General features: G+C 62.8%; 48 protein-coding genes and 1 pseudogene. 23 read left to right on the top strand and 26 right to left on the bottom strand.

Annotated features, from left to right (window positions below; translation table 11 throughout):
- Positions 1-399 precede the first annotated feature (399 nt).
- From AC1RLZ_RS11580 to AC1RLZ_RS11565, 4 genes are all read right to left on the bottom strand, one after another.
- Positions 400-12486 (bottom strand): filamentous hemagglutinin family protein, encoded by a 12087-nt coding sequence (locus tag AC1RLZ_RS11580; protein WP_493188739.1) that lies wholly within the window; start codon positions 12484-12486, stop codon positions 400-402.
- A 202-nt stretch (positions 12487-12688) separates the two neighbouring features.
- The gene (locus tag AC1RLZ_RS11575) at positions 12689-13684 is read right to left on the bottom strand and encodes a FecR family protein (RefSeq protein ID WP_493188738.1); all 996 of its coding nucleotides are present in this window, start codon (positions 13682-13684) and stop codon (positions 12689-12691) included.
- A gap of 77 nt (positions 13685-13761) precedes the next feature.
- Positions 13762-14307, bottom strand: a complete 546-nt coding sequence (locus AC1RLZ_RS11570) for an RNA polymerase sigma factor (RefSeq protein ID WP_493188737.1) — start codon at positions 14305-14307, stop codon at positions 13762-13764.
- A 174-nt stretch (positions 14308-14481) separates the two neighbouring features.
- Positions 14482-15051, bottom strand: coding sequence for an STN domain-containing protein (locus AC1RLZ_RS11565; RefSeq protein WP_493188736.1), 570 nt, complete (start codon positions 15049-15051; stop codon positions 14482-14484).
- A gap of 380 nt (positions 15052-15431) precedes the next feature.
- Between AC1RLZ_RS11565 and AC1RLZ_RS11560 the strand changes: the two genes are divergently transcribed.
- From AC1RLZ_RS11560 to AC1RLZ_RS11545, 4 genes are all read left to right on the top strand, one after another.
- Positions 15432-16106 (top strand): nitroreductase, encoded by a 675-nt coding sequence (locus AC1RLZ_RS11560; protein WP_493188735.1) that lies wholly within the window; start codon positions 15432-15434, stop codon positions 16104-16106.
- A 16-nt stretch (positions 16107-16122) separates the two neighbouring features.
- The gene (locus tag AC1RLZ_RS11555; protein ID WP_493188734.1) at positions 16123-16299 is read left to right on the top strand and encodes a hypothetical protein; all 177 of its coding nucleotides are present in this window, start codon (positions 16123-16125) and stop codon (positions 16297-16299) included.
- 250 nt (positions 16300-16549) lie between these two features.
- Positions 16550-16894 carry a hypothetical protein gene (locus AC1RLZ_RS11550; protein WP_493188733.1) on the top strand — a complete coding sequence of 115 codons (345 nt, stop codon included), beginning with the start codon at positions 16550-16552 and terminating at the stop codon, positions 16892-16894.
- A gap of 127 nt (positions 16895-17021) precedes the next feature.
- Positions 17022-18485 carry an L-lactate permease gene (locus tag AC1RLZ_RS11545; protein WP_493188732.1) on the top strand — a complete coding sequence of 488 codons (1464 nt, stop codon included), beginning with the start codon at positions 17022-17024 and terminating at the stop codon, positions 18483-18485.
- On the opposite strand, the gene AC1RLZ_RS11540 is transcribed toward AC1RLZ_RS11545, so the two are convergent.
- The 4 genes from AC1RLZ_RS11540 to AC1RLZ_RS11525 form a co-directional block, all read right to left on the bottom strand.
- The gene (locus AC1RLZ_RS11540; protein ID WP_493188731.1) at positions 18478-18897 is read right to left on the bottom strand and encodes a DUF1330 domain-containing protein; all 420 of its coding nucleotides are present in this window, start codon (positions 18895-18897) and stop codon (positions 18478-18480) included. The two genes, AC1RLZ_RS11545 and AC1RLZ_RS11540, sit on opposite strands and share 8 nt — an antisense overlap.
- Positions 18898-19005: 108 nt before the next feature.
- Positions 19006-20478, bottom strand: coding sequence for an amidase (locus AC1RLZ_RS11535; protein ID WP_493188730.1), 1473 nt, complete (start codon positions 20476-20478; stop codon positions 19006-19008).
- Between the two features lie 245 nt (positions 20479-20723).
- Complete coding sequence (locus tag AC1RLZ_RS11530) at positions 20724-21023, bottom strand: hypothetical protein (RefSeq protein WP_493188729.1); 300 nt, start codon at positions 21021-21023, stop codon at positions 20724-20726.
- Positions 21024-21186: 163 nt separating this feature from the next.
- Entirely contained in the window at positions 21187-21546 is a 360-nt protein-coding gene (locus AC1RLZ_RS11525; RefSeq protein ID WP_493188930.1) for a hypothetical protein, read from the bottom strand.
- A gap of 142 nt (positions 21547-21688) precedes the next feature.
- Here AC1RLZ_RS11525 and AC1RLZ_RS11520 point away from each other — a divergent pair, with 142 nt between their 5' ends.
- On the top strand, positions 21689-22138 hold the full coding sequence (locus tag AC1RLZ_RS11520; RefSeq protein ID WP_493188728.1) for a MaoC family dehydratase: 450 nt from the start codon (positions 21689-21691) through the stop codon (positions 22136-22138).
- Positions 22139-22143: 5 nt separating this feature from the next.
- Here the strand turns inward: AC1RLZ_RS11520 and AC1RLZ_RS11515 are convergent, their stop codons facing one another.
- Entirely contained in the window at positions 22144-22692 is a 549-nt protein-coding gene (locus AC1RLZ_RS11515) for a cupin domain-containing protein (RefSeq protein ID WP_371424452.1), read from the bottom strand.
- Between the two features lie 147 nt (positions 22693-22839).
- Here AC1RLZ_RS11515 and aptA point away from each other — a divergent pair, with 147 nt between their 5' ends.
- Positions 22840-24171 carry an omega-aminotransferase AptA gene (aptA, locus tag AC1RLZ_RS11510; protein WP_493188727.1) on the top strand — a complete coding sequence of 444 codons (1332 nt, stop codon included), beginning with the start codon at positions 22840-22842 and terminating at the stop codon, positions 24169-24171.
- Positions 24172-24255: 84 nt separating this feature from the next.
- Here the strand turns inward: aptA and AC1RLZ_RS11505 are convergent, their stop codons facing one another.
- Positions 24256-24546 carry a hypothetical protein gene (locus AC1RLZ_RS11505; RefSeq protein ID WP_371424454.1) on the bottom strand — a complete coding sequence of 97 codons (291 nt, stop codon included), beginning with the start codon at positions 24544-24546 and terminating at the stop codon, positions 24256-24258.
- A gap of 198 nt (positions 24547-24744) precedes the next feature.
- Positions 24745-25698: a DMT family transporter gene (locus AC1RLZ_RS11500; protein WP_493188726.1), complete on the bottom strand. Its 954-nt coding sequence runs from the start codon at positions 25696-25698 to the stop codon at positions 24745-24747.
- 100 nt (positions 25699-25798) lie between these two features.
- On the opposite strand from AC1RLZ_RS11500, the gene AC1RLZ_RS11495 reads away from it, so the two are divergent.
- Positions 25799-26284: an Lrp/AsnC family transcriptional regulator gene (locus tag AC1RLZ_RS11495; protein ID WP_371424456.1), complete on the top strand. Its 486-nt coding sequence runs from the start codon at positions 25799-25801 to the stop codon at positions 26282-26284.
- A gap of 821 nt (positions 26285-27105) precedes the next feature.
- Complete coding sequence (locus tag AC1RLZ_RS11490) at positions 27106-28080, top strand: Bug family tripartite tricarboxylate transporter substrate binding protein (protein WP_493188725.1); 975 nt, start codon at positions 27106-27108, stop codon at positions 28078-28080.
- Positions 28081-28160: 80 nt separating this feature from the next.
- On the opposite strand, the gene AC1RLZ_RS11485 is transcribed toward AC1RLZ_RS11490, so the two are convergent.
- A complete protein-coding gene (locus AC1RLZ_RS11485; protein ID WP_493188724.1) occupies positions 28161-29144 on the bottom strand; it encodes a zinc-binding metallopeptidase family protein in 984 nt (327 codons plus the stop codon).
- Positions 29145-29322: 178 nt separating this feature from the next.
- Here AC1RLZ_RS11485 and blaBJP point away from each other — a divergent pair, with 178 nt between their 5' ends.
- Positions 29323-30210 carry a BJP family subclass B3 metallo-beta-lactamase gene (gene blaBJP / locus AC1RLZ_RS11480; RefSeq protein WP_493188723.1) on the top strand — a complete coding sequence of 296 codons (888 nt, stop codon included), beginning with the start codon at positions 29323-29325 and terminating at the stop codon, positions 30208-30210.
- 18 nt (positions 30211-30228) lie between these two features.
- On the opposite strand, the gene AC1RLZ_RS11475 is transcribed toward blaBJP, so the two are convergent.
- The gene (locus AC1RLZ_RS11475; RefSeq protein ID WP_493188722.1) at positions 30229-31476 is read right to left on the bottom strand and encodes an MFS transporter; all 1248 of its coding nucleotides are present in this window, start codon (positions 31474-31476) and stop codon (positions 30229-30231) included.
- A gap of 195 nt (positions 31477-31671) precedes the next feature.
- Between AC1RLZ_RS11475 and yghU the strand changes: the two genes are divergently transcribed.
- Complete coding sequence (gene yghU / locus AC1RLZ_RS11470) at positions 31672-32544, top strand: glutathione-dependent disulfide-bond oxidoreductase (RefSeq protein WP_493188721.1); 873 nt, start codon at positions 31672-31674, stop codon at positions 32542-32544.
- A gap of 9 nt (positions 32545-32553) precedes the next feature.
- Here yghU and AC1RLZ_RS11465 read toward each other — a convergent pair whose 3' ends face one another.
- Positions 32554-33534, bottom strand: coding sequence for a Bug family tripartite tricarboxylate transporter substrate binding protein (locus tag AC1RLZ_RS11465; protein ID WP_493188720.1), 981 nt, complete (start codon positions 33532-33534; stop codon positions 32554-32556).
- 160 nt (positions 33535-33694) lie between these two features.
- Between AC1RLZ_RS11465 and AC1RLZ_RS11460 the strand changes: the two genes are divergently transcribed.
- The gene (locus AC1RLZ_RS11460; RefSeq protein WP_493188719.1) at positions 33695-34645 is read left to right on the top strand and encodes a LysR family transcriptional regulator; all 951 of its coding nucleotides are present in this window, start codon (positions 33695-33697) and stop codon (positions 34643-34645) included.
- Between the two features lie 215 nt (positions 34646-34860).
- On the opposite strand, the gene AC1RLZ_RS11455 is transcribed toward AC1RLZ_RS11460, so the two are convergent.
- The 3 genes and pseudogenes from AC1RLZ_RS11455 to AC1RLZ_RS11445 form a co-directional block, all read right to left on the bottom strand.
- The gene (locus tag AC1RLZ_RS11455) at positions 34861-35082 is read right to left on the bottom strand and encodes a hypothetical protein (protein ID WP_093758344.1); all 222 of its coding nucleotides are present in this window, start codon (positions 35080-35082) and stop codon (positions 34861-34863) included.
- 92 nt (positions 35083-35174) lie between these two features.
- Positions 35175-35597, bottom strand: coding sequence for a group III truncated hemoglobin (locus AC1RLZ_RS11450; protein WP_493188929.1), 423 nt, complete (start codon positions 35595-35597; stop codon positions 35175-35177).
- Positions 35598-35711: 114 nt separating this feature from the next.
- A pseudogene (locus AC1RLZ_RS11445) lies at positions 35712-35831 on the bottom strand (transposase); the annotation flags it as partial.
- A gap of 183 nt (positions 35832-36014) precedes the next feature.
- On the opposite strand from AC1RLZ_RS11445, the gene AC1RLZ_RS11440 reads away from it, so the two are divergent.
- The 3 genes from AC1RLZ_RS11440 (at position 36015) to AC1RLZ_RS11430 (ending at position 38365) form a co-directional block, all read left to right on the top strand.
- Positions 36015-36821, top strand: a complete 807-nt coding sequence (locus AC1RLZ_RS11440) for a helix-turn-helix domain-containing protein (protein ID WP_493188718.1) — start codon at positions 36015-36017, stop codon at positions 36819-36821.
- 218 nt (positions 36822-37039) lie between these two features.
- A complete protein-coding gene (locus AC1RLZ_RS11435; RefSeq protein ID WP_493188717.1) occupies positions 37040-38014 on the top strand; it encodes a Bug family tripartite tricarboxylate transporter substrate binding protein in 975 nt (324 codons plus the stop codon).
- 33 nt (positions 38015-38047) lie between these two features.
- Complete coding sequence (locus AC1RLZ_RS11430; RefSeq protein ID WP_493188716.1) at positions 38048-38365, top strand: NIPSNAP family protein; 318 nt, start codon at positions 38048-38050, stop codon at positions 38363-38365.
- A 135-nt stretch (positions 38366-38500) separates the two neighbouring features.
- On the opposite strand, the gene AC1RLZ_RS11425 is transcribed toward AC1RLZ_RS11430, so the two are convergent.
- Together AC1RLZ_RS11425 and AC1RLZ_RS11420 are read right to left on the bottom strand one after the other, a co-directional pair.
- A complete protein-coding gene (locus AC1RLZ_RS11425) occupies positions 38501-39295 on the bottom strand; it encodes a class II aldolase/adducin family protein (protein ID WP_493188715.1) in 795 nt (264 codons plus the stop codon).
- Positions 39296-39325: 30 nt separating this feature from the next.
- The gene (locus AC1RLZ_RS11420) at positions 39326-40309 is read right to left on the bottom strand and encodes a Bug family tripartite tricarboxylate transporter substrate binding protein (RefSeq protein ID WP_493188714.1); all 984 of its coding nucleotides are present in this window, start codon (positions 40307-40309) and stop codon (positions 39326-39328) included.
- 199 nt (positions 40310-40508) lie between these two features.
- Between AC1RLZ_RS11420 and AC1RLZ_RS11415 the strand changes: the two genes are divergently transcribed.
- The gene (locus tag AC1RLZ_RS11415) at positions 40509-40958 is read left to right on the top strand and encodes an MEKHLA domain-containing protein (protein WP_493188928.1); all 450 of its coding nucleotides are present in this window, start codon (positions 40509-40511) and stop codon (positions 40956-40958) included.
- A 9-nt stretch (positions 40959-40967) separates the two neighbouring features.
- Here the strand turns inward: AC1RLZ_RS11415 and AC1RLZ_RS11410 are convergent, their stop codons facing one another.
- Positions 40968-41672 (bottom strand): GntR family transcriptional regulator, encoded by a 705-nt coding sequence (locus tag AC1RLZ_RS11410; RefSeq protein ID WP_493188713.1) that lies wholly within the window; start codon positions 41670-41672, stop codon positions 40968-40970.
- Between the two features lie 121 nt (positions 41673-41793).
- Between AC1RLZ_RS11410 and AC1RLZ_RS11405 the strand changes: the two genes are divergently transcribed.
- The 7 genes from AC1RLZ_RS11405 to AC1RLZ_RS11375 all read left to right on the top strand — a co-directional run bounded on the left by AC1RLZ_RS11405 (position 41794) and on the right by AC1RLZ_RS11375 (position 48789).
- Positions 41794-42768 carry a Bug family tripartite tricarboxylate transporter substrate binding protein gene (locus AC1RLZ_RS11405; RefSeq protein ID WP_493188712.1) on the top strand — a complete coding sequence of 325 codons (975 nt, stop codon included), beginning with the start codon at positions 41794-41796 and terminating at the stop codon, positions 42766-42768.
- A gap of 57 nt (positions 42769-42825) precedes the next feature.
- The gene (locus AC1RLZ_RS11400) at positions 42826-43965 is read left to right on the top strand and encodes a mandelate racemase/muconate lactonizing enzyme family protein (RefSeq protein ID WP_493188711.1); all 1140 of its coding nucleotides are present in this window, start codon (positions 42826-42828) and stop codon (positions 43963-43965) included.
- A 16-nt stretch (positions 43966-43981) separates the two neighbouring features.
- A complete protein-coding gene (locus AC1RLZ_RS11395) occupies positions 43982-44887 on the top strand; it encodes a fumarylacetoacetate hydrolase family protein (RefSeq protein WP_493188710.1) in 906 nt (301 codons plus the stop codon).
- 1 nt (position 44888) lies between these two features.
- Positions 44889-45842, top strand: a complete 954-nt coding sequence (locus AC1RLZ_RS11390; protein ID WP_493188709.1) for a hydroxyacid dehydrogenase — start codon at positions 44889-44891, stop codon at positions 45840-45842.
- Positions 45843-45849: 7 nt separating this feature from the next.
- Positions 45850-46989, top strand: coding sequence for a mandelate racemase/muconate lactonizing enzyme family protein (locus tag AC1RLZ_RS11385; RefSeq protein WP_493188708.1), 1140 nt, complete (start codon positions 45850-45852; stop codon positions 46987-46989).
- Positions 46982-48010, top strand: a complete 1029-nt coding sequence (locus tag AC1RLZ_RS11380; RefSeq protein ID WP_493188707.1) for a Bug family tripartite tricarboxylate transporter substrate binding protein — start codon at positions 46982-46984, stop codon at positions 48008-48010. The genes AC1RLZ_RS11385 and AC1RLZ_RS11380 overlap by 8 nt, the downstream gene beginning before the upstream one ends.
- Positions 48011-48171: 161 nt before the next feature.
- Positions 48172-48789: a CPBP family intramembrane glutamic endopeptidase gene (locus AC1RLZ_RS11375; protein WP_493188706.1), complete on the top strand. Its 618-nt coding sequence runs from the start codon at positions 48172-48174 to the stop codon at positions 48787-48789.
- A gap of 82 nt (positions 48790-48871) precedes the next feature.
- On the opposite strand, the gene AC1RLZ_RS11370 is transcribed toward AC1RLZ_RS11375, so the two are convergent.
- The 6 genes from AC1RLZ_RS11370 to AC1RLZ_RS11345 all read right to left on the bottom strand — a co-directional run bounded on the left by AC1RLZ_RS11370 (position 48872) and on the right by AC1RLZ_RS11345 (position 56811).
- Positions 48872-49153 (bottom strand): hypothetical protein, encoded by a 282-nt coding sequence (locus AC1RLZ_RS11370; RefSeq protein WP_493188705.1) that lies wholly within the window; start codon positions 49151-49153, stop codon positions 48872-48874.
- 99 nt (positions 49154-49252) lie between these two features.
- Entirely contained in the window at positions 49253-50104 is an 852-nt protein-coding gene (locus AC1RLZ_RS11365) for a tetratricopeptide repeat protein (protein WP_493188704.1), read from the bottom strand.
- A 162-nt stretch (positions 50105-50266) separates the two neighbouring features.
- Positions 50267-50974: a GrlR family regulatory protein gene (locus AC1RLZ_RS11360; protein WP_493188703.1), complete on the bottom strand. Its 708-nt coding sequence runs from the start codon at positions 50972-50974 to the stop codon at positions 50267-50269.
- 68 nt (positions 50975-51042) lie between these two features.
- Positions 51043-52032: a Bug family tripartite tricarboxylate transporter substrate binding protein gene (locus AC1RLZ_RS11355; RefSeq protein WP_493188702.1), complete on the bottom strand. Its 990-nt coding sequence runs from the start codon at positions 52030-52032 to the stop codon at positions 51043-51045.
- A gap of 100 nt (positions 52033-52132) precedes the next feature.
- A complete protein-coding gene (locus AC1RLZ_RS11350; RefSeq protein WP_493188701.1) occupies positions 52133-55369 on the bottom strand; it encodes an efflux RND transporter permease subunit in 3237 nt (1078 codons plus the stop codon).
- Positions 55370-55602: 233 nt separating this feature from the next.
- Entirely contained in the window at positions 55603-56811 is a 1209-nt protein-coding gene (locus AC1RLZ_RS11345) for an efflux RND transporter periplasmic adaptor subunit (protein ID WP_493188700.1), read from the bottom strand.
- A 198-nt stretch (positions 56812-57009) separates the two neighbouring features.
- On the opposite strand from AC1RLZ_RS11345, the gene AC1RLZ_RS11340 reads away from it, so the two are divergent.
- A complete protein-coding gene (locus AC1RLZ_RS11340; RefSeq protein WP_371420969.1) occupies positions 57010-57597 on the top strand; it encodes a TetR/AcrR family transcriptional regulator in 588 nt (195 codons plus the stop codon).
- Positions 57598-57671 lie beyond the last annotated feature (74 nt).

The raw sequence follows: 57671 nt of genomic DNA, 5'->3' as shown, positions 1-57671 counted from the left end.
GTTCGACGTATGCGAGTTTCCACGATGTAAAGGGCATTTGCCGAACAGAGCTGCATTAGCAGAATCGATGCGGAGGATCGGCGGAAAACCAGGGCCGGGCTCATTCCGGAAGCGGTTTCCTTGCGCTGCTCGTCAACAGTTGCGGCATCGGCAACGACCGATCAGACGCGCAGAATTCAATCTGCAGGCGCACAAACGATGCCGCAGAACTGATCCTTCAGACGACGGCCGCGGATTGAATCCGGGCGGGTTCAACGACCACCAAGAATCCTCCGCATCAGACACGTGCTGAGCGAAGGCGGGATTTCATGGTGGCCAGAAGGCGCTGTTGTCGTTTTCGATCACCAATCCTGGACGTGGAACAGCTGTGCATGTTGCCGCGCAGCCAGCTTTCACGCGCTAGAGAGCGCCTTGTGCGATCAGGCGGCGTCTCTCCTCATCGCTCATGATGCCGGCGCCCACGAACTGGACCGCACTATTGGGATTGTAACTACGCTGATCCGGAGTTCTGCGCGGTCGATCACCGTCGGTATCGTCAGGCGCGCTGCCGTTTCCTCCACCATAACCCAGCACTTCGACGATGATCACCGAGGGCCTGTCGTTCCCCGCACCATTGTTCGGCGGCGCGGTTTGCTGGGTGGCCGCGGTCGCGTTGGCGGTCGACAGGGCCCCGCTGATGCTTGGCGCCTGCACAGTCGGAATTCCGGTTGATGTACCCTGCACCTGGATGTTGGCTGCGTTGACGATCTGCAGCGCGGCGAGATTGACGTTGCCCGACACACGGATGCCCGCCTCGCCCGCATCGATCGTGCCAAACGGGGCGATGAGGTCGACATTGCTCGCGCGCGTGCCCGGGATGGTGCTGAGCGTTGCGATGCCGGCACCGCTCGCCGGCGCGGCCGGGGCGATGGTGATGTTGCCGTAGTTATCGTATTGGCGCTGCGGCGGCGTGAAGATCGTCGTCGTCTTGGAGCCGCGGCCGGCGTTGATGTCGCCTTCCGCCGACCAGACCAGGATATCGCCGCCGAACGTCGTCATGATGCGGCTCTGGCCAAGCAGCACGCTGCCAAGCGAATAGACGTAGATATTGCTGTCCTGTCCTTGTGTCAGAAGGCCGGCATTGGGTCCGGGCGTGACACCCTCCACGCCGACCAGCGTCTGTCCGCCGGGATTGAGGATCTGGATGTCGCCACCGAACTGGGTGCGCACGCCCCCATCGCTCGTCACCGGCACGTCGACGCCGTTGACGGTTCTGGAGCCGGTCACGCTGCTGAACATCGTGATCTTGCCCGAGTAATCAATGGGCCGCCCCTGCGCGTCCCGATCCGGGAACAACGTGGCGATCGCCTCGCGCCCGCGCAGATAGCTCTGATAGCGCGGACTTCCCGAGTTGTTGTATTCGCGGCCACCCAGCGTCAGTTCCTTGTAATAGACGTCGCGGACGAAGACGCCTTGCTGCTCCTTCGGCAGCGCCAGGAAGAAACCGAGCGCATCGGCCGCCTTCCCGGTGTAGCCGAAGCGGCTTTGCAGCCATTGCAGCAGCTCCTGATCGTAGGCGTGAACCACCTGGCCGCTGCCGGCGAGCGGCGCGCCTTCAGCGAGCTGATTGGCCGGATCGAAATAGAGCTTCGCAAACGCGGCATAATCCGGGCTATTCGCACCGACACCCGCCAGCACCGTGACATCGGCGCCACCTTTGTTATTTGACGGATTGACCACGTCACCGACGCTCACCAGCGAGCCGTAATAGCCCTGATAGAGATTGCGGCCGGCCTGCACCTGAAGCAGGCCCGGACCGAGGATGTCGAGCGATAGATGGAAGATATCGCGGCCGGCCTGCACCAGCGAGATGTCGTTGGCGCTGTTGTTCAGGAACGCGCTGGCGTTTGGGCCGGTGCCGACGATGTCGCGGCCGGCGATAACCTCGAACGGTTTGGCAGCCATATACCAGGTCGTGGGCGACGGCACGAACCCCAACGAGAACGACCGCGTCATATTCTGGACCTGCCCGAGCGTCAGGTCGACGATATCGATGCCGGCATAGACCTGCGCGGGCCTGTTGTCGCCGGCGTGAAGATTGGTCTGCGGCGTGTCGGGGCCGAACGCGATAGGGTTGTAGGGATCTAAACGGAATGGGGCAGTCGCCGAAGCATTGCTGTCATTGCTGTTGGAGAACACCGGGCGGAATGGCGTCGCCAGCGTGCGCATATCGGCGCCGGACATGCCTATCACCTGGCTCGTGCCGTAAATCGAGCCCGCGGCCAGAAGCGCGAGCTGTCCGGTCGGCGACGGCATCAACTCGATCGGCGCAAATGTCAGCGAAACTATTCCAGGTTCTGCGAACCGGATGTCGCCATTGGCGGCCGCAACGATCAACGTACCCGGATAGGCGCGGTTAGCACCGCTCGTGCCAGCCGTGTTTCCGTCGAGCACCGCGGCATCGCCGCCCGCTGCGTAAAGATTGACGGCTGTCGCCTGCGTCCACAGCATGAAGCTCGATTGTCCGCCGCTCTTGACCAGCGTGGTCGTGCCGTCCGCGTTGCGGACCGTGTAGGGCATGCCCTCCCGATCGACCACAGGCCCCATGCCGGCATCGCTCGTGCCACCGAACACGAGATCACCGCGCGTGCTGATGCTGAGGCTGCCGTCTCCCGGCGTGAAGATTGGCCCCGGCGCTTTGAGCGAACGCTTGAAGACATTCGGATCGACCGCCCGCGGATCGTACGAGGTCCAGCCTTGACCGGCGGCGTTCAGGGCCAGAGTGCCGATCGACCCGGCACCGACAATGACATCACCCCGCAGATCCGTAACCGAGCCGAAGTGGTCTGGCACAAGGGACGTCGCAGTTGCCGCCGGAAGCGAGTTCAGTATCCCGCCCACCCTGAGGATGAGATCGCCGCCGCCGGTCTGCATCAGCGTGCCATTGGACAGGACACGACCGGTCGAGGCGACTGCCAGATCGAGGCCGGTCGAGCTATTTCTGTTGTTGCTCGTCACGCCGGCATTGCCGCCCGCGATAACGGTCAGGTTGCCGCCGCCAAGGGTACCGATGCCCTGGAAGCCAAAGAGCTGCAGGGTGTCGCGGTCCGTAGACGTCTTCCCATAGGAGCCGAAATTGATCCACCACGCGGTTGGATCGGCGGACGAGCCGCCGCCCTGGCGGAAGAGCCAGTTGCCGGTGAGATCGGAGTCCACATAACGCGTGTTGTTGTCGGCGATCTGGATGTTGCCGGAGACATCCTGCTGCGCCATCAGCAGAACATCTCCACCGTGCTCGGGATACCAGGCATGCGAGTTGCCGCCGCTCGTGACACCGACAAGGTCATAAGGATTGCTGCTGTCAGCCGCCAAAACCGCTCCCGACTGCGTGCCCGCGGTGTAGACGCCGTAGGGCGTCGCTTCGCTGAAGCTGCCGCCCGCCAGCAGATCGAGATTGCCGGTGCCGGTGCGCAGCACGCTGAAGAACGTGCCGTTGCGCGTTGAGTTATAGGCCGGATCGCTGAGCGTGAGCTTGCCGCCTCCATTGAGCACGCGCGTCGTCTGCAGCGCGCGCTGATCGGCGGCAGCGAGATCGGCGCCGGACACAAGACGGATCGAGGCAGAAAGTGAACCAGGCGCGAGCATTGCCGCCGCTGCCGATGTGGCCGGTGCGCCGGGAATTCCGGGCGTGACCACCGCTCCGAGGGAGGGCAAATTAGCGATATCGAAGACCAAGTAGTCGTTCGCCCCTAGCGAAGGTCCGGGGTCCAGTGTGGTGCCGGCCGGGATGGTGCTGCCTGGCCAATATTGATGGCCGTTGGTATCGACAAATGGCACCCCATACAGCGAAACCATATCCTGGTAGAATTGGTCGTTTGGTATCGTCCAGTCAGTCATCAGCGTTACACTGGTGTCGTAAACGTAACTGGAATTGTTCAGGCCGGTGTCACTAGGCGACCACAGCTGCGCGTTGGGATCGCTCGGGATATCGATCAGATTGTAGACCGCCGCTATTCCCGGCGACGCCTTGAACCCATCCGAGATGCTTCCCTGGACGGTCAGGTTGCCGGCGGCGCGGATCACAAGCGCCATCGGCTCGCCCGCGCCGTAAGTCGCCGAGTTCGGATCGCGATCGGCGCTCGCGCCGTAGCGATACTTCGCAAGGTCGATGTCGCCCGAGGTCGACAGGTCGCCGCTCGAGGTGATCTGGACGCCCGGGCGCAGATGATAGGCGCTGCCGTATGCCGACAGGCCCGTCACGCGCGAGGCCAGATCGGTATTGCCGAGCGCGGCGTTGATGAAGGTTGCGCTCGCCGTGTCGAAGCCGTCGAGCGTCGCCTGGCTGATGGTGCTGCCCCCCGGCAGGTCGTAGGTCCAGAACGCATTGAGCGCGATGCTGTAGGCGCCGCGGATATTGAGCGGACCCGTCGCATTGATGGCGATGTCGCCCGAGGTCTCGCCGGTGCGCTGCGCGTTCAGCTGGATGTCGCCGTAAGCCACGCCGTTCGGCGTGGTGAGATTCATGGTGGCGCCGGGCGACAGCGTCAGCATGCCGCCTGCGGCGGTCAGCTCGATGTGGCCACGGTTCTTGGCTTCGATCGGCTGGCCGTAGCTGTCGACCTGCAGCACCGTGCCATGCGCATCGAGCACCGCGCTCGATGCCAGCGTCAGCCCGTTACTGGCCGACAGCCGGATGGTGCCCGGCGCAGCCCCGGACGCATCGATGGTGCCGTTGACGGTCAGGCTGCCGCCGTCGAGTGACACTGTAACGTAGCGGGCTTTGACGCCGTCGCCGATCGTGAGATCGCCGCTCTTGATGTCGAAGCTGCGGGCGCTGAAGAAGCCGCCCTGGGTCAGAAGCGCGTTCAGGCCGGCAAAATCGGCAAGCGAGCCGGCCACAACGCTGAAGTCACCGCTGGTGTAGTTGCCGGTCGTGCCGCCGTTTAAAACGCCGTTGAGCGCCACTGGCCCGCCAGCCGCGTCGATATCGACCGAGCCGGCATTGGCATTGGTGGCGGAGACGTCGACGACGGACCCTGCCGCCTGCGTCACGCTGCCCTGCGCACTATTGAAGATCGCGGTGCCGCCGAAGCCGTAGACCACCGCCTTCTGGATCGTCGACGGCCGGCCGCCGAGGTCGATGCGGCTTCCACCATTGAGAACGATGTCGTTGGTAGCATTGACCACAAATTTGCCGCTCGGCAGCAGGACTGTGCTGGCGATGGCGACACTGTCGCCGGTCAGATCGATCTCCGCACCGGCGACCGTCGACGTAGCCGCGCTCTGCGCGGCGCCGGCAGGCGCAACGACATTGAGTGCGCCTCCCGCCGTATAGGCCATGATTGATTTCTGCACGCCGGTGAGCAGCGGCGTCGTCAGTGTGAGATTGCCGCCTGTGCCGCTCTGGCCGAACACGGCTGCCGGATCGGTGCTCGGCGTCTGATAGACGAACAGCTTGCTGTTGCCAGCCGAGACAATCTTCGAACGGCCGGTGATGTCAACGTTGTTGAAGCCATAGATGGTTCGGCTCGCCGAGGTCGTATCGAGCGAGACGAACTGGCCGAAGTCGATCTCGTCGGCGACGAGGCTGAGCATGCCGGCACCAGTGCCCGGTCCGCCCGCGGCAATGGCAGGCGGCGTCGCGCCGGGAATGCCATTCCAGGTGATCTTGCCAGCGGCAATGGTGGCGTGATCGCCAGCCGAACCGTAGCCGTAGATCGCCGAGGTATTCAGAACGAGATTGACGCCGGTGCCGGTCGCGTCGAGGCCGCTATTGCCGAAGACATTGATGGCGTTCGCTGCGCTCAGGGTAATCCTTTCCAGCGCGGGCGCGCCGTGCAGCGGATCCCCATTGACGAGAAGATTGAACAGCGCCTGGTTGAACAGGACACCGGCCGGTGCACCGGCCGTGGCAATCGTGGCGGCGTCGCCGATGTTCAACGTTCCGACCGCAAGAGCAATGTTGCGCGCTCCGAAATGCGCCGTGGGGTCGATGCTGGAGACGCCATTGGTGGCGAAGGCCAGCGTGCCCTCGGAGTAAAGCGATGAACCTGCGCCGATCGTGATGGCGCCGTTGCTGCTGTTGGCGAGGAAATTGAGTTCGCCGTTGGAGAGCGCCAACATCGAGACGCCGAAGGACGTGGTGTAGGTCATGCCGGTCGAGGCTGAATCGAAGGGACCGGCCCCCTCCCCGATGGTCGTAAGCGTCACATTGTTGCCGACGCTGATATTGCCGCCGATCAGGAAGATTTCACCGGCCCTCAGCGTCACACCATCGCGAATCGCGATATCCCGGCCGCCCTGGAAAATGATGCTCCCATTGTTGAAGAGATTGCCGCCGTTGACCATCAGCCGCGGCGCCTTGAGGGCGTTGATACTGGCCGCGTCGACTGCGACGCCCGTGAATGCTGCCGTGGATGGATCGACATAGATCTCGTCGACCTTCGCCAGCGAGGCCTGCCCCGCAGCGCCGCCCTGTGAGCCCTGGAACAGCACGGTGCCGTCGAAGGTGAGCGCGGAGCCGGTCGTGGGCGATGTCGGCGCCTCGAATGTCACCAGCAACGCCTTGCCATCGGCCGGCAACAGCGGACGAACGCCGCCGAATTGCGCCGTGTTGGCGATCAGGAAGTCACTGTAGCTCTGCTCGTTGTATTGCGAGTAGCGTCGAACCGACGTGCCCGACGTAATCAGCGCCGTGACCGGCAGGCTGCTGCTGATCGCGGTATTGGCGATGCCGGTGTAGACGGAGGTCGCGTAAGTGCCGTTGCCGATCGCATTGGCACCGGCGACGGGCAGCATCGTCGTGCCGCCCAGTTCAACGCGGTAGGCGCCGGGCAGCAGTGCATAATTCGACGGCAGCAATGTGTAGGTGCCGGCCGGCAGGCCCGGCACGCCGCCTGGGACGGTAATCTGCTGGCCGATCGAAGGATCGCCCGCACCGTTCTCGGGCGCGACCGGCGCGTAGCCAGAGCGATAGCCCGGCACGATGGCATAGACCTTGTCGCTCGCCTTGCTGAGCAGGGTCACCGGATTGGCGTTGACGAGCGGCGTGTTCAGCACGTTGACCGAGCCGCCGCGTCCCGAGACGAAGCCCGCGCCGCTGAGCGTGCCACCGCCGGAAAGGTCCAGCACCGCGCCGCTTGCGACGCTCACCGACTGACCGTCCAGGGTGATGCCGGATTGCGCCCCGTAAGTGCCGGAGTTGGTCAAGGCCAGCGGCCTCACGGCAGCGCCGTTGTAGTTGTAGGACACACCGTCGATCGTGCCACCGTAAGGCATGACGAGTCCGTCCATCGACACCGAGGTCAGGCTGCCGGGCAACAGATCGACGCGCTGGGTTAGGGGCTGAAAGCTGCTGCCCAGCATGATGAGGCCAAACGGCGCGCGCACGATACCGCCCTGCTCCACGATCGGCGCGGTCAAGCTCAAAGTGCCGAATAGCGAGAACGGCGCGTCGGGGATCGTATCCGTAGTGCGGCCAAGGATCAGCTTCTGACCGGCGATCACGGTCGCGAAGGTGTTGGTGGCCGGATAGATCTGCGCCGAGAGAAGTTCGAGATTCCAGTCGGTGGCCAGTCGCATCTGCGGCAACCCGGCCATCGACAGGAAACGGATGTCGCCCTGACTCTTGAGTCGGGTCGTCACGAAGCCTGGATAGTTCGTTGCGACACGCCAACCGATCGCGGGATCGTAGACGTCGGCGCGGGCCCCGAACTGAACTAGCCCTTGAATATCGATTTGATCGGCGTTCGCTTCAAAAATCGCCGCGGTCGGTGCGCCCGAAGCCCTGGGATTGCGGACGCTGCCGCTGTCGAAGCCGTCAGGGATGATAGCCTGCGGCTCGACGAACCGGATATAGGGCGCGGAGAGCTTCACGCTGTTGGTCGCGATCGATGGGGCGGCTGTAATGTCCCCGGTAAAAGGATTGCCCGTGGTAAAGGCCGCTGCTGTCAGAGTGAGACTGCGGGCGAGCGAGAGCGAGACATCCCCCGAGAACTGGATGAAGTCACCCGAATTCAAGGTTAGGCTGTCGAACCCGCCGGCCTTGATCTTGTCCACGCCGATCGCGGCGTGCCCGAATTGAAGCGACGACGCATCGGTACCCGGCGCGATGTTCGCGGGCAACGATGACGGCTGATACAGCTGCGTCACGACCATGGTGCTGGGGACCAACACATTGGCCGGGAACGGAGGTATGAAGTACGGCGTGGTCAGCGCAACCGACAGGCTGCCACCCGAAGCATTGGCGCCGTCGGCAGAGGCATGCATGCTGCCGTCAAGGTAGAGTCCGCTGTTGGACGATAGCGAGATGGAGCCGCCGTTCGTGGCCCAGGCCCGTGGCTGGCCGATGGATTGAAGATCGCCCTGCGAGACAAAGTCGATCACCGTGTGGCTGCCGTCGGCGTCGAGCTCGGCGCCGGGGCGGATCAGCACGAACGCACTGCCGCCGTTGACGGCGATCGAACCGCCATCGGTCGCAGTGCCGTAGCGACGTCCCGCGAGATCAAGCACGCTGTAGGACGTACCAGACACATCGATCTTGGCGTTCGAATCGACCCAGATCGAGATGCCGCGGCCGTTGCCCTGCGCGTCGAAGTTACGGCCGGCATCGATCTTCGAGCCGTCGGCGACGTTGGCGAGCGTGATGCTGCCGCCATGCGCTGTGAGATCGCCATAGACCGTAAGCTGACCAAAGGCGTTCAACGTGATGCTCTGGTTCGGATCGACGCTGATTGAAGCTCCCTCGCCGACCACGATCGCGCCGCCGCCGATATTGGCGCCGTTGAACCTCGTGGACTGCGAGCGTAGCGTGAGGCTGGCGCCGGCCCGCTGAGTCAGCCTGCTGCTCGCCGGATTTTCCATGAACAGCGGCGGCGTCCAAAGCGACATCGCCGATGACGGATCGCTGCCGGATGCCGCGGCGAAGCTGCCGGAGCCGATCTGGTAGACCGGCATCGCCGGGGCAACGACAGTGTTACTGGTGACCAGAACACCCCGCCCGCCATTGATGTCGTAATTGGCGAAACCCGCGGTGAAGAAGGCGGAACCGAGCGCTGGCGCTGGTTCGATCTCAACGGTCTGCGATAGCAACGTGCCGGCCGGAATCATCGCGCCAACCGCATAGGTCTTGGACGTCGCCAACACCGATCCGGCGGCGTAAATCACTTGGTAGGGGGTGATGGAGATGCCGTTCGGGAAAACGCTCGACGGGATCACGGTGCCCGCTGGAATACGACCCGTGCCGCTCCAGCCGGTAATGACCGTCCCGGCCGGGACCACGGTGCCCGAGCCCCAGAACTGCAACGACCCGTTACCGTCCCGGCTCTGGAGAGAGTCCATGCCCTGCGGCACAGTCCAATCCGCGCCCGTGGGCCCCCTCGGCACCACGCTCATCGTGACGTCGACCGGGATGGGCACGTCGTACGCCACCGCGGTGTAATTCTCGATCAGCGTGAACGGCAGCGGCGTGCCCGCCGGAATCGTCAGCGCCTGTTTAAGCGTGAGCGCGACCGGCGCCGGCGTCCCCGCGGCGAGCGTGCCGCCGGCAAGCTCGGCATTGTCGCCGATCACGATATTGCCCGGCGATGAAATCGTCAGCGTTCCACCACCATTGACGCCATAGGCGCGGATGGCGCCCTCGAGCACGAGTGTGCCGTCGCCTGAACCAGCATTCTGCTGCCCGTCGGCCGCCTTGATGGTGACATTGCCGCCCTTGCCGCCCTGGGTCTTGCCGCTGGCGAGGATCGCACCGCCCGAGGAAACATCGATCGTGCTACCTTGGGCGAGCGTGACGTTCTGCGTCGCATCGAAGGTGACATTGCCGCCGTTGAGGAAGCCGAGATTGGCCAGACTGTTCGGCTCGGTCAGGCCGTTGATCCACACACCGCGGGTATCGATGGTCGCGCCGGAGGCGAGTGTCAGTTGCGCGCCGCCATCGGCGTTGGTCAGCGCGCTGCTCCCGGTCGAGGTGCTCAGGATATTGCTGACGGTGACATTGCCGGAATGTGCGATGATATCGGCATTGATGTTGACCAGAGGCGCAACAAGACGGACCTGTGCGCCATTGGCAAAATTCAGCGGTGCATCGACGGCGATCTTGTTGCTGCTGGCGATGGTGAGCCCGCCGAGGTTGAAGCCATTGAGCGCCGGGGCGTTGAACCAGGCCGTGTTGACGCGATCACCCGGCAGCACCGTCGTCGCATCGAGCCCCGATGCAATTCCTGCCACACTGCCGAACTTCACATCGGCCGGCTGCGCCCCGTCGAGGCCGTAGGCACCGTATTGCCCCAGCGCCAGCGAGCCCGCGAGCGGCACGGTATTCTCGGTGAGCTTGTAGCCATCGGTGATGCCTGCCGTGCGGGCATTGGTCTGGCGTTGGCCGGTGATGACATTGGCGATAATGTCGGCCTCGAACACCGATGTCGGCGTCGACAGATTGAGCCGGCCGGCATCGCGGCCGACGGTATAGCCGGCCTCATAGCGCCAGGTCGACGACCGCGCCAGCGGCGATGTCCAAACCTCGGTGAGCTGATCGGAGATCTTGCCCTGGATATTATGCGTGCGCACGAAGCCACCCGCAGTGGCGACGAAGGTCATGTCGGCCGGCGCATTGTCGAAGCTGTAGATCCGGCCGTCGGTGCCGATCAGCTTGCTGGAATAGATCCTGCCGCCGGCATAGTTCACCGAACCGCCGGAGATGTCGAAGTGCGCGCCCTGCTGTGCCACCACTTCCGGCGCCGCCAGCGTGATGCTGCCGCCGAGCGCCGCCCATTCGCCGATGCGATGCGCGGTATTGGCGAGATAGCCGCCGAGTTCGAGCAACCCGCCTTTGGTGTAGTAGCGATCGCCGGCATAACCACCGGTGCCGGCGGGCACCAGCACGAGATCGCGGATATCGATCCAGACATTCTTGTTGAGCAGCGCGCCGCTGTCGCGATTCCCGGGCGAGTCCCGGAGCTCGTTGCCCTGGATATTGACCAGCACCTGATTGGCCGACATCGGCAGCGTGACGCCCTGCACGCCGGAGACGTCGATGCTGGCGCCGGTCTCGGCGAACACCCGCTTGCCGGCGGCAACCACGACCTGGCCGCCCTGCGCCATGGTCAGGGAGTTGTTCCTGAAGTTGACCAGCCCGCCGGTGACGATCTCGATGCGGGACTGGTCCTGCCGATCGGCCAGCACCGACAGGTTGTTGAACTGGCCGGTCGCCAGCACATTGGGCCCGGAAGATGCAATCAGCGCGTCGCGCTGGCTATTGAGCGCGGTGTCGGCGCTGTCGAGATCCGGCAGGATGGCGCTGACACTGTTGCCGGTCAGCTTGACGCTCCCGGTCGCATCATTCGCGGCGTTCAGCAGGTGGATGGTGCCGCGCTGGTTGACCGAGGTGGTGGAGAGCAGCACCCCGTCCTGGGTCACGGCGCGTCCGGCGAGCGTGATGTCGCCCTGCTGCGAGAGCACGACCCCGGTGTTGGTCACGGCGCCGCTCGCACTGCTTGCGTAAAACACCGGCGCGATCTCGCTGCCGCGGGTGGTCGATGCCTGGTTGGCGTCGGTGCCGAAGCCCTTGCGCAGGATGAAGTCGTCGCCGGCAGCCAGCACGGCCTGCCCCTTCGGGGTGGTGATGCTGCCGGCATTGACGACTTCGCTGCCCATCATCAGCACAAAGCCGCCGCCGGAGGTGACCGAGGTCGGCGCCGCCGTCGTGATCACCGCGCCGGCCTCGACCACCACCTTGCCGCCGGCCGCGGTGAAGCTCGGCACATAGGTCGTGCCGCCCCGCGTCGAGTAGATGCCGTTGCCGAGGAACTGGCTGTCGGTGATCTGCGCCGTCGCGGCGATCAATGATCCAACATTGATCTGGCTGCTGCCGCCGAAAATGATGCCGCTTGGGTTGATGACATAGACCTGGCCATCGGCCTTGATGGTGCCGAGGATCTGGCTCGGCGCGGTCGCCGCATTGACGCGGTTGAGCGCCACCCAGCTGGCATTGCCCTGCTGATCAAAGGTCAGCGTGGTGCGGGCACCGACATTGAACGACTGCCAGTTCAGGATCGCCTGTTGCGTGGTCTGCCGGATGCCGACCTGGGTGTGGCCCGCGCTATCGACACTCTGTGTCGGCGCATTGGCGCCGTTCCATCCGGCCGGCACGTTCGGCAGCAGGCCACCGGCGCCGAGGCCGTTCGGCACATTGACCGGCGCCGTCGTCGAGACCTGACGCGCCGTCGCGGCCGCTCGCGCTGCCGCCTGCATCGCCTGAATGTCCTGGATCGTTTTCGTCGCCCTCACCAGCGAGCCCTGCGTCTGCTTCGCTATCGCGGCCGCCTGTTGCGCCGCCAGCGACGCCGCGTCCGACGCAAAGTTCGGCGCTGACACCACCGGGCCGGACCCGTTCAGCGAACGGGCATAGGCACCCTCACCAATCATCAGCGACAATGCGATCACACTCGCCCCGGCCAGAAGCGCTGTGTGGCGGGTGCTATGGGACTTGGACGAACGACGAATGCGCATTGGACACTTTCTCACTAGACACACCGACGAGCCTCAAGCTGCCGGTCTGCCGCGAAATTTTCTCTCGACCGCCTAACGACGTTTTGGAACCGAGAGGTGCGCAACGATCCAGTATGCATTTTTTTAGAAAGTCGGTCCGGGGTGAATAAACGTCTCCGCAGAACCCGCCGCACTGTAGGCGCGAGTGACCTTTCGCTTCCGGTTAACTGATGACGATGACCGCGCCCGGCAGCTTTGTCACACGAGCGCCAAACGCGGCCTCCAGTTGCGCTACCACCGTTTCCAGCCGGTCCAGCTTGAAACGCGCCGTGAAGCGGCGCTGGCCGAGACTTTCATTCATGAGGAAGATGCGTCCCGACCGATAGCGATTAACTTCCTCAATCACATGCGATAGCGGCTCATCCCGAAAGTAGAGTTCTCCATCTCGCCATCCGGTGACGACAGCGGCCTCGACCGAGACCAGTGGTCCGATTTTATCTGCAGCGTAGGCGATCTGCTGATTTTGTCGCAGGGTCGTTGCACGCCCATGCCGGGTCACTTCAACCGCGCCCTCAAGGCAGGTGACCGACACATTCGAGCCGTTACATCGAACACTGAAACTGGCCGCGTCCGCGGTTGCGCGTCCATTGCCCGCCATCACCGTAACGGCCTTGGCGCGTGTCGAGACAGCCGCCTCGCCCACGATCAATTCGATACGATCGGTGCCGGCGGGATCGGCCACCAGATTCAGGCTTGTTCGCGTATTCATCTCGACCGAGCCGCTATCGGCGAGAGCGATCCGTCGCTGCTCGCCAGCAGCCGTGCGATAATCCGCAGCCAACTCCGTGACGGACGGCCATAGACCGAACGGTGGGCAGAGCGCCACGAACGCGGCTCCAGCCGCCGATGCCGCGAGCGCTCCGCCGAGAAAAGCCCTTCGCCCCATCGCCTGTCCGGCCAAGGTCCGCGGCGCGAACGCAACAGCCCCCCGCCCGGGCGACTGCTGGCGCGCCGCATTTTCCAGCGCCGGACCGAACGAGCGCCATCGCCCCCTCGCCTGTGCAAAAGCTTCCGCGTGCAAAGAACTGCGCGCGCACCAGCTCTTCAGGTCCTTCAGATCGGCTTGGGTCGCGTCGCCCGAGGTCAGGCGCAAAACCCAATTCCAGGCATCCTGCCTCAACATGTCGCTGTCGCCCTGCCCGTCGTCAGATCGCGTCATCCGCCAAAACCATTCATCTTGCCGCACCTAACCTGACAATATTCGCATCACCTGCGGCTCTTTCCGGCACGACCTTTTTATGACGATTCTGAATCGCCATCAGCGCAATCAGAAGCTGGATTATTTTCGAGACGCGCTTCGAGGTGAGCAATGGCCCGTTTCAGCTCGTAAAGCACGGTGCGCCTGGAAATTCCCAATTGGTCAGCAATGGCTTGATGCGTCAGCCCTCGCAATCGCGACGCGACCAGAATGACTTGCGTCCGGCCGGGAAGTTCGGCGATCGCTTTCTCCGCCGTTTTGAGATCGAGCTTTGCTTCTACACTCTGTGCTGGCCCCGGAGCTGGATCGGCGATGTCCAGGGCTGCGTCGATCTCCGAACGTTTGGCCTTGCGGCGCTCGGCACGTCGTCGATCCTTCGCAATATTGGCGGCAATCCTCATCAGGAATGCGGGCGGACTCTGCACGGAACCCGCATCGCCAGGACGGTGCAAGTGCAACCAGGTCTCATGCAGCGTCTCGTTTGCAATGTCCTCGGACCCGAATTGCCGGGTCAAGCGTCTCCTGAAGTCTTCATAGCGAAGGGTCAGCAAGTCCCGCAATGCCGCCCACGTCGTTTCTGTCATAGGCCGACAGACCCTTACTCATTCAACCATGACCGGAGCAAAACAACGACGGATGAACGCATTTTTGCGCGCGTCACGTGCGCCCACGCGACGTTCGTCTGGAGCGGCGGCCCAATTCCAAAAACCGCGGGTCGAATATCACCCTTATGTGACAGATCGACTAAGCGGCAAAAACTATCCCTGACAATCACCGGTCTCGCCCGGCACGCGCGCGCCGATGCTCAGGATGAACGGTTGAAGGCTGTTCGGCGGTGGCGCCATCCCTATTGGCACGCCGCTCAACACCGCAATCAGCGCACGGTCCCGCCCGGTATCGCCGGTCGAGCCGATCAGGGACGCCCGCTGAATGGCGCCCGTCTCGGCTATCCACAATTCGACAGCCACGCGATAGGCGCCGGGGCGCGTGCGCTCAGTCCGACACAGCGCGTCGACGACGCCGCTCTGTAGCGCAGTGATGAATTGCAGTCCCGGCCGGGCGGCTGGCGTCGCGCGGGCGGCCTGGCTTCGAGGGATCGATACAATGACGAAAGCATCCACATCCGCGCGACGCGCCACCAGCCCCGTACCGGAAAGAAGTTCAAGTAGCGCTGCTTCCGGAGTGAGCTGGCCCTTGACCTGTCTGGCGGTCAGACCTGCCGTCAGAGCCGTCTCATAGAAAACCTGCGTGCCGCTGGAGCGGATGTAGGCATTCAACGCAGCATCAAGTGGTTGCGCAACTATGTCATAGGCACGCAGCGACGCCAAAGTCTCGCTGGCCGTAGATCCGCTCGTCGCCAGGAGCATAGTGAATATGAATGTCGAAATGCAAAGACCCGCGCGGCAGGCAATGCTTGTCAAACTCGATTTCGCATATCGGCTCATTGATAAATTCGCTCGCGCAGAGGCCGCGTATAAGGCCACGCTTATCGAGCGTCAAATCTCCATTTGCTTGAATAGGGCTCGGAACGCTCGTTGCTCCTGATCTACGCCAACACCGTCGTCCAACGCGGCACGCCATGGACCGAAGGGCCGCCTAGCCTTCAATGGCTGCTACTCGCTCCCGTCCCACGTCAATCTTGCACACAGGCCAGGAAACCGGGAATATCCCGTCCAATTCAGAAACGTCCCAGGGAGCCACCACACCCATGAAGTTCGATGACGTCATCCTCGGTCGCCGCAGCATCCGCGGTTACAAGCCCGATCCGGTCCCCCAGAAGCTGATCGCAGAAGTCATCGCGCTTGCGATGCGCGCGCCGTCGTCGATGAACACCCAGCCGTGGAATTTCACCGTCGTCACCGGCGAGCCGCTCAACCGGATCCGCGCCGGGAATACCGAGCGGATGATCGCGGGCATCCCGCAGTCGCGCGAGTTTCGCACCGGACAGGCTTTTGCGGGTCATCACCGCGACCGGCAGGTCGGCGTCGCCAAGCAATTGTTTTCGGCCATGGGGATAGCCCGCGACGACAAGGAGATGCGGCAGGACTGGGTCCTGCGCGGCTTCCGCCAGTTCGACGCGCCGGTCTGCGTGATCGTCACCTATGACCGCGTGCTGGACGGCAGCGACGATACGCCCTTCGATTGCGGCGCCGTGGCGACCGCGCTGGTCAATGCCGCCTGGTCGCGCGGGCTCGGTGCCGTGATCAACAGCCAGGGCATCATGCAGTCGCCGGTGGTGCGCGAACATGCCGGCATTGCCGACGATCAGGTCATCATGAAAAGCATTGCGCTCGGATGGCCGGATGACAGCTTTCCCGCCAATGCAGTGGTGTCCGAACGCAAATCGGTCGAGGAAGCCACGCGGTTCGTCGGCTTCGAATGAGCGATCATAGCCAGCGATGAAACTCCACGCCCCATCCGACACCGTCTGGACCGCGCAACAGGACGAGGAGTTGCGGCGGCAACTGGCGGCCGGGCACGGCATCAACGAGATCGCGCTGCGCCTGAAGCGGTCGCCACTCGCCATCAGAACCCGTGTGAAGAAGCTCGGTATCCGCGCAGGTCAGATGAAGTAGCAACGCGCCATCCGCCCTGCAGGATACGCGCTGGCGCGGAACGGGACTGTATGACGTGCGATACCATTCGCCTCTTTCGATCATCATGAGCTACCGTCAAAAACCCCGCCAATTGGCGGGGTTTTCTGTATTACCAGTGAAGGCACGACAACATACCAGATCTCAGGAAGCCCTGATTTTTCCGGGAACTTTTCATTTCAACACAGATTTAATCCGCAGTTCGATCATCGTTACGATGGAGGATTGAACTATGCGTGGGGCCTGGACCCCATCGGTCGTGCCGAACGGCGACGATGAAAATGTGTACTTGGTCGTGGACGGCCGGCAGGGCGGTTGTGTTTGGCGGGAGGCCGAGGTTGGGAAAACAGACCTCGATACCGTCATCGCCGATTTCTTTTCAGGGCGATATTCCGACCCTGACCGCGTGGTCGCTTTCAATCTTGCCGAATGCTGGACGAAAGACGTGTCAGCAGATATTGCCCGCTATATTCGACAGCGGGCCGCAGCCACCTGCGAGGATCTGCCCCCCGGGGTGAAAGACTTCGTCGACCGCTACGCCGAGCGTGAACGCAGATCGATCGTCAGGCCGGCATGATGGCGTCTGGATCTCGCCAGGTTGATCGCTTCGTGCTGCGATGGGTCTTTGCCATGCGCGCAGCGCGGTTGACGTCCCTTCCTTTCCCGCGCATCCACCCCCCAACGAGAAACTCTGGGGGCGGAACGTGCTTTACCTCATCTGGGCACTGCCAGCGCTGGCGGTCATCGGCGCCATCGCCAGCGGGCGCGCCAGCACACTCCCCGCCTCGCTGATCGGCCTTGCCGCCGCGCTTGTGGTTGCGCTGGCAACCGCGCCCCAGTTCTTCTCGATCGCCGAGGCCGGAACGGCGCTGCTGCGCGGCGCATGGATCGGCTGGATCGTGGTGCCCTATATCCTCGGCGGATTGCTGTTCTGGCAGATGGCGATCCGCACCGGCGGTGCGGCCATGCCCGTCGAGACGCTATTGCCGGATGCGCAAGCGCGGCGTCGTCTGCTGTTCACCGCCTGCTATCTGATCGGGCCCTTCGCGGAATCCGCCACCGGCTTCGGCATCGGCATCATGGGGACGATGGTGCTGATCCGCCGCCTTGGCCTGAAGCCGATCGAACTCCTCGCCTTCTCGCTGATCAGCCAGACCATGATCGTGTGGGGCGCCATGGGCAGCGGCGCGGTGGTCGGCGCGGCCTTCGCGCGCACGGATCCGACGGCGCTGGCGCTGCACACCAGCTACATATACCTCGTATTCAACATCCTGTGGCTGCCGATCTATTGGCGCATGGCAGACCGGGCCGGCATCAAGGCCGACTGGCGCGAGCGCGCCAGCGAAGCGGTCTGGCTGGTCGGCAGTCTCGGCCTCGCCATCGTCGCGACGGCGTTTCTCGGGCCGGAGCCCGCAATGCTGGCGGCGTTCGGGCCAGCGATCGTGCTGCGCTATCTGATCGACGAGAAGCCGGACCGCGCGGCAATCGCCACCGCTGCGCGGCGCATGCTGCCGTTCACGCTGCTGATCGGCTGGCTCGCGCTGACACGCCTCGTTCCGCCGCTCAACCAGTTCCTGCAGACCGTTTGGAGCATCCAGCCGTTTGCCGGCGTGCCCATATGGGCACCGCTATTTCACGCGGGCACCTGGCTGGTGGCAGCGGCCGTGTTGACGGCCCTCCTGCGCGGTCACCGGCAAGCCTTCCCCGTCGAGATCGCGGCGGCTTGGAAGACCGGCCGGCTCGCGGTGCTCACCGTGATCGTGTTCTCGATGATGGCCGAACTGCTGTCGCGCTCGGGGATCGCCGGCGGCCTCGCCCGCGGCATGTATGATACGTTCGGGGTCTGGTCGGTGACCGTGACGCCGATGATCTCGGCGGTGTTCGGCGCGCTGGCCAATAGCGGCAATGCCGCCAACGGCCTGTTCATGCCGTCGCAACTCAGCCTCGCGACCGAAGCCGGCCTCGACGTCGCCGCCGTCGTCGCGCTCCAGCATGCCGCAGCACTGTCGCTCAACATGGTCTCGCCGGTGCGGATGTCGATCGTCTGCAATCTCGCCGGCACGCCCGGCCATGAACGCGACGCCTATCGCGCCATGCTGCCCTTCGTGGTGGTCATCGTCGCGGTGCTGCTCGCGATCTCCGTTCTGATCGCCACAAGGCTCATTTGACGTTCGGGATCGATCCCACCTTGAACTTGCTGTAGGCCTCGCTGGTGCAGATGATCACATGCTCGGCGCAGCCGTTGGTCCGGTGCGGATCGCAGCGATTTTCATAATCCGGCGACGTCATCATCTCCACGAAGGCCGCAACGGAGGGATAATACACCAGTGCCAGATAGTCCCATTGCTGGTGATCGGGCTCACCGAGCGCAACGGCCTTCGCGTCGCCGGTCCACAGCAAGGTGCCGCCGCGTGCCTTGATCATCGGCACGGTCAGCGCGCTGTAGCGCAGATAGGCGTCCCAGCCCGATCCGTCGCCGTCCAGCGAGCGCTCGCGAAATCGCATCAGATTGACCATGACGACCGGCCCCTGATGTTCCAGCTCCTTCAGTCCCTCGATATTCAAGAGATCGACAGCCATGCACGACTCCTGTTTCAGCAAGCAGTGGGCAGATAAGCGGAGACCGGTTACGCCTCGGGATCGACATCGTCCAGGAACGTCGCTGTGGGACAGTATCTGCTGGCGCGCCTATTGCCGGCTTACATGCTTTGCCGGCACCCTGCCCGCATTCCATTGGCCGTCGATTGCGCGCTCGATCTGCGCGGCCAGTTGCAGCAGCAGGCCGTCATTGGCCTGACGCGCCTGCGCCTGGATGCCGAGCGGCAAGCCGTTTGCCTGGGCCGCCAGCGGCAACGAGATGCCGGGGGTGCCGCACAGATTGGCAAGCGGCGTATAGGCGAAATTCTGCCACAGATTGGCGAACCAGTCGTGCACCGAAGGATTGGTGCTGGTGGTGAGATATTCCGATGTGCCCACCTTCGGCGTCGGCTTTGCCGTAATCGGCGTCAGGATGATGTCGAAGCGCTCGAAGAAGGCGCCGAAGGCGCGCGACGTGGTGTTGAATACCGCCTGCATCGCGGCTCGTTCGGTGTAGGAGGTCTGCAGCCCGGTTTCCCAGATCTTGATGTTGATGGGCTCCAGGAGTTCGAGCGTCGGCTTGTCCAACCCGAGCCGCGCCAGATGGCCTGCGATGACCTGCGCGAAATTGCTGATGTAGCAGGTGCTCTGCGCGGCAAACGCAGCCTGGAAATCGACCTCCGGCAATGCCCATTCGACGTGATGTCCGAGCCCTTCGAGCAGCCGGCCGACACGCTCCAGTTCGGTGACGAAATGCGGCGGTGCGCGGTAGTCGCCCCATTCGTGCGACAGCGCGATGCGCAGAGGGCCGGGATCGCGCTTGATCAGATCGCTAGTGGGTTCTGCGGACGACCAGAACGGCATGAATTCGCCGGGTGCGCCGCCGCGGCAATTGTCGACGAAGGCTGCGGTGTCGCGCACGCTGCGGCTGACGCAGCCCTGGATCGAGACCAGACCGGAGAGATCCGACAGCGCGGGCGCCAGCGAATAGACGCCGCGCGAGACCTTAAGGCCGATCAGGCCGTTCACACCTGCGGGAATGCGGATCGAACCACCGCCATCGGTGGCATGGGAGATCGGCAGCACACCGGCCGCGACCATCGCCGCCGAGCCGGCGGAGGAGCCGCAGGTCGTGTAGTCGGTATCCCAGGGATTGCGGGTGACATAGAGCTTGTTCTCGGCAGAACTGCAGACGCCGAATTCCGGCGTGGTGCTGCGGCCGATGATGTTGAGCCCGGCGCCCCGGATCTTGCCGGTCAGGAAGCTGTCCTGCACGGGGCGATGCCCCTGCATGATCATGGAGCCGAATTCCTGCAGCCGTCCCTTCAGGGTCGGCCCGAGATCCTTCATCAGATAGGGCACGCCGGCAAAAATGCCGTCGGGATTCATTCCGTCCTTCAACGGATCGGCGACGACGTCGTCGAACACTTCGACGACGGCATCGAGCACGGGATTGGTGCTAGCGATACCGGCGGCAGCCTGCGCCGCCAGATCGGCCGGCGTCAGGTCGCCCTTGCGCACGCGGGCGGCCAGCGCCACCGCGTCGTGTTTGGCCCATTCGTCCCAGCTCATCGCCAATGTCATGTCGCACGTCCAATTCGAGATTCGGTTGGTGCGAGCCTAGACCGGATGGTGGTTTTTTCGGAAGCCGTGGCAGGTGCCCTGAGCGCGCCGCTGACGCAGGGCAGACCAGCGTGCCGAATGGCGATCGCCGCCACCCGCCACCGGCGGCGGGAAATCCTGACAGGACGTCGCCGAGCGGTACCATAGCCGGGCCGCCGACGCCCGAGTGGCGCTTCGCTCCACCCATCCCGCGACATGCTTTGGCGTCACATGCGCAACAGGTTCAGCACGGTGCCGACGGCAGTAACAAGCGTCAGCCCAATAACGGTCGCGCGCCAAAGAAACTGCTGACGCGCGGTGCGCCGATCGTGGAACGCCAGCCAGTCGCGAACGAAACCACCCGGAATATCAAATATGACCGCCCGCTTGCCGGGATGACGGGTCTCATGGTCGGCAAACATCGTCCGCACATTCATCAGGCCCAATCGCTCAAGCTCGCAATGCCATTGCCATCCGTGCTCGCCGTTGGTCCACCGGTTCTCGAAGGGAAGCTTGTGCGGTTTCATCGCGCACCTCCATCACATCTCCTTATCCCGAGGAAGATATGGTCTCACCGGCGCCGGCAGCAGATCCTTCAACCCGCAACCGAACATTATTTGCCGGCAACGGCCGAACCGACATAAACCACTGGGCGGGCAGATGAGCCGAACCGTCGCAGACGGGCCAACGTCACCCGCAATTCCAGACCGGACCGATCGGCGTGCGCGTCCAGCACGGGCCGAAGCTGCCGCCATTGTACTGGCCGCGATAGAAGCCGGGTCGGCCGAAATAATACTTCTCGCCGTCAGACCACCGGTAATAGACCGGCGTGCGATCGATATACCAATGGCGCCGATCGCGCTTGGCCATGCGCAGGTCCGCGCGCTTCTGCATGAACAGCGGAACGCTGTTGTTCAGCGGCTGATGATAGCCCGGCAGGAAGCCATAGCCCTTCCATTGCTGCGGCTTCTTCTTCACTGGCGCCGCCAGCGCGACGGCGGAGGTGAGCGACAGGACGAGAGCAATCGATAGACACATGAATCGCGACATGCGGACAGCATAGAGATTTGACACGCGGGCGACCATTCAAATTCAGGTGCAGGGCCCGCTGCGGAACCGGATTGCCGCCCCCCGAGCCGATTGCATGACGGTCGGTGGCGGCTTTAGAGTGTTGCGAAACGGGGATTTCGCGATGATCGAATGGTTTGAAGATTTGTCGCTGGGGATGCGCTTCAAGAGCGGCACTGCGACGATTTCCGAAGACGACATCAAGGAATTCGCGGCCCGTTACGATCCGCAGCCATTTCATCTGGACGACGCCGCGGCGAAACAGACCATATTTAAGGGACTGGCGGCATCGGGATGGCACACGGCCGCGATCGCAATGAGCTTGGCCGTCCAGACACGTCCGTTCGGACCGCATCCGCTCATCGGATTGGGTGTCGAGGATCTGCGCTGGCTGCTGCCCGTACGCCCGGGCGACGTCCTGTTCCTCGAGGGCGAGGTCGTCGGCCTGACGCCGTCCAGGAGCAAGCCCCAAGGCACCGTTCTGGTCAAATGGACTGCCTACAATCAGAACGGCGAAGCGGTCTATACGTTCACGCCGATCGGCTTCGTGCCGTGCCGCCCCAAAGCGGACTAGCTCAATCAAAACGTCGGCGGCGTGCAGGCGCTGATCACTTCGCAGGGTTTAGCGCCGACGCAGCGGAAGCGATGCGGGCGCCGGCTTTCGAAATAATAGGCATCGCCGGGATCGAGGATGCGGCGCTCGTCGTCGACGATCACTTCCAGCCGGCCCGAGACCACGATGCCGCCCTCCTCGCCGTCATGCACCAGCGGCACCCGGCCGGTGTCGCTGCCCGGCTCGTAGCGCTCCTTCAGGATCTGCAGACTGCGGCCGAACAGATTGTCGCCGACCTGACGATAGGAAATCGGCTTCTTGCCGATCTCTGTCAGCTCATCGGACCGGTAGAACGCCTTGCGGGGCCGGTCCGGTTCGATGGCGAAGAATTCGGCGAGCCCCATCGGAATGCCATCGAGGATGCGCTTGAGCGCGCCGACCGACGGGTTCATCTGGTTGGACTCGATCAGCGAAATCGTCGAATTGGTCACGCCCGCGCGCTTGGCCAGTTCGCGCTGCGACAGCTTGTGACGCCCGCGAACGAAGCGCAGCCGTTCACCCAGATCGATACTCACGCCAAATTCCTGTTGCGACTGTTTCGGATCGGGCAAATATGGCCCGGCCCATTCAATAAAATCAATGGGTTAATCAAATCAAGAAAAGGACTTGTTGCCATGTGGCGAACATGATCCAGATGCAGAATCAGCCAAGGGAGCCGCGCCGTGACCGTTCATCAGATTCCGAACACGCTACAACTCGAATCGTTCTGGATGCCGTTCACGGCCAACCGGCAGTTCAAGGCGGCGCCGCGCATGTTCGCCTCTGCGCAGGGCATGTATTACACCACCGAAGACGGCCGCAAGGTGATCGACGGCTCGGCCGGCCTGTGGTGCACCAATGCTGGCCACGGCCGCCGCGAGATCGCCAGTGCCGTCGAGAAGCAGTTGACGACGCTCGACTTCGCCCCCGCATTCCAGATGGGCCATCCGCTGGCCTTCGAATTCGCCAATCGCCTGGCCGAGATCGCGCCCGCCGGCCTCGATCGCATCTTCTTCACCAATTCCGGCTCGGAGTCGGGCGACACCGCGCTGAAGATCGCGCTGGCCTATCACCGCGCCAACGGCCAGGCCTCGCGCACGCGCCTGATCGGCAGGGAGCGCGGCTATCACGGCGTCGGCTTCGGCGGCACCTCGGTCGGCGGCATGGTCAACAACCGACGCGCCTTCTCTTCAGCCCAACTTCCGGGCACCGATCACATCCGCCACACCCACGATCTGGCGCGCAACGCATTCTCGAAGGACCTGCCGGAGCACGGCGTCGAACTGGCCGATGACGTCGAGCGGCTGGTGGCCCTGCATGGCGCCGACACCATTGCCGCCGTCATGGTCGAACCGGTGCCCGGCTCGACCGGCGTGCTGCCGCCGCCGAAGGGTTACCTGCAGCGCCTGCGCGAACTCTGCACCAAGCACGGCATCCTGCTGATCTTCGACGAAGTCATCACCGGCTTCGGCCGCCTCGGCACGCCGTTCGCCGCCAATTATTTCGGCGTGACCCCGGACCTGATGACCACCGCGAAGGGCATCACCAACGGCACCGTGCCCTGCGGCGCCGTGTTCGCCAGCCGCAAGATCTATGACGGGCTGATGACCGGACCGGAAAGCCAGATCGAGCTGTTCCACGGCTACACCTATTCGGCGCATCCGGTCGCCTGCGCCGCGGGCATCGCCACGCTGGACATCTACAAGAACGAAGGCCTGCTCACACGCGGCGCTTCGCTGTCCGATTACTGGCGCGATGCCCTGCACGCGCTCAAGGACCTGCCCAATGTGATCGACATCCGCAATTGCGGCCTGATGGGCGCCGTCGAACTCGCGCCCCGCAAGGATGCGCCGGCCGCGCGCGGCTATGAAGTCATGGTCGACTGCTTCAACCGCGGCCTCTATCTGCGCCAGAGCGGCGATGCCTTCGCCATGTCGCCGCCCTTGATCGTCGAGAAGAACCAGATCGACGAGATCGTGTCGATCCTCTCCGACGCCATCAAGCGCGTCGCCTGAGCCGACGCACGGTCTGATCCCACACGGCCCGGAGGAAGCGCCTGCTTCGTCCGGGCCGTTGTTGTTTGAGAGATTCGTTGTCAATCAGCTCGCGCTGCCATGCGCCCGCGCGCACATCCGTGTCACACGATCCGGGCTCATCGCCGGTGTCGGCGCAGCGGTGTCGCTCGAACCTGTGCTGGTCGTCCATGAGAGACCGCCGAACGACGCCATGACAGGCGCTACGGCGAAACGCGACATCATCGCGACATTCACCATTGCCGGCACGTCGACGCGGGGGTGGCTGACGATCGCATCCACGATCAGGCCCAATGCGGCCAATCCAAGTGTTCGCTTGCGAGATCTGATCGACGTCTTGCGGAATTGGCTCGGCATCGCGGGCTCATGGGCTTGAGGATGCGCACGCACCGGAGCAGGAGCGCGCCGACGGGGTCTATGTCGGGCGCAATTCTACAGCTCGACTGTGACTAACCGGCCGGCCACCGCGAACAACAAAGTTCGCAACCGATCACGTCACGACGAGCGGTGCGACAATTCTCATCACATTCTCACGAGGAGCTAGCGCCCCGAGAGCTACACCGCGGCCATTGCCCGCCTTGGACCACGGTGTGCAGCGATGCAGGACAAGACGCTGAGCACCACCAGCGCGAAGGCTGCGATTTCGAGCGGCGCCGGCATGCGCTGTTCCCACACAAAGCCGTAGATCAGCGCAAACAGGGTTTCGAACAGGATCATCTGCCCGACCAGCGTCAGCGGCAGCAACCGGCTCATGCGATTCCACAGCGCGTTGCCGAGGATGGATGCGAACACGGCAACACCGATCGACACCGCCGCAAACTGCGCCCAGGCCAGCCCGCTATGCGTCGCCGTGTCCATGGCGAGCGCCGCCGGAATGAGGATCAGGCTCTGCGCCCCCGTCACCACCCCTGTCAGAAGCTTCCATTCATGAGCGGAGATATTGTCGAGCCGAGCCAGCGCGCGGCTGTTGCCGATCGCGAAAACCGTCCAGGAAATCAGCGCACCGATTGCGCAAAGAAGGCCGATGACCTGCTCGCGGAGAGACCCTGACGATGGCATCGCCAGCGCCTGCCATCCAATGCAGATCGCGCCGGCGGAGCACAACATCAGCGATGGCATCAGCCGGCTCAGCGGAACGGCGCCGCTGTCCCTGCTCCCGACAATCGTCACCGCAACGGGAAGAAAGCCGATGACGAGCGACGTCATCGCAATGCCGCCTATCTGCACGGCGCTCGTCAAAAGAACGTAGTAAAGCGTGTTCCCCGCAAGCGAGAGCCCGGTCAGAGCAAGCCACTCGCGTCGTCCGAGCCTCACGAGCAGTGACCGCCAGCGCGAGGCAATCAAGGCCGCGGAAATCACCCCGTAAACGAAGTAGCGCGCCGCTGCCAATTGGAGCGGGCTGAATGCGTGGGCCAGTTCGGGCGCCAGAAACACCAGCCCCCACAAGGCGCCGGCGCAGGCGCCAAACAGAATACCGATCGATGTCGAATTGGCCGGAGAGCTGCTCATGTGACGATGCCGACTGAAAATTGCTTCAGCCGGGGAATATCATCGCCGCAGCGATTAAGGCGCCCTTGATTGCGGCCCAAAATGCAACAAATACTCGCGCATGGACACCAAATCGCATGCACCCCGCGCACTCGATCCGTTCGATCGGGCAATCCTTCGCATCATTCAGCGTGACAACAAGACGCCCCAGCGCGCCATCGCCGAGGCCGTTAATTTGTCGGCCGCGGCGGTGCAGCGGCGGATCGCCGCGATGGAGTTGGCCGGCGTCATCGCTTCCAACGTCGCCATCGTCGACCCTGCCTCGGTGTCACTGACGATCACGTCCATTGTGGAGGTGTTTCTGCGCGACGAGCGATCCGCGACGGTCGATGCCACAAAGGCTCTGTTCCGGAACGCCCCCGAAGTTCAGCAGTGTTACTACGTCACGGGCGGAACGAGTTTCGTCCTGATCATCGTCACCAGGGATATGCGGACCTACGAGGCCGTGACCCGTCGTCTGTTTTCGGAGAATGACTTCGTCAAGAGCTTCCGAACGCTGGTCGCGCTCGACCGCGTCAAGACCGAGCCCACGGTCATCATCGAATGATGAATGGCCCGGATGGATTTCGCGCCCGCGCGCGCTTCGGCGACGCTTTTGAAAATAATCCTTGACGCTATTTCAGTCCAGTATATATTCCCAGACATCCCGCTCCACTTGAGGGAGCGTTACCGGGACGCCGACTGGCGCGGGGCGGGATGTGGCGCCTGCGGGCGGGAGGGAGACGTTCCCTCACGCACTCGGGAGGCCCTGGGTCACCGTCCGGCCCCACTACGGGGGTCTGCCACTCAAGCTGGCTGGACGTGGCATTGGTGAACGGCGGGAAAACCGTCGGGATCAGCGGAGTGCGGAGCTCTGCCCTTTGCCCGGAAGAACGGTCCCGGGGACAGAAATCGCCACGATGGAGCGTCGAAAGGCGTTTCCGCGGCCTCTGATGTCCGGCGATCCGGACAGCACGCTGCGGCACTGTACCCAAGTCGCGCCTTTCGGCGCTTCATCTCCCTCATTGCGAGGGAGAACTCCGGGACCGCCACGCACGCGCTTGAGGCGCGGGCAAGGACGGCGCGTGGCCGCCTCGCCTCACCGGCACACGGTCTTCATCACCATCGTCACGGGAGATCACATGCACCTCAGTCGCACGCATCCGCGGTTCGCGTCGGCAAATTCCACCGTACGGCAGCAGACTTTAGCGGCCTTTCGTCTACTTCCCCGGTTACCGCGCGATGCGGTAACCTGCATGCGGGACTCTGCACACACGACATCCGTCGCGGCGCAGAATGGGCAGACAACAAGAAGAACGGTCTGCAATCCGAGGCAAGCGCTACGGCGTTCCCGCTGCATCGGATCGCACCGGCAGTTGAGGAATTGAAATGATCAAGAGCTTCGTCCGCGCCGTGAGCGCATTCGCCATCGTCGCTGCCTGCGCCGGCAGCGCACAGGCGCAGAGCTGGCCGAACCGACCGATCCGCATGGTCGTGCCCTATACGCCGGGCGGCTACACTGACCTGATGGCCCGCCTCGTCTCGGAGAAGATGGCGATCGCGCTGGGCCAGCCGATCGTCATCGAGAACAAGCCCGGCGCCAATGCAGCGATCGGCACCGACGCCGTCGCCAAGGCGGCGCCCGACGGCTACACCTTCGGCACCGTGATCGCGGCCCATTCGGTGAACCCGACGCTCAATCGGAAGCTGCCCTATGACGCGATGAAGGACTTCACCTATGTCTCGCTGACATCGGTCGCGCCGCTGATCCTGATCGCGACGCCGTCATTGCCGGCCAAGGACATGAAGGAATTCATCGCGCTGGCCAAGGCGAAGCCCGGCTCGCTGAATTTCGCCTCGTCAGGCATCGGCTCGGCGGCACATCTGACCATGGAAATGCTGAAGAGCCGCGAAGGCATCAATCTGCAGCACATTCCCTACAAGGGCACGTCCGGCGCGCTGCAGGATACGGTCGGCGGCCAGATCAATGTGATGTTCGACGTCATCGGCCCGCTGATGTCGCAGGTGAAGTCCGGCAATGCCAAGGCGCTCGCCGTGGCCGCCAAGGAGCGCGTACCGGCGGCCGGCGACGTGCCGACCATGGCGGAGGCCGGTGTGCCGGATTTCGTCTCCGGCACATGGTCCGGCATCATCGCACCCGCGGGCACCCCGAAGGACATCGTCGACCGCGTTGCGCTCGAAGCGAAAAAGGCGCTCACCGATCCCGACCTGAAGAAGAAGCTCGACGATCAGGGCATCGTCCCCATGGGCACCACCCCGGATGAATTCCGCGCCTTCGTCACCGACGAAATCGCGCGCTGGAAGAAGGTGATCACGGACGCCGGGATCAAGATGGAGCAGTAAGAGTCCTGCATGCACGCGTCATTCCGGAGCGCGCTGATCTGCGAAGCAGACCGGCGCGAACCCGGAATGACAGAGCTGCGTCACCCTTCGCTGCGCGTTTTCAAAATCGCCAGATGCACGAAATGCAGCTTTCCCCTCACCGCCTGTGTGAGATGAAACGGATAGGCGTCGCTCATGCCCATCGAACGATTGAGTTCGTTCATGCTGTAGGACACAGCGTCCCACAACGAGAGCAAGGCCTCGAAATCGCGCTCCAGATAGGGATCGTCCAGCGTGTGACGCGAGCGCTCGTCCAGTGACAGCGGCAGCGACGATGCCGTATCCAGCGTCGAGACGATGTGCAGGAAATGCGCGAAGGTCTCGGCCCAGTCTTCCCACGGATGCGACGTCGCATATTCGCTGATGAAGGCGTCGCTATTCCACAAGCGATCGGCGCGATTGTGATAGGCCGCAAGTGCCTCGCCATAGTCGCGCGTTTCATCGCCGAAGATCATCCGGAACGGACCGATGAGCTGCGACTGGTCGACCAGCGCTTCCCAGTAGAAATGCCCGACCTCGTGGCGGAAATGGCCGAGCAATGTGCGATACGGCTCGCGAAACGCCGCGCGGCGCGCCTCGCGCTCGGCATCGTCCGCTTCCGAGAGATTCATCGTGATCAGCCCCGACAAATGCCCGGTCATGATCGGATGTCCGGCTGTCTCGTCCGAGAGAATGTCGAACGCGATATGCGCACCGCTCGAAACGGCAAGGGGCAGCCTGAGCCGCATCAGGTCGTAGGTCAGGCGCCGCTTGGCCTGCTCGACCCGCTTCCAGAGCGCGACATTGCGATCGGATGCCAGATTGGGGATCGTCCGCGTCAGACGGCAGGACGGACAGAACGGATCGCTCTCATCCGTGGCCCAGTTGCACGCGATCAGATCGCTATTGGCACAGGACATGGCCGGCGCGGCGCTGACGACATTGGACCGCGCGGTGTCGAAGATCAGCGCCTCGCCGCATTGCGCGCAATCGCTCTGCTCGAAGAAGACGCGCGTCTGGCAATTGGGGCAGATCAATTGTTTCATGGATGAAGTCTAACCCGAAATGACCGGGATGGTTCAACGCGCTCGCAACATTCGCCGCCCGGCCGTGCCTGTTATGCGCGATGCCGGCATGCAGGAATGGCGCTTGAGAGACCTGCCCAAATCGCGCTTCAATCCCGGCGTTCAAAACAACCAATAAAAATCAGACCGGGAGGCCATCATGAAGACGCTCGCAGGTGCCATCTGCGCTCTGGCGCTATTTGCAGGTAGCGCGCAAGCGCAGACCGTCAAGGATTTCCTCGCGCAGGTCATGGTCAAGTGGACCGCCCCCTTCGAGCCGTTTCAATTGATCGACAACATCTATTACGTCGGCACCGACGGCATCGCGGTTTATCTCATCAAGACATCCGACGGCCTGATCCTGATGGATACGGGCGTTTCGCAATCGACCGGGATGATCAAGGAGCACATCGCAAAGCTCGGTTTCAAGGAAGCCGATATCAAGATCATCCTCAACAGCCATGCCCATTTCGATCACACCGGTGGCTTTGCGGAGATCAAGAAGGACACCGGCGCGCAGCTGATCGCAGGCCTACGGGACAAGCCATTGCTCGAAAGCGGCACCTATCCAGGCGATGAAAAGAACACCGATATCGGTTTCCCGCCGGTCAAGGTGGATCGCACCGTCACCGAAGGCGACAAGGTCACGCTCGGCGGCACCACGCTGACGGCGCATGCAACGCCCGGCCACTCGCCGGGCTGCACGAGCTGGGAGATGACCGTGAAGGACGGCAGCGAGAACCGTGAGGTCCTGTTCTTCTGTAGCGGCACCGTGGCGCTGAACCGGCTGGTCGGCAATCCAACCCATGCCGGCATCGTCGACGATTACCGGTCAACCTACGCGAAGGCCAAGGCGATGAAGATCGACGTGCTGCTTGGGCCACATCCGGAAGTCTATGGCATGCAGGCCAAGCGTGCAGCGATGAAGAACGGCGCGCCGAACCCGTTCGTCAAACCCGGCGAGCTCGCCGCTTACGCCGCGACACTCGAACAGGATTTCGACAGGCAACTCGCCAAGCAGACCGCGGCGCTGCAGAGCGGCAAATAGCGCCGAGGTTTTTCCTCGCTAGGGCAGCGCCAGCAAACCCGCAGCGACAACCATGGTCGCCAGCGCCGACAGCGCCAGTGACCAGTGGATGCCGATCATGCTGCCGATGACGCCGACCGAGATCCCGCTGAAGGCGCGCAGCCCGAGGCTCGCCATGTTGAACAGGCCGATGACGCGGCCGCGCTTGTCCAGAGGCGCGTCGAGTTGCACGAGGCTCTGCGCCATCGCGTTGAACGACAGTTCGAGGAAACCTGCCGCAAACAGGAACACCAGCGCGAGGGCGTAATGACCGGTCAGCGCGAAGATCGCAAGCGCGCCGCACCAGAGCAGCGCCAGCAAGATCGCCGTGCGCGGCTTTGGCGCCAGCAACTGCCTGCCCTCCAGCGCCAGGCCGGCAAGCAAGCCACCGGCTGCGTCGGCCGCCAGCAGCATGCTGTAGGACATGCCGGGATCGCCGTGGCCCAGATCATGGGCGAAGCCCGGCATCTGCGAACTATAGGCATTGCCGACAAAAAACGAGGCTGCGCCGGCCAGTGCAATCATGGAGACGATCACCGGCCTGTGGCGAACGTCGCGCATGGTCTGGACGATGTCCGCGAAGCCGCGCACGGCGCGCTGAGGCACGGGCGTGCCGATGCGAAAGCGCGGACCATAGGGCGCGTTGATCAGCCACAGCACCAGCGGCAGATAGAAAATGGTGTTGAGCATGATGCCATAGGCCGGGCCCAGCGCGAGCAGGATCACGCCGCCGACCGCGGGCCCGACCATCACGCCGAGATAGCGCGCCATGGCGTTCAGACGCACCGCGCTCGGCAGGTCCGCCGGGCCGACCACATCGTAGAGCAGCATCTGGTTCGGCGTCTGCCAGAGCACGCCGGCACAGCCATGGATCACCAGCAGCACCATCGCCTGCCACATCTGCAGCGTGTCGGTGACGAAGAAATAGCCCCAGCCCAGTGATGCGAGAATGAACAGCGCCATGCCGCACTGGATCACGCGCCGCGGGTCGAAACGCTCCGCCAGCGCGCCGGACGTGACCGAGAACAGCAGGAACGGCAGCCAGTGCGAGACGATGGCGAAACCACCGAGCGCGGGCGACTGGAATTTCTGAAACACCACCCAGTAGCTGATCACATGCTCGATATTGTCGGCCATCATGGCCAGCACATAGGTGATGAACTGGGCGCGAAAGCCCGGGTGATGGAGCGCCGCGAAGGATCGTTTGGTCGGCGGGACACCGATGGTCTGCGCTGGAGTGTCGCTCATCGGGAGGGGAATCTTCGCAAGCCGGAGAATCCCGCCATCGGCAGCGACGGCGGTGCGGACTCGTTACATCCCATGTCTCCGCCGGGTGCAAGGCAGGCCTCCATCCCAGCATGCATCGCTGCCTTGCATGCAGATGCATTCAACCCTACCTGTCCCCGACAACCAACCCTGCCCCTTTTCCGGAGCCAGCCCCACATGACCGACGCCCCCTACGAGCCCCCCAAAGTCTGGACCTGGGACAAGGAAAATGGTGGCAAATTTGCCTCGACCAATCGGCCCATCGCCGGCCCCACCCATGAGAAGGAGCTGCCGGTCGGCAAGCATCCGTTCCAGCTCTATTCGCTGGCCACGCCGAACGGCCAGAAGGTCACGATCATGTTCGAGGAACTGCTGGCAGCGGGCCATACAGGCGCGGAATACGACGCCTGGCTGATCCGGATCGACGGCAACCAGTTCAGTTCGGGTTTCGTCGATGTGAATCCTAATTCCAAGATTCCGGCACTGATCGACCGCAGCGGCGACAAGCCGTTCCGCGTGTTCGAATCCGGCGCGATCCTGCTGCATCTCGCCGAGAAATTCGGCGCCTTCATCCCCAAGGACAAGGCCGGCCGCGCCGAGTGCCTGTCCTGGCTGTTCTGGCAGATGGGCAGCGCCCCCTTCCTCGGCGGCGGCTTCGGCCATTTCTATGCCTATGCACCGACCAAGATCGAATACGCCATCGATCGTTACGCCATGGAGACGAAACGTCAGCTCGACGTGCTGGACCGTCGCCTCGCCGATAACGATTATCTCGCCGGCAAGGATTATACGATTGCCGATATGGCGGTGTTCCCCTGGTATGGCGGCCTCGCAGAGAGTGCGATCTATGGCGATGCCGGCACTTTCCTCGATGTGCAGAGCTACACGAACCTGCAGCGCTGGACCAGGACCATCGCGGCACGACCTGCCGTGAAGCGCGGTCGCATGGTCAATCGCACCTCGGGCGACCCGGCCAGCCAGTTGCGCGAGCGCCATGACGCCAGCGACTTCGACACGAAGACTCAGGACAAGCTCGAAGCGAAGAACTGAGTCGAAGGTTCAATCGTTTGGGCTGAACCCTGTTGCTTGGACGATCCCTTTCCATCGTGTCGATTCCGATGCGAGTAGCTGCGCAAAGTTGTCCATCGAGATCGAGTCAATCTCGACTGACAATTTTGCGAGCCCCGACGCAATCCCGCCTGTTAGCAGGGCACCCTGAATAGCTCCATTCAGGCTTTCAACGATATCGCGGGGTGTCTTCGCCGGAACGAAGAAACCAAACCATGTGACGTCCTTGAGCAAGGGATAGCCGGCTTCCACCATCGTCGGCACATCGGGAAGAAACGGGCTGCGGGCTGGACCGGTGGTCGCCAGTGCGCGCAGTCCGCCAGATTGGATGAGACCCAAGGAACTGTCGATCGGCATGATGGCCGATGCGATCTCGCCCTTGAGGACGTCCTGGATTGCCGCTCGGCCTTGATATGGGACGTGAAGAAACTCGAAGCCGGCCGCGCGCCCCAACGCAGCACCGATCAGGTGCATACTGGTTCCGACTCCTGGCGTGCCATAGGACGCATCCTTTGCGTTGGCACCGCACCATGAGACGAAATCGGCGAGCGTCCTTACCTCTCCCGGCACTCGCGGCCCTATCGTCAAAACGCCAGCCAACGACGCAACAGTCGATACCGGGGCAAAATCCTGCGGCCCGTATCTCAGCGTCTTGTAGGTGTGAGGAAAGAGGGTGAGGAATCCGGTCGGGGCAAACAGAATGACCGATCCATCCGAAGCAGCGGCCTTGACGGCTTCCACGGCGACACGACCACTCGCCCCTGGTCGCGGTTCGACGACAATCGACGCTGCATAGGTCTTCATCTGGTCCGCAAGGAGCCTTACGACAGCGTCTGGCAATCCGGCCGTGAAGCCTGTCAAGACATGAGCCGTTTTCATACGCGGTTCGGCAATGACTTGCCGCATGGGGCCAGTAGCGGAAAACGCGACACCAGCCGCCGACATGATCAGGAAGTCACGACGCGTCCTCATAGCCGTCTCCGTGGTTCACCGCCATTCCGCAACGTGCTTCCGGCCGCAACGGCCAGACATTCGACTTCCGATACGCATCAACCGAAGCGTGCATCACGCGGACATATCTGTCCAATTCTGATATTTGATCATTCGATAACCGATTTGGCAGGTTCGTATCATGCAGTGGGTCGATCGCATTGGACGCCGCCTGAAGCTGCGCGATCTCCATATTCTGCTCACGGTCGTAGAGCGTGGCAGCATGGCAAAGGCCGCAGCAGAGCTGGCGATCTCGCAGCCTGCCGTATCGAAGGCAATCACCGACCTGGAACACACCTTCGGTCTTCGTTTGCTCGACCGCAGTCGAGGCGGGATCGAGCCGACGGTGTACGGTCGCGCTCTGGTCGCGCGAGGCCGAGTGATCTTTGATGAGCTCAAACAGGGGGTCGATGAAATCGCATGTCTCGCCGATCCGTCTGTGGGCGCGTTGCACATCGGCAGTACTGAGAGTATTGCGGCCGGCCTCTTGCCGGCAGTCATCGAGCGCTTCTCACGCGAGCAGCCCCGAATTCATCTGGACGTCGCGCAAGCTGTCATCAGCAAGCTGCATTATCGTGAACTACGTGAGCGCAGCATCGATCTCATGCTGGGCCGCATTCCGACGCCATTCAAGGAGGCCGATCTAAAGGCGGAAGTCGTGTATGACGATCAGGTGGTCGTGGTGGCGGGCCGTCAAAGCAAATGGGCGCGAGTGCGCAAACTCAAGCTTGCCGATCTCACCGGCGAGCGTTGGATCCTGCCTCCCGCGGGTACCATGCACGGCTCACTGACCGCTGAGTTGTTCCGCGCAAGTAGCGCAGAGTTGCCACACGCGCCCATTACGACGCTCTCAATGCATCTGTGCTGCCGACTCGCAGCGAGCGCACAATTCGTAACGATGCTTCCCACATCGATTCTTCGCTTTGGCAACCACGACCGGTTTCTCAAGGTACTTCCAATTCGACTTCCCGCGCAGTCGCGGCCGGTCGCAATCGTGACGCTCAAAAGCCGCGCTCTCAGCCCGGCCGCAAAGCTCTTCATCGAGTGCGTTCGTCGAACCGCGCGACTGGATAGCAAGGATTCAACGACCTGACTCCAGCGATGTCCTTAGTCGGAAGCATGATCCTGTCCGAAAGTCGGGATCCACATTTCGGGATCGTGCCCCATGCCGGCTTCGGGTCATTCGCGACCGGATTGTTCAAAAAAGAAAGGTGGAATCGCCATTTTTGGAGATTCCACCTTTCGGCCAAGTGCTAGCGCCCGAGCGGGGCTTTCTGCTGTTGCGTGACGGGTGACGCGCCTGCGCGCTCAGCCCTTCATGCACTTGTTGACCGATGAGGTCTTGGCGGCGCCGGCCAGTGGCTTGCCCTCGGCACTCTTGGCGTTGTCCTCGCAGCACTTCTTCATGAAGCTCTTCTTGGCAGCGCCCGCTAGCGGCTTGCCGTCGCCGCTGACGGCGTTGCAGGATTGCGCCATTGCGGGTGCAGCACTGAACAGGCTCAAGAGAACAAGGACAGACAGGCGTTTCATGGACCGACTTCCGGTTTGTTGGAGTCGCAGCCTAGCGCAACGACCGGCTCTCGCAAGACCCGCTATGCATCACACATCACGGACCTGCTGCTTTAAACGCTATGTCGCGGCGCAGCGATCTCGCCACGCACCGAGGCAACGCCCATCTCGAAACTGTCAGCGATACGACGCGCGCGGATCATGAAGGCCTCGGTGACCTCAGCCGGAAATATCTCGCGCGCGGTCTGTTCGAACAACAAAAGCCAGCGATCGAAATGTTCGCCTCTCAGCGGCAGCACGAGATGTGGACGCATCGGTCGGCCATTATAGCGGCCGGTCTTCAGCATCATCGACGACCAGAAATCGCTGATCTGTGCGATGTGATGATCCCAGTCGGTCACTGCGCCGTTGAAGATCGGCCCGAGCAAATCATCCTCGCGGGCGCGGCCGTAAAAGGTCTGCACCAGAAGCGAGATATTTTCCTCATTCAGGGAGGGCTGGAAGCTCGTGAAGCCGATTTCGGAGGTCTGCGTCATGCGCCCTGATGTAGGCGATGGCGGCTGCCGCGGCAACCGCCTTTCCTTGCAGAATTGATCCAGCGCAAACTCAACTGCGACCCCCGCCGTCCGCGGCGGTTCCGTCGAATCCCCTTCCGAGCGGACACCATAAAACGCCTGCAGGAGCATTCCCCGAAACCATTTCTCGGGTGCGATGGAGCGGCACCCAAAATTCTTATAGAGCTTGCCGAACTCCTCGCAGAGATCGTCCAGCGTCACACTCACCAACTCCCGGTACTCTCCGGCTTTTTGCGATAGGATGACGCTGATGACCGGGACACGAAACCACAAGGACACCTTCACTTGCCCGAAGCTCTCCTCTCCGCCCGCTCCGGCGAGTTTCCGACCTTTGAAACCTCGGATTTCGCGGGCGAAGGCTCGTTCTACTTCGATCTCGTGCGGCTGCAGGACCGCGACGATATCCCGCGCGGCTTCCTGCACCGGCACAACTACTACCATTTGCTCTGGATGACCCGGGCGAGCGGCACGCACACGCTCGACTTCGCGCATTTCGACGTGCGCGACCACTCGGTGTTCTTTCTTTCGCCGGGCCAGGTCCATGCCTGGAGCTCATCGATCAAGCCTCACGGCTACGTGCTGAACTTCAGCACCGACTTCTTCGCTCGGATGTTTCCGCGCGCCGACGATGTCGCGAAACTTCCATTCTTCCACCCTGCCCGCGGCAACAGCGTGCTCTATCTCACGCAGGCCCAGCATGACGGCATGCTGCCGCTGCTTGGCGAGATGGAACGCGAGACACGCGATCGCCGGCCGGGCTTCCCCGACGTGGTGCGGGCCTGCCTGCTGATCCTGCTCACGCGCCTGCGCCGCCTGTGTCCTGACAACGAGCCCGCCGGCGGCGTTGGTCCGCACCAGACGCTCGCGCGCCGTTTCGCGACGCTCGTAGAAACGCACTATCTGCACTTCGAAACCATCGGCCAATACGCCGAGGCGCTCTGCGTGAGCGAACGTCAGCTCAACGATGCGGTCAAGCGAACTGTGGCGCGCACAGCCAGCCAGGTGGTGCAGGAACGCGTGGTGCTCGAAGCCAAGCGCTGGCTCAGCAACACCGAAACGGGCATCGCCGAGATCGCGTTCCGCCTCAATATCGAGGATCCGGCCTACTTCGCGCGCTTCTTCAAGAAGCAGACCGGCCTCACGCCGGGCGACTTCCGGCGGAAGCATTGCCATCCGCTGGACTGACACGCGAAAAAGTCCAATACAACGTCTGATCCGTCCTAGCGCCGCCGTCGCGCGGCTGCATAGAGTGTTACGCATGAACGTCTGACCGGGCGTTGCCGTCACCACTTGCGCGTTCGTATGCGCGTGTCGGCATGGCATGACGCCTACCGCCACGACCGCCCGGCATCTGCGGAGCGCGCCGTCGGCAGGACACAAGAACCAGGGGCAGAAGAAACCAAATGTACAAAGCAATCATGCCGTTGCGGAGCCTCGTCGTGGCCGCAGCATTGGCTCTCACGTCGGTCAGCGCGATGGCCGATTACCCCGATCGTCCCCTGCGCGTGATCGTGCCGTTCGCCGCCGGTGGTGCCACCGACGTCATCGCGCGCACCGTGGCGCAAGCCATGTCGGTCCGGCTCGGTCAGTCGATCGTGGTGGAAAACAAGGCCGGCGCCAACGGCAATATCGGCGGCGCCGCGGCGGCGCGCTCGGAGTCCGACGGCTATACGCTGCTGATGGCCACGTCGAGCCACGCGATCAACGCGTCGCTCTACCAGAAGCTCAGCTACAGCCTCACGCGCGATTTCGCGGCCTTGTCAAACCTCGCGTCGGTGCCCCTGCTGCTGGTGGTGCACCCGTCGGTGCCGATCAATTCAGTGAGCGAACTCGCCGCTTACGCCAAGGCCAATGCCGCAAGCGTCAACTATGCATCGGGCGGCGTGGGCACCGCGTCCCATCTGTCCGGTGAGCAGTTCAGCACACTGGCTGGTGCGAAGATCACACACGTCGCTTACAAGGGCGGCGCGCAGGCGCTCAACGATATGATCGGCGGCCAGGTGCAGATCATGTTCGCCAACCTGCCCGAAGTTCTCTCGCTGGTGCAGAGCGGCAAGCTCAAGGCACTCGCGGTGACGGGCAGCACGCGTCACGCCGCCTTGCCGGACGTGCCCGCTTTCGCAGAAACGCCGTATCCCGGCATGAACTTACGCTCGTGGTTCGGCCTGTTCGTACCGGCCGGCACGCCCCCCGCTATCGTCGAGAAGCTTTCGCAGACCATCGTTCAGAGCGTGGCCGACCCCGCCGTCCAGGAGCGGCTCAAAGGGCTTGGCGCCGACCCTGTCGGTGACGACCAGGCAACATTCCAGAAATACGTGAACGACGAGGTGGCGCGCTGGGCCGTGCTTGTTAAGCAGTCGGGCGCTACCGCCGAATGACCCTATTGATCCGCCACCGCTCGAGGAAACCCCATGCTGCTTGACGTTCGCACCTACACTTGCCGCCCCGGCACGATCAAGAAACACCTGGCGCTGTATGCCGAGCACGGCTACGAGATCCAGAGCCGCCATCTGGGCAAGCCGCTCGCCTACGCGCAAATTGAGACCGGCAACGTCAACAGCTACATGCACATCTGGGTCTATGACAGCGCAGCCGATCGCGAAGCCAAGCGCCAGGCGCTGCAGAAGGACCCGGCCTGGGCCGGCTACCTGAAGATCAGCGCCGAGGCCGCCTATCTCATCAGCCAGGAAAACCAGTTGATGACGCCGGTATCGTTCTTCAAGCCGTAGGCGGACCTGCAGTCGCCGAGCCTGCTAGAGCATGATCCCGAAAAGTGGACACCGGTTTTCGGACAAGATCATGCTCTCATAGAGAAAATAGCTAGAGTCTGATCCATCGAAGATGGATCAGACTCTAGCACAAACTCAGTTGCGATAGGACGGATCGACCCGGTCGAGCTTGCGCAGCAGTGCCGGCCAGGCGAGTTCGCCGCTGAGCCCCGGGACATTGTCGCGCGGTTTCATGCGGTCATAGGTATCCTGCAGGACCTTCTGCGGCGGCGTGATCAGCTTGGTGTTGCAGGATAGTGCCGCGACCTGCACCTGACAGGCCCGCTCCATCCGGAACAGCACGTTGAAAGCGGCAGCGATAGTCTTGCCGACCACCAGCAGGCCGTGGTTACGCAGCACCATCGCCTCGTGATGGCCGAGATGCGCAATCAGCCGGTCGCGCTCCTCGGGGTTGTCGGCGATCCCCTCGAAGTCATGATAGGCGACATGAAGGAAGCGCATGCAGGTCTGCGCCACCGGCAGCAACCCGCATTCCATCGCCGACACGGCCATGCCGGCCACCGTATGAGTATGCGCGACGCAATCGACATCGTGACGCGCCATGTGGATGGCGCTGTGGATCACAAAGCCCGCGGCATTCACGGCGTAGTCGGACGCGTTGAACAGCGTGTTGCCGTCGAGATCGATTTTCACGAGGCTCGACGCATCGATCTCCTCATAGAGCATGCCATAGGGATTGATCAGGAACTGGTCTTCCGTTCCCGGCACGCGGCAGGAGATATGGTTGGCGATCATCTCGGTCATGCCATACATCGCGGTGAGGCGGTAGCAGGCGGCGAGATTGACGCGCGACTGCCATTCCTCGGGGCTGACCTGATCCTGCACCGAACGGACGACTTTCACGGCGGGTGAGCTGACGGCTGCATTCATTGATATTCTCCCTTGATCTTGTTCACGCGGTCAGTCGACCGTGATGTTGGCTTCGCGAATGAGTTTGCCCAGACGGTCGCGCTCGCTCTTCACATGGGTTTCGAGCTCCGCCGGCGTCATCGGCCATGGCTGATTGCCGATCGGCTCCATCTTTTTTGCAAATTCCGGTGTCCTGACGACGCGGGTGATGGCAGCGCTGAGCCTGTCCAGCACGGGCTGCGGCGTACCCGCGGGCGCGAAGACCGCGAACCACGTCGCGCCGACGATGCTGGGGAAGCCAAGCTCCTTGAAGGTCGGCACATCAGGCAATTGCGGCAGCCGCTCCTCGGACAGGACCGCCAGCGCGCGATACATGCCGGCCTTGTGGTTCGGCACCGTATTGGTCAGCGCCTCCACATTGCTGTCGACAATGCCAGCCAGCATGTCGTTCATGGCCGGAGCTGCGCCGCGATAGTGAACATGCTGCAGCTTCACGCCGAGCCCGCGGGCGACGATCTCGCCCATCAGATGCACGGTGCTGCCCGGCCCGTTGGTGGCGTTGTTGACCTTGCTAGGATGGGCCAGCGCATAGGCGCGAAACGCCGCGACGTCGGCGGCCGGAAAGTCCTTCTTCACAACGAAGGCGAACGGCACCTTCACCACCATCGCAACCGGCGCGAAGTCCTCCAGCTTGTATTTGATGGAGGCCAGCAGATGCGGGTTGGTCGTGAAGGTCGTCGCGCTGGCGAATAGCAGCGTGTAACCATCCTTGTCGGCACCGGCCACGACTTGCGCACCGATGGACGTGCTGGCGCCGCCGCGGTTCTCGATCACCACCTGTTTGCCGAGTGCGGTGCTGAGCTGTTCGGTGAGGATGCGCGCGACGATGTCGGTCGTTCCGCCGGGCGGAAATGGCACGACCATCGTGATGTTGCGATCGGGATACTGCTGCGCCTGCCCTGGTGCTGCAGCGAACAGCGATCCGGCAAGGGCCGCGGCGACGGCAAACCATCGCCCCTTCTTGTTGTTGCTCACGTATTCTCCCTTTGCGCCGGTCCATTGGGCTTTCGCCTGGAACGGCATTTTCGGGAGAGGCTAAAACAAGAGCCCAGCCGATGCGACGACTAAATAAGCCGGGCAGCTATCGGATTACACGGGACGTGCAGTCGACGAACGGGACGCTGCGCGCTATCTCCTGATAGTCCAACACCAAGAGAGTCTCGTGACCGCTCCGATGCCACCTACTTTCGCGCTCGATGCATCCTTCTTCAAGCTCCTCGCCGGGAGTTATCTCCGCATTGTCGGAAAGCCCCTGTTGGCGCCTGGGCAAGATGTAGCGTGGCTCTACAGCGACGCACCATTCGCAGTGCTCGCACATAACACCGACGCCGATCCGATGTTCGTCTATGCCAATCGCACCGCGCAATCTTGCTTCGAATACAGCTTCGACGAATTCGTCACCATCCCCTCGCGCCTGTCGGCAGAAGCGCCGAACCGCGACGAGCGCCAGCGCCTGCTGGATGCCGTCGCGCGCAACGGCTTCATCGACAATTATCGCGGGTTGCGGATCGCAAAATCCGGCCGGCGCTTCTGGATCGAAGGCGGCATCGTCTGGGAGCTGAGAGACGAGAACGGCGAGCGACGCGGTCAGGCAGCGCTGTTCACGTCATGGACGGATTTGTGAGCGCGGCAACTAAGACGCCGCCAGCGCCTCACGCAGTGGCCGGCGCAACTGTCCGTTGGCATCGGCAAGGCTTGCGAGATAGTCGGCGGCTTCGGTGATATCGGCGACGATCTCGCGCTCGGCGGCATCGGCGTCGCCTGCGACGATGGCCTTGAGCGCCGCCGTGTGGTGATCCCAGCCCTTCAAGAGCACGACATATTCGGGGATCACGAAAGACAACACCGGGCCGCAGCGCAGCCACATATTCTCGATGGTCTCCACGAGGATCGGGACGCCCGACATCGCATAGATCTCGAAGTGAAATTGGCGGTGATAGTCGAGATAGCTTTCGAGATTTTTGGCCGATATCAGCGACTGCATCGTCGCCAACAGGGACTTCAGACGTTCGAGTCCCGCCGCGTTGCGCCGGGTCGCGGCTTCCCGCGCCGCCTGCCCCTCCAGCGCACAGCGCACAACGGTCAGATCCGCGAGCTCGCGCGCCGTCAGATGCGGGACGATCGCCGCATTGCGCGGCCCCTGCTGCAACACGCCCTGTGCGACCAGTCGGGTGACTGCATCGCGTACGGGCGTGATCGACGTGCCGAAGCTCTCCGCGAGGGCTCGGAGCGTCAGCACCGTGCCCGGCGCGAAACGGCCAGCCAGTAGCGCGTCCCGGAGCTGCGCATGCGCCAAGTCCCAGAGCGGTTCGCGTTCGATCCGTTTCAGTGCGGTCATTCTGTGCTCGCTACCCCACCCCATTGAGTCCCGCAAATTCGTGTGCCGCAACCGCGATGAATTGTTCCATTGACCCATCAAGATGTTTGTTATAACAAACATCAAAAATGGGAGGAAAACAATGTTTGTTCAACGCGTCAGCTTTGCCGCGCTCGGATTGGTATTGGGATGCTGGTCCCTGCCTGCTCACGCGCAATCCAACTTTCCGCAGAAAGACATCACGTTCATCGTGCCTTGGAATGCCGGCGGCTCCAACGACGTCGCCGCCCGTGCGCTGGACCCCATCCTGCGCGAGCACGGCATCAAGATCGTGATCGAGAATGTCGTCGGCGCAACAGGCGTCATCGGCATGAAGCGCGTCGCGAGCTCTGCGCCGGATGGTTACACCATCGGCATGGGAACCAGTTCGACGCTGGCGCTGATCGCCCAGAACAAGGCGAACGGACTGACCAACGGCAACTTCACCCACATCGCGCGCGTCTCGACCGATCCCCTGATGCTGCTTGTCCCCTCAACCGGCACGATCAAGGCTCTCCCCGACTACATCGCCAACATGAAAGCAAAGCCGGGCAAGGTCACCATCGGCACGCCCGGCAACTACAATCTCAACCACATCTTCGCCTCCATGACCGCGCGCGCGGCCGGCGTCGATTATGTCAACGTCCCCTATACCGGTGGCTCGAAAGTCGTTGCCGATCTGATCGGACAACATGTCGACTCCGGCGTGCTCAAGCCGTCGGAAACGCTCGGCCAGATCCAGGACAACCTGCTCAAGCCCATCGGCATCTTCGCCAACGAGCGGCTTGAGATGTTTCCGGATGTCCCGACCTTCAAGGAAAAGGGCATCGACGTCTTCCCTTATGGCCCCGTCGTGCAGATGGCCTATGTGGTCGGCCCCGCGAACCTGCCTGACGATGTTCGCACCAAGCTGACCACTGCGTTCCGCGCCGCCATCCAGGACCCGCGCTTCAAGGAATTCGCCAAGAAGAACGTCTTCCTGGTCGACGACGTGACCGGCGACGCGCTCGCCAAGGAAGTCGACAGCGTCGCTGCCGCAATCGGCAAGGTCGCAGCGCAAACTTTCCCGAAAGAATAAACGCGACCGGCGTCCGCCGGCCGTACCTACCTGATTGATCTCGACGAGGACACCACATTGAATATCAAGAAAATCACCTGCCATGTCGTCGCCGCTCCCGTGCAGCGTCCGTTCACGTCGTCACGCGGCTGGCTCTACAAGACGCGCGGCACCTGCCTCGTCGAGATCGAAACGAGTGACGGCATCGTCGGCTGGGGTGAATGCTACGGCCCTTCCGCCGTCGCCAAGGCCTTCATCGACACCCAGCTTGCGCCACGCGTGATCGGCCGCGACCCGTTCGACGTCGAGGTGATCTGGGAAGACCTCTATAACCGCATCAAGGACTACGGCCCGAAGGGTATGTCGATCGCCGCTATCAGCGGCATCGACATCGCGCTGTGGGACATCATCGGCAAGTCCTGCAACAAGCCGGTGCACAAGCTGATCGGCGGTGCCTTCCGCACCGAAGTCGATTGCTACGCGACGGGTCTCTACTTCACCGACATGGAACGCCTTGTCGATGAAGCTGTGGAGGAAGCCGTCGGTTACAAGAAGGCCGGCTTCAAGGCGATCAAAATGAAGATCGGCCTCGGCTCCATCAAACGCGACTATGAGCGCGTCAAGGCCGTGCGCCAGGCGATCGGTTCCGACATCAAGCTGATGGTCGATGCCAATCACTGCCTCACGGTGCCGGCAGCGATCAGGCTCGGCCGCAAGCTCGAAGAACTCGACATCGAATGGTTCGAAGAGCCGATCTCGCCGGAGGATATCGACGGTTATGTCGAAGTCACCCGCGCGCTCGACATGGCGGTTGCCGGTGGCGAGAACGAATTCACCCGCTGGGGTTTTCGCGATGCCATCGTGCGCAAGGCGATGGATATCGTGCAGCCGGACGTCTGTGCCGCCGGCGGCATTACCGAATGCAAGAAGATCGCCGCACTCGCCAGCACCCACGGTGTGGAATGCGTGCCCCATGCCTGGGGCTCGGCGGTTGGTCTCGCGGCAACGATCCACTTCCTCGCCTCGATCCCGAACCAGCCGCCCAGCCTGTTCCCGATGCCGCCGATGCTCGAATTCGAGCAGGAGGAAAACCCGTTTCGCGATCATCTCGCCAAAGAGCCTATCAACCAGGTCAATGGCGTGATTGCGGTGCCGAGCGGTGCAGGCCTCGGCATCGAGGTCGATCGCGCGGTCATTGACAAGTATCGCGTCGCGTGATGGCGAGGCCGCAGTCATGAAGTTTGTCACTTTCGCCGAGTCCGGCCTGACGCGCGCCGGCGTCCTGGTCGGCGACGCCACACGTCCGACCGACGTCGTAGTTGATCTGGCTCACCCGGCGATGCGGGCGGGCCTGAACGGAATCGCGCCGCAAATTCAGGCCTTTCTCGACGCAGGCCTCGGCAAGATCGTCAGTTGCATCACGGCGCACGGGCTTTCCGATGCCGCGCGGCTGACTGCAGACCGCGTGACACTGCTGGCGCCACTCCCCGCACCACGCCGCATTTTCGGGATCGCGCACAACTATCACGATGCGATTGCCGAGCGTGGCATCGTCGCGCCAACCGAGCCCGTGCTGTTCATGAAAGCGCCGCGAACGGTCATCGCCGCAGGCCCGTCGATCGTCCTTCCCGCCTCGATCGGCGGCGTCACCTATGAAGCCGAGCTCGCCGCCGTGATCGGCAAGCGCGCCGTGAATGTCTCGAAGGAACAGGCGCTCGAATATGTCGCCGCCTATGGCTGCTTCAACGACATCAGCGCCAGCGAAATGATCAAGGCCGACGGCCACTTCGATCGCGGCAAGAACATTTCGAGTTTTGGCCCGTTCGGACCGTTCCTCGCCTCATCCGATGAGATCGCCGATCCGCAGGCGCTGAAGGTCTCGCTCACTGTCGATGGCAAGACGCTGCAACAGGGATCCACCAAAGACATGATCTTCGGCGTTGCCGATCTCGTATCCTGGCTGTCGCATCGCGGTCCGCTTGAGCCCGGCGACGTCATCGCGACAGGAACGCCCGCCGGCGTCGCAGCGATGCATAAGCCTCCGGCTTGGCTGAAACCCGGGTCGACCGTGACCGCCAGCGTCGAACGACTTGGCCAGCTCGCCAATCCGATTACCGAAGGACCGGCTTTCGATGCCTGACATGCCCACAGTTCTGCTGACCAATCCGATGCATGCCGATGGCGAAGCGATCCTGTCGCCGCATGCGCGGCTGATCACGGCTCCCGATACCAGGCCGGACACACTGCGCGCATGGGCGAAAGACGCCGACGGCATCATCGTGCGCGCGAAGCTGCCTGACGATATCGTCGATCACGCACCGCGCCTGAAGGGCATGGTCCGTCACGGCGTTGGTCTCGATTTCATCCCAGTCGATGCTGCCACCGCGCGCGGCGTTGCAGTGGCCAACCTGCCCGGCAGCAATACGTCCGCCGTTGCCGAATATGCGATGTCGGCACTGCTGCATCTGCGGCGCCCGATCCATCGCATGAACGTACTGATGCGCAGCGACGGCTGGGGCGCTTCGCGCGCCACCGCCGAGAGCTTTACCGAGCTGAACGGCTCGACGCTCGGCATTCTCGGTGTTGGCACGATCGGCCGCCGTGTCGCGCAGATCGCGAGGCACGGTTTTGGCATGAATGTCGTCGGTACATCGCGGCGCATGGGATCGTTGCCTGCAGACGTCGAGGAAGTCTCGCTGGATCAATTGTTCGCGCGCAGCGATGCGCTCGTGATCTGCTGTTCACTGACCGATGAAACGCGCGGTCTCGTCAATGCCACGCGCATCGGCCAGATGAAGCCCGAGGCGGTTCTGGTCAACGTGTCGCGCGGCGCCGTCGTCGAGAATGCACCGCTGATCGGAGCGTTGAAATCAGGCAAACTTGGCGGCGCGGCGCTCGATGTGTTCGACATCCAGCCCCTGCCCGCGGACGACGCTTTGTTCGACTGTCCCAATCTTTTGCTGACGCCGCATGCGGCGGCGATCACCGCGAGCAGCAGCCGCGGCATGGCGGTCGGCGCAGCTGAAGAAATGCTTCGCATCCTGCGCGGCGAACAACCGCGCAATCTCGTCAATCCCGGTCACAAGGCAGCGTGAGGTTCCCATGAAGATTACTGCAATCAAAGCCGTTCCGATTTCCTACCGCGTCCCGCAGGGCCAGAACGTCCGCCTGGGCATCGGCCGCGCCGTCAAGCGCGACGCCGTGCTGGTCAAGGTCACGACCGACGAAGGCGTCACCGGCTGGGGCGAAGCGCATCACGGCCGCTGCCCCGGCGCCATCGCCAAGCTCATCGACACGACGATGGCCGAACTCGTCATCGGCATGGACGCGATGAATGTCGTCGGTGTGTGGCACCGCGTCTATCAGATGCAACTGTCCAGCCACGGCATGGGCTATGCCGCGGCGATGGCGCTGAGTGGCCTCGACCTCGCGCTGTGGGACATCCGTGCCAAGGCGGCCGGCTGGCCGCTCTACAAACTGCTCGGCGGCGCATCGAAGCCGATCAAGGCCTATGCCGGCGGCATCTCGCTGGGCTGGCAGGCGCCGGAGTCACTCGCCGAGGAAGCGCAGGGTTACATCGCGAAAGGCTACCGCGCGGTGAAGCTGCGTGTCGGCGACAATCCGCGTGACGACGTCGCCCGCGCCACCGCCGTCCGCAAGGCTGTTGGCGATGCCATCGAAATCCTCGTGGACGCCAACACCGGCTACACGCTGGACGACGTGCGCCGCGTGATGCCGGCCTATGACGATCTGCAGATCGGCTGGCTCGAGGAGCCGTTCCCCGCACTCGACTATCGTTCCTATCAGGCAGCCGCCGCGATGGGCTCGACGCCGCTTGCGGCCGGCGAGAACCACTTCACGCGCTTCGAGTTCAACCGTCTGATCGAGGATCGCGCCGTGAGCTTCGTGCAGCCCGACCTGTCGAAGACCGGCGGCGTGACGGAATCAATGCGGATCGCCGGCATGACCCAGGCGTGGAAACTCTCGTTCAATCCGCACACCTCGGCCACCGGCATCAACATGGCGGCAACCATCAACGTTCTCGCCTCGGTCGAGGACCCCGGCTATTTCGAAGGCGATGTCGCCAAGCACAACCCGTTCCGCGACGAGGTCGGCGGCATTCCCTACAAGCTCGATGCCAACGGTTGCGTCGCCCCCTCGGAGATCGCAGGCCTCGGCGTCGAGATCGACGAGGCCTTCATCAACGCCCACCCGCTGATCGAGGGTCCCTGCTATGTCTGATCCGCGACGGGTTGAAGTCGTACTGCGCGCCTCGCGTCTCGTTCACTTCGCCTGCCGCGCACTCATCCTCGTGCTGGCCGGAACAGCCTGCGCTCATGCGCAGGCGACCGCGCCAGCGGGCGAGACCTATCCCAGCAAGACGATCAAATACATCGTCCCCTATCCGCCTGGCGGCTTCAACGACACGCTCGGGCGGATCTTCGCACAGAAACTGCAGGATGCCTGGGGCGTTCCCGTGGTGGTCGAGAACCGGCCCGGCGGCGGCACGTTGATCGGCACCGAAGCGGTCGCCAAATCCGCACCCGATGGCTACACGCTGCTCGGCGTCGCCTTCCCGTTCGGCTCCAATCCGAGCATCTACAAGAACCTGCCCTATGATACTGTGAAAGACTTCACGCCGCTGGTCTTTGCAGGACAGACACCGAACCTGCTCGTGGTCAAACCGTCGCTGCCGATCAATACGGTCAAGGAGCTGATCGACTACGCCAACAAGAATCCCGGCAAGGTCAGCTACGGCTCGACCGGCATCGGGTCGTCAAACCATTTGTCGATGGAGCTGTTCAAGAGTCTCGCCGGCATCGACATCGTGCACGTCCCCTACAAGGGGAGCGCACCGATGGTGAACGACATGCTCGGCGGCCATATCGATGTCGCCTTCGACAACACGCCGAATGTGTTGCCGCAAGTGAACGGCGGCAAGCTTCGCGCACTCGGCGTCAGCAGCAAGACGCGCTCGGCGTTGGCGCCCGACGTGCCCACGGTCTCTGATGCCGGCGTGGCCGGCTACGAGGTCAATGTCTGGTTCGGCGTCGTCGGTCCCGCGGGCATGCCCGCGGAAATCGTGCGCAAGCTCAACACCGAGATGAATGCGATCCTGAAACAGGACGACGTCAGGCGTCGCTTCATCGACCAGGGCGTCGAACCCGTTGGCGGCACACCCGCGCAATTCGCGGACCAGATCAAGACCGAGATCCAGAAATGGGCCCGTGTCGTGAAGGATGCAGGCATCAAACCGGAATAGACGGCCCCGGTGATCCGCCACCGGTGTTGCCATTGACCACGTTTAAAAAGCGCCGCTACGACCGACGCGTTTCGCCATGTTGCCGATCACGCTTTCGTCTATAGCGGCTTGCGCAATCGCTCTGCCATTAAACCACCACATGACTTCAGCTATAGAAGATCATGACGGTTTTGCGACAACAACGACTCCAATGGCGATTGATCGCTCCGCTGCCGGGATTTGCAGCGTTGCTGCTGGCACCCGGCCTCGCCATCCACTGGGGGTTTCTGCCGTTCGAATATCGCATTCCCGCGCTGCTGCTGGTCTCCGTGCTGTGTATCGCGCTGTGCCTGCTGGCCGGCTTTTCTGTTGCGGAACTCGGCCTCAGCCGTCCCTCTGACATCAGCCACTGGTTGTTCTGTGCCGCGATCACGGCAGGCATTGCCGCGATCATGGTGGCGCAAACGCGGTTCCTCACCTTTGACCACAAGCCACCGGTCTGGCTCAGCTTCGCGCCGTTCTATGTTCTGGTATCGAGCCCTTGCCAGGAAGTCGTGTGCCGATCGATTCCGAAACTGATGACTGATCGGCTGCAGGTCCGGCCCTGGACCTATGTGATCTATTCCTCGGCGGTGTTCTCGCTGATCCATGTCGCCTATGGCGACAGCATCCTGATGCTCAACACGTTTCTGGTCGGCATCGTCTGGGGCGTTGCCTATCTGAGAATGCGGAACATCTGGCCGGTGATCCTGTCGCATGCCGCCATCGGTACGCTCGCGTTTTCACTCGGCCTCGCTTGAGGCTTTTCTCTTACAGCATGATCGCTCGACAAACGAACTCGTTTGTCGGCGAAAACCGGCATCCACTTTTCGGAATCATGCTCTACCGGTTATACCCGCCGCCGAAGCTGCTCTTGATCTGGTGCAGCAGCGTCAGCACCCAGCACAGCGTGAAGGCCCCTGCGAGTCCGTAGCCCGTGCGGCGATCAATCACCGACAGGCCGGTCCACAGCCAGATACGATAGAGCCAGAGGCCGGCAAGACCGACGCCGAGCAGGCAGACCAGCAGCTTGACGAAGCGCGCATTGGCCACGCCCACCGCGGCAAACAGGATGGTCAGCGGCACCAGAAACAACTGGCAGATGGCGATCAGGCTTTCGTTCACAGGCGGCTCCAGGGAATCGCAAAACGCGTCTCAGCACCGGGAGCTTAGGCATCCAATTTGAAACAAATGGTTGCCGATGAACAAGCCGCGAGAGATCGTTCAGAAGCACATATTGGTGACGACGTTGCCGCGCTTGTCCTTGACCACATAGGGACACTTGATGCGTTCCAGCGCCTTCTTCGCATCTTCATCGCCGAGGGCTGCGGCTTTCTCATAATATGCCTTCGCGGCATCCTTATCCGACGCGCCACCGCGGCCGTTTTGCGCGAACGCGCCCATGCGCTCCAATGCGCCCGGATGGTTCTGCGCCGCAGCCTTTTCGAACAGGCCGCGCGCCGCAACGTCATCCTTCGCGCCGCCGATGCCTTCCGACAGCATCATGCCGAGCTGATACTGCGCCTCCGCATTGGTCTCTGCGGATTTCGCCAGCAATTGCCGTGCACGCACCGGGTCCGTCCCCGCGCCCGCGCCGCCGGACAGCGCCGCAAGATTGCTGACGCCGCGCGGATTGCCGGCCTCGGCTGCGCGCTCGAACAGTTTGCGCGCCTGCGCCTCGTCGCGCGCAACGCCGGTCCCGTTGCCATAGGCAACGCCGAGTTCGACCATGGCCGAGGTACTGCCCTTGTCCGCCGCCTTGCGCCACGCCGCGAGCGCCTCCGCAACCTGTGCATTGGCCGCGTAAGCGCGCCCAAGCTGGAACATCGCCCGGCGCGAACCGCCCGATGCGGTCCTACAGAACTTGATGGCGGTGGCGATATCGGCTTTGGCGATATCGGCCAAGCCCTTCACATCAGCAGGCTTGTCGGGATCGGCAGGATCGGCCGCGAGACGATCGCACAGAACCAGATCGGCGGACTGGGCCTGCACACGTGACGGCGCGGACAACACAGCCAGTCCGGCGGCGAGGCCGAAGAGACAGATACCGGACGTTTTGCGGGTTCGCTGTGCCATGGGTGTCGCCATCACCAGTGTCATATCGCTCTGACAGTAAGGACAGACACGCAGGCCATCAAGCCGCACTCGGATCGCAGGATGGGTAGAGCGTAGCGAAACCCATCTCTTTCATAGGTGAGAATGATGGGTTTCGCGAAGACGCTCGACCCATCCTACGATCTAAACAGCCTTGCAGATCAGTTTCAGCACGGCCTGCAACCGCAGGCTCCGCTTGCCGGCCAGCGCCGTGGCTTCCAGCTCGGCACCCGTCTCGTCGCAAGTGCCGGAAAAGCCGATACCGATTTCATGGCCGCCGAAGACCGGGTTCTCGCCTTTTGCCGGCGTGTGCTCCTGATTGAGCATCTCGCCCTTCCAGCGCCCGTCGGCCGAGGAATAGGCGCCGAGATAATAGAAGAACGCATCGCCGCCAAGGATGCGGCCATCATGCAGCAACATCACGCCGTTGAGGCCGCCATCGATGCCGTCGAGCGTGCGCAGATGGATCGAATACAGTCCGTTGGCGATGCCACCCGCACCGATCGGTCCGGCCGGAGGCATCTTGCCGTCGTCGATCGTCGTCATGACCGACTGGAATTTCGCACCCGGCATTTGCGGCGACGAGCCCTGAAAACGATAGGTATCGCCATCGGGCCGGCCGATAACGCTGATAGTCGCTATGTCCTGACCGAGCAGCGAGGGATAGTTCGGATCGTTCATGTGGCGGCGGCTCTCGATCTCCGCCACGACCTCGTGCCCCCGGAGCTCATAGCTGCCGATATGGGCAAAGGCCGAATTGCCCCCGAGCATGCTGCCATGCTCGACAAACATCACGCTGCGACCGACCGCCTCATCAACACGGTATTCGCATTTGTAGAAACCCGTCCGCAACCCGTCATTCCTCCGCAGCGCCTTTCGCATTGTAGCGGAAGATATGCAATGGAGGAAAGCGCACCTCGTCAACTCGGAACGATTCCAGCGGTCTTGATCACAGGCAACAGCCGCGCTTCTTCCTTGTCGCGGAACGCCGTGATCTCCACACTCGAGGTCGGGAACGGCTGCGCGCCGAGTTCGGCGAATTTCGCGCCCACGGTTGGGTCCTTTAGCACCTGCACAGCCAGCGTGTTGATCCGCGCCACGAGATCGGGCGCCATACCGGCCGGACCGCAGAGCGCGGTCCACGAGGTCAACTCATAGCCCGGCAGAACCTCGCTCATAGCCGGCACGTCCGGCACCGCAGGGCTACGGCCCGCCGTGGTCACGGCGATGGCGCGTACCCCGCCGTCGCGGATCTGCTGCAGCGAGCCCGGCAGGTTGTCGAACAGCGTATCAACGCGCCCGGCCAGAAGGTCCACCATGGCCGGGCTGCCGCCCTTGTACATGATATGCTGCAGATCGATACCAGCCGCGCTCTTCATCATCTCTCCGGACAGATGCAGCGTGGTGCCGATGCCCGGCGATGCGTAGCTGTATTTGCCGGGGCTGGCCTTGGCTAGCGCAATGAACTCCTTGAGATCCTTTACGGGAAGCTCCTTCTTGACGACCAGCACATTCGGCAACTGCCACAGTCCGCTGATGAAGGTGAAATCCTTGCCGGCCTGATAAGGCAACTTGACGTAAGTGCCGACCGCGATGGCATTGGTCGCGATACTGCCCATGCCGAGCCCGTAACCATCGGGCTGCGCCTTCGCGATGGCATCGGCGCCGAGCACACCGCCTGCTCCGCCGCGGTTTTCGACCACGAATTGCTGGCCTGTGAGCTCGCTCATCTTCTGACAGAAGATCCGCGACAGCGTATCCGTCGCGCCGCCCGCGGCGAAACCGAGGGAATATCTCACGCTGCGGGTCGGCCAAGCGCCGTGCGCAGTTGCCGCACGCGGCACTGCGAGAGAGGCGCCCAGCAGCGCAAGCGCGCTGCGACGAGACACGAGGATGCGATCGGTCGACATGTTTCTCTCCCCCTGATCCGCGCGCCGTGATGCCGCAGAAATTGCGGCATCCGGAATTTGAGTGCGCGTGATTTGACTTAGGTGAGAGCCAGTCTGGGCCTCACGAATGGGGTGTCAACGTGGCGTGTGGGCGCGGCTCGGCGTCGTGCGATACCGGTGCCAGCGGCGCCGCCTGATCGACCGTCGCCTCGCCATGCTGGGTCAGCGGACGGTTGCCTGCCATGGCACGCAGCAGCACATAGAACATCGGCGTGAAGAAGATGCCGAAGGCCGTGACGCCGATCATGCCGGCGAACACCGCGACGCCCATGGCATGGCGCATTTCGGAGCCTGCGCCGGTCGACGTCACCAGTGGCACAACGCCCATGATGAAGGCCAGCGACGTCATCAGGATCGGCCGCAACCGCAATCGGCTGGCCTCAATCGCCGCCTGGATCGGCGTACGCCCGGCAAATTCCAGCTCGCGGGCAAATTCCACGATCAGAATGGCGTTCTTCGCGGACAGGCCCACCAAGACGATCAAACCGATCTGGGTGAAGACGTTGTTGTCGCCTTTGGTGATCCAGACGCCGAACATCGCGGCCAGCAAGCCCATCGGCACGATCATGATGATCGACAATGGCAGCGTCAGGCTTTCGTATTGCGCGGCGAGCACCAGGAACACCAACAGCATCGCCACCGGGAACACGATCAGCGACGAATTGCCGGCGATGATTTCCTGATAGGTCAGTTCGGTCCATTCGAAGTCGATGCCCTTGGGCAGCGTCTCCTTGGCGACACGCGCCACGGCGTCCTGTGCCTGGCCGGTGGAATAGCCGGGCGCCGCGCCGCCATTGATATCGGCCGACAGGAAACCGTTGTAGCGCATGGCGCGCTCCGGCCCTGCACTTTCCTTGACGCGCAGCAGCGTCGAGAGCGGGATCATCTCGTTGCTGTCGGAGCGAACTTTCAACTGGCCAATATCATCGGCCCGCGCCCGGAATTTGGCGTCAGCCTGGACGCGCACCGAATAGGTACGACCGAATTTATTGAAGTCGTTCACATAGAGCGAGCCGAGATAGATCTGCATCGTGTCGAACACCGAGGTGACGGGCACGTTGAGCTGTCGCGCCTTGGTGCGATCGACGTCCGCATAGAGCTGCGGCACATTGATCTGATAGCTCGAGAACAGGCCAGCCAGTTCCTTTTGCTGCATCGCCTTGCCGATGAAAGCCTTGGTGGCGTCGTTCAGCGCCTCATAGCCGAGACCGGCGCGATCCTCGATCTGCAGTTTGAAGCCGCCGATCGTGCCAAGACCCGACACCGGCGGCGGCGGGAACATGGCGATGAAGGCGTCCTGAATGCCGGCAAACTTCTTGTTCAGAGACAACGCAATGGCATTTCCGCTCAGGTTCGGATCCTTGCGTTTATCAAACGCATCCAAGCCTATGAAAACGATGCCCGAATTCGACGAGTTTGTGAATCCGTTGATCGACAGGCCCGGGAACTGGATCGAATTCTCGACGCCGGGCTCCTTTTGCGCGATCTCGCCCATGCGACGGATCACCTCTTCGGTACGGTCCAGCGTGGCGCCGTCGGGGAGTTGCGCAAAGCCGACCAGATACTGCTTGTCCTGCCCGGGCACGAAACCGCCCGGGACTGCGTGGAACAGATAACCGGTGACGCCAATCAGCAGAACGTAGATTCCCATCACCGCGGCGCGGCGCGAGACGACGCGCTTCACGCCTCCGCTATAGGCGTCGGAGCTTCTGGCAAAGAAGCGGTTGAAGCGGACGAAGAACCAGCCGAGCGTCTTGTCCATGAAGCGCGTCAACGCATCCTTCGGCGCATCATGGCCCTTCAGCAGCAGCGCGGCGAGCGCCGGCGACAGCGTCAGCGAATTGAAAGCCGAGATCACCGTGGAGATCGCCACCGTCAGTGCGAACTGCTTGTAGAACTGGCCGGTCAAACCGGTGATGAAGGCGAGCGGCACGAACACGGCAACCAGCACCAGCGCGATCGCAATGATCGGCCCGGTCACCTCGCGCATGGCCTGATAGGCCGCGCTCTTGGGATCGAGGCCGCGCTCGATATTGCGCTCGACGTTTTCCACCACGACGATGGCGTCGTCGACGACGATGCCGATGGCCAGCACAAGGCCGAACAGCGTCAGCGCATTCACCGAGAAGCCGAACACGTGCATCACGGCGAAAGTACCGACCACGGATACCGGCACAGCGATCAGCGGGATGATCGAGGCACGCCATGTCTGCAGGAACAGAATGACGACGAGCACCACCAAGGCGATGGCTTCCAGCAGCGTGTGGATCACCGCCTCGATCGAGGCGCGGACGAACTGCGTGGGATCGTAGACGATGTCGTAGGTGACACCGTCCGGCATATTCTCCTTCAGCTCCTTCATGGTCTTGCGGACATTGTCGGAGATCTGGATCGCGTTGGAGCCCGGCGACTGGAAGATCGGTACAGCCACCGCCGACTTGTTGTTCAGCAGCGAACGCAGTGCATAGTCGGCAGCGCCGAGCTCGATGCGCGCGATATCGCGCAGCCGCACCACTTCGCCGTTGTCGCCGTTCTTGACGATGATCTCGCCGAATTCCTCTTCGGTCTGCAGGCGCCCCTGTGCATTGATGGAGAGCTGTAGATCAAGGCCCGGCTCATTGGGCGAACCGCCCACCTGCCCCGCTGCTGCCTGCACGTTCTGCGCGCGGATTTCGCGTACGACATCGCCCGGCGACAGGCCGCGCTCGGCGACCTTCTGTGGATCGAGCCAGACGCGCATGGAGTAATCGCCCGAGCCGAACAGCTGCACCTGACCGACGCCTTCAATGCGCGCGAGGCGATCCTTGACGTTGAGCACGGCGTAATTGCGCAGATAGGTCATGTCATAGCGGTCGTTCGGCGACAGCAAATGCACGACCATGGTCAGGTCAGGCGCGCTCTTGATTGTGGTCACGCCAAGCGCACGCACTTCTGCAGGGAGGCGCGGCTCGGCCTGCGAAACGCGGTTCTGCACCAGCTGCTGCGCCTTGTCGGGATCGGTGCCGAGGCGGAAGGTGACGTTCAGAGTCATCCTGCCGTCGGTGGTCGCCTGGCTGCTCATATAGAGCATGTTCTCGACGCCGTTGATCTGCTCTTCGATCGGCGTCGAGACCGTTTCCGCAATCACCTTTGGATTGGCGCCGGGATAATTCGCAGTCACCACCACGGTCGGCGGCGCCACTTCCGGATATTCGGAGATCGGCAGCACCGGCATCGACAGCAGACCGGCGAGGAAGATCACCGTCGACAGCACACCCGCAAAGATCGGTCGATCAATGAAAAACTTGGAGAAATTCATGGCTTGTCTCGTCAATACAGGATTTCGCGATAGTGCTGTCTCCCCGTTCCGTGCGAAGCGAAGCTTCGCTAGGGGAGACGATAGTGCGGACGCAATTGGCATCGGATGAGGGGGAGCCGCGCCACAGACTCGCAGAAAGTGAAGAGTCCCCCTCGCCCGCCGGCTTCGCCGGACGAACTCTCCCCGCTGGCGAAGCTTTGCTTCGTGCAGCGGTGAGAGATTAGTAGGAGCCGTTAGTTCTGCGCGACAGCCTTGCTCGGGGCGAGAGACGCAGCGTTCATCGCCACCATCTCTGGCTTGATGGTCACGCCGGGCCGCACGCGCTGCAATCCATTGACAACGATCCGCTCGCCGGCTTGAAGGCCGTTGAGGATCACGCGCATGCCATCGACCGACGGTCCCAGGATCACTTCGCGATATTGCGCCTTGTCCTTGGCATCGACCACCATGACGAACTTCTTGTTCTGGTCGGTGCCGACTGCCCGCTCGCTGATCAGCAGCGTCTGCTCTGCCTTGGGCTGGCCCATGGTGAGCCGCGCGAACTGGCCGGGCATCAACCGGCCGTCGGCATTGTCGAACATGGCGCGCACCCGCACCGTGCCGCTGCGCGGATCGACCTGATTGTCGATGAACTGCATGCGGCCCTTCAGCGGTGCGCTGTCGGTGACGGTCGTCATGTGAACCGGAATCCGGTCGATTTCGCCCGGCGTCTTTTCATCGGCCAGCGTCTTCAATGCGCGCGACACCACCTGTTCGTCGGCATTGAAGCTTGCATAGATCGGATTGACCGAGACCAGCGTTGTCAGCAGCGGCGCAGACGGGCCGGCTGAAATCAGGTTGCCGACCGTGATCTCCACCTTGCCGACCCGGCCCGCGACCGGCGCGCGCACTTCGGTGTAGCTGAGATTGAGCTCGGCGGTCTTGAGCGCGGCTTCTGCAGCCTTGAGGTTAGCTTCCGCCTCACGATACGCATTGATACGATTGTCGAGGTCGCGCTGGGTGATGCTGGAGCTGGTCAGTTGCTGACCGCGGTCGAAATCGGCCTTGGTGAGGATCAGGCGCGCTCGCGACGCGGACACCTGCCCCTGGGCGCGATCGACGTCAGCGGCGTAGAGCGCCGGATCGATCAGCACCAGAAGGTCGTCCTTCTTGACCAGCGCGCCTTCGCGAAAGTGGATCTCCTGAACAGCGCCTGCGACGCGGGATCTGATTTCCACCCGTTCGATGGCCTCAAGGCGGCCCGAAAACTCGTCCGACGGCGCCGTCGCCTTGGCTTCGACCACGGCGACCGAGGCCTGGACGGCGGCGGGAGCAACCGCGCCGGACTCGGCTTGAGCTGCCACGCTGGACAAATTCATCAGCGCCGCACCGCCGCCAACGGCGACCGCAACCAGCGCGATTCCGGCGCCTAGAGCGATCCTGCGAGGGAGATTAGTTGCCATTGTGAACCCCATTTAATCTGTAAGGGCTTGTAAAGCCCTGTCATTTCAGTAGCTAAAAGGTGCATCCCGCGTCTGGTCGGTTCCCACCGGCACTTCGCTGCAACGCACACATTCGTAACGTCCGGTATAGATGGACTATCGACATCCACTGTCAAGAGACTTATCTACTGAACGGTAGAAAACTTTGGAGAGCCCGTCGTGGCACTGGGACGTCCTCGTGAATTCGATACCGACACAGCCCTGGACCTCGCGCTGCATGTGTTCTGGCGCAAGGGTTACGAAGGCGCGTCGATGACCGACCTCACCGAAGCCATGGGCATCACCAAGCCCAGTCTCTATGCGGCGTTCGGCAACAAGGAAGATCTGTTCCGCAAGGCGCTGGATCGCTACGTCGATGGCCCCGGTGGTTATTTCCGCACCGGCCTGGAGAAGCCCACGGCCCGCGAAGCGGTCCAGCATATCCTGTACGAGTCCGTCGAAGCGGTGACCGATCCCAAGAATCCCGGCTGTCTCGCGGTCCAGGGCGCGCTCTGCTGCGGTGACGCCGCGGAGACCATCAAGCAGGAACTGACCGCGCGCCGCTCGAAGAGCGAGGACGATCTGCGCATTCGCTTCACGCGCGCTATCGCCGAAGGCGATCTGCCAGCCGATGCGGATGCCGGCGATCTCGCGCGCTACGTGTCGGCCATCCTGCAGGGCATGGCCGTGCAAGCCGCAGGCGGCGCACCGCGCGAGCAATTGCGAAAACTCGCCGACATGGCCATGCGCAGCTGGCCTCCGATCTAGGGCCGATCGACATTCATTGGTTCCAGATCATTGCTGCGGCGAGGTGGATGAAGCCAGCGAAGTGCGAGGTTCGT

Source organism: Tardiphaga sp. GW822-FHT04G09 (genome assembly GCF_058800725.1).
This window is presented reverse-complemented; position numbering and strand designations above follow the sequence as displayed.

Excerpts from the sequence above, each read along its gene's own strand:
- AC1RLZ_RS11580 (WP_493188739.1), bottom strand. The coding sequence starts at position 12,486 with ATGCGCATTCGTCGTTCGTCCAAGTCCCATAGCACCCGCCACACAGCG.
- AC1RLZ_RS11575 (WP_493188738.1), bottom strand. The coding sequence starts at position 13,684 with ATGACGCGATCTGACGACGGGCAGGGCGACAGCGACATGTTGAGGCAG.
- AC1RLZ_RS11570 (WP_493188737.1), bottom strand. The coding sequence starts at position 14,307 with ATGACAGAAACGACGTGGGCGGCATTGCGGGACTTGCTGACCCTTCGC.
- AC1RLZ_RS11560 (WP_493188735.1), top strand. The coding sequence starts at position 15,432 with ATGAAGTTCGATGACGTCATCCTCGGTCGCCGCAGCATCCGCGGTTAC.
- AC1RLZ_RS11555 (WP_493188734.1), top strand. The coding sequence starts at position 16,123 with ATGAAACTCCACGCCCCATCCGACACCGTCTGGACCGCGCAACAGGAC.
- AC1RLZ_RS11550 (WP_493188733.1), top strand. The coding sequence starts at position 16,550 with ATGCGTGGGGCCTGGACCCCATCGGTCGTGCCGAACGGCGACGATGAA.
- AC1RLZ_RS11540 (WP_493188731.1), bottom strand. The coding sequence starts at position 18,897 with ATGGCTGTCGATCTCTTGAATATCGAGGGACTGAAGGAGCTGGAACAT.
- AC1RLZ_RS11535 (WP_493188730.1), bottom strand. The coding sequence starts at position 20,478 with ATGACATTGGCGATGAGCTGGGACGAATGGGCCAAACACGACGCGGTG.
- AC1RLZ_RS11530 (WP_493188729.1), bottom strand. The coding sequence starts at position 21,023 with ATGAAACCGCACAAGCTTCCCTTCGAGAACCGGTGGACCAACGGCGAG.
- AC1RLZ_RS11525 (WP_493188930.1), bottom strand. The coding sequence starts at position 21,546 with ATGTCGCGATTCATGTGTCTATCGATTGCTCTCGTCCTGTCGCTCACC.
- AC1RLZ_RS11520 (WP_493188728.1), top strand. The coding sequence starts at position 21,689 with ATGATCGAATGGTTTGAAGATTTGTCGCTGGGGATGCGCTTCAAGAGC.
- AC1RLZ_RS11505 (WP_371424454.1), bottom strand. The coding sequence starts at position 24,546 with ATGCCGAGCCAATTCCGCAAGACGTCGATCAGATCTCGCAAGCGAACA.
- AC1RLZ_RS11500 (WP_493188726.1), bottom strand. The coding sequence starts at position 25,698 with ATGAGCAGCTCTCCGGCCAATTCGACATCGATCGGTATTCTGTTTGGC.
- AC1RLZ_RS11495 (WP_371424456.1), top strand. The coding sequence starts at position 25,799 with ATGGACACCAAATCGCATGCACCCCGCGCACTCGATCCGTTCGATCGG.
- AC1RLZ_RS11490 (WP_493188725.1), top strand. The coding sequence starts at position 27,106 with ATGATCAAGAGCTTCGTCCGCGCCGTGAGCGCATTCGCCATCGTCGCT.
- AC1RLZ_RS11485 (WP_493188724.1), bottom strand. The coding sequence starts at position 29,144 with ATGAAACAATTGATCTGCCCCAATTGCCAGACGCGCGTCTTCTTCGAG.
- blaBJP (WP_493188723.1), top strand. The coding sequence starts at position 29,323 with ATGAAGACGCTCGCAGGTGCCATCTGCGCTCTGGCGCTATTTGCAGGT.
- AC1RLZ_RS11475 (WP_493188722.1), bottom strand. The coding sequence starts at position 31,476 with ATGAGCGACACTCCAGCGCAGACCATCGGTGTCCCGCCGACCAAACGA.
- yghU (WP_493188721.1), top strand. The coding sequence starts at position 31,672 with ATGACCGACGCCCCCTACGAGCCCCCCAAAGTCTGGACCTGGGACAAG.
- AC1RLZ_RS11465 (WP_493188720.1), bottom strand. The coding sequence starts at position 33,534 with ATGAGGACGCGTCGTGACTTCCTGATCATGTCGGCGGCTGGTGTCGCG.
- AC1RLZ_RS11460 (WP_493188719.1), top strand. The coding sequence starts at position 33,695 with ATGCAGTGGGTCGATCGCATTGGACGCCGCCTGAAGCTGCGCGATCTC.
- AC1RLZ_RS11455 (WP_093758344.1), bottom strand. The coding sequence starts at position 35,082 with ATGAAACGCCTGTCTGTCCTTGTTCTCTTGAGCCTGTTCAGTGCTGCA.
- AC1RLZ_RS11450 (WP_493188929.1), bottom strand. The coding sequence starts at position 35,597 with ATGACGCAGACCTCCGAAATCGGCTTCACGAGCTTCCAGCCCTCCCTG.
- AC1RLZ_RS11435 (WP_493188717.1), top strand. The coding sequence starts at position 37,040 with ATGTACAAAGCAATCATGCCGTTGCGGAGCCTCGTCGTGGCCGCAGCA.
- AC1RLZ_RS11430 (WP_493188716.1), top strand. The coding sequence starts at position 38,048 with ATGCTGCTTGACGTTCGCACCTACACTTGCCGCCCCGGCACGATCAAG.
- AC1RLZ_RS11425 (WP_493188715.1), bottom strand. The coding sequence starts at position 39,295 with ATGAATGCAGCCGTCAGCTCACCCGCCGTGAAAGTCGTCCGTTCGGTG.
- AC1RLZ_RS11415 (WP_493188928.1), top strand. The coding sequence starts at position 40,509 with ATGCCACCTACTTTCGCGCTCGATGCATCCTTCTTCAAGCTCCTCGCC.
- AC1RLZ_RS11410 (WP_493188713.1), bottom strand. The coding sequence starts at position 41,672 with ATGACCGCACTGAAACGGATCGAACGCGAACCGCTCTGGGACTTGGCG.
- AC1RLZ_RS11405 (WP_493188712.1), top strand. The coding sequence starts at position 41,794 with ATGTTTGTTCAACGCGTCAGCTTTGCCGCGCTCGGATTGGTATTGGGA.
- AC1RLZ_RS11395 (WP_493188710.1), top strand. The coding sequence starts at position 43,982 with ATGAAGTTTGTCACTTTCGCCGAGTCCGGCCTGACGCGCGCCGGCGTC.
- AC1RLZ_RS11390 (WP_493188709.1), top strand. The coding sequence starts at position 44,889 with ATGCCCACAGTTCTGCTGACCAATCCGATGCATGCCGATGGCGAAGCG.
- AC1RLZ_RS11385 (WP_493188708.1), top strand. The coding sequence starts at position 45,850 with ATGAAGATTACTGCAATCAAAGCCGTTCCGATTTCCTACCGCGTCCCG.
- AC1RLZ_RS11380 (WP_493188707.1), top strand. The coding sequence starts at position 46,982 with ATGTCTGATCCGCGACGGGTTGAAGTCGTACTGCGCGCCTCGCGTCTC.
- AC1RLZ_RS11375 (WP_493188706.1), top strand. The coding sequence starts at position 48,172 with ATGACGGTTTTGCGACAACAACGACTCCAATGGCGATTGATCGCTCCG.
- AC1RLZ_RS11365 (WP_493188704.1), bottom strand. The coding sequence starts at position 50,104 with ATGGCACAGCGAACCCGCAAAACGTCCGGTATCTGTCTCTTCGGCCTC.
- AC1RLZ_RS11355 (WP_493188702.1), bottom strand. The coding sequence starts at position 52,032 with ATGTCGACCGATCGCATCCTCGTGTCTCGTCGCAGCGCGCTTGCGCTG.
- AC1RLZ_RS11350 (WP_493188701.1), bottom strand. The coding sequence starts at position 55,369 with ATGAATTTCTCCAAGTTTTTCATTGATCGACCGATCTTTGCGGGTGTG.
- AC1RLZ_RS11345 (WP_493188700.1), bottom strand. The coding sequence starts at position 56,811 with ATGGCAACTAATCTCCCTCGCAGGATCGCTCTAGGCGCCGGAATCGCG.